Here is a 56,898-nt window from a genome sequence, read left to right as displayed (position 1 = left end):
TCGTCATGGCGTGGCCGCGAGGCATTGCGCGAGCGTATCGGCGTCCATGCGCGCGAGATCGTCCTGATACTTCAACAGCACGCCGAGCGTGTTCTGCACCGATTGCGGATCCAGTTCCGTCACCGACAACGCCGCGAGCGCGCGGCACCAGTCGATCGTTTCCGCGACGCCCGGCGCCTTGAAGAGATCCAGCGTGCGCAGCTCGTGCACGAACGCGACGGCGCGCTGCTGCAACGCCTGCCCCGCTTCGGGCGCGCGCGCCGCGACGATCGCCAGTTCGACATCGCGCTGCGGATAGCCGATCCACTGATAGAGGCATCGCCGCTTCAACGCATCGTGGACTTCGCGCGTGCGGTTCGACGTCATCACGACGAGCGGCGGTTGCGCCGCGCGCACCGTGCCGTACTCCGGAATCGATACCTGAAAGTCCGACAGCAATTCGAGCAGAAACGCTTCGAACGGCTCGTCGGCGCGGTCGATTTCATCGATGAGCAGAACGCGGCGCGCGTCGGGATTCGACGCATCGGGCAGCAAGGCCTGAAGCAGCGGACGCTTCAGCAGAAACTCGCTGCGATACAGCGAATCGTTCGACGGCGTTTCGCCCGACGCCTCCGCGAGCCGCAGCGCCATGATCTGCCGCGGATAGTCCCACTCGTATAGCGCGCTCGCGGTATCGAGCCCTTCGTAGCATTGCAGGCGCAGCAGCGTCGTGCCGCACAAGCCCGCCGCCGCCTTCGCGAGTTCGGTCTTGCCGACGCCCGGCTCGCCTTCGAGGAAGAGCGGCCGCTGCATCTTCAGCGCGAGAAAAAGCGCCGTCGCGAGCTCGCGGTTCGCGAAATAGCGATGCTCGCGCAAGCGCGCGAGCGTCTCGTCGATGGATTGCGGCGCCTGTTCCGTCATCGCGGACTAGAACGACATCGCGCGCTCGATCGCGCGGCCCGCGAGCACCGGAATCAGATGCGCGCGATATTCGGCGCTCGCGTGCATGTCCGCGTTCAGCTCGTTGGGCGAGATCGTCACGCCGCGCGCCGATGCCACCGAAAAGTCCTTCGACAACGCCGCTTCCAGCTCCGCCGGACGAAACACCGAAGACGCCGCGCCCGTCACGCCGACGCGCACGCCGTCCTTGAACTTCGCGACGAACACGCCGACGAGCGCGAAGTGCGACGCGGGATTGCGAAACTTCTCGTAGCCCGCGCGCTCGGCCAGCGGAAACTCGACGGCCGTGATGAGCTCGTCGGGTTCGAGCGCGGTCGTGTACATGTCGATGAAGAAATCGTCCGCGGCGATGCGCCTTCTGTCGGTCACGACCGTCGCGTTCAGCGCGAGCACGGCTGACGGATAGCACGCCGCCGGATCGTCGTTGGCGAGCGAGCCGCCGATCGTGCCGCGCTCGCGAACCTGTCGATCACCGATGCGTCCCGCGAGATCCGCGAGCCCCGGCAGCGCGCGCTGCACATCCGCGTTCGATGCGACCGCCGCATGAGACACCGCGCCGCCGATCGTGAGCTTGTCGCCGTCGAGCGTGACGTTTTTCATCGACGCGATGCGCGTCACGTCGACGAGCGCCGAGGGCTGTGCGAGCCGCAGGCGCATCGTCGGCAAGAGGCTTTGGCCGCCCGCGAGGAACTTGGCGTCGCCGTTGGCGGAAAGCACCGCGACCGCCGCCTTCGCTTCGTCCGCTTTCTGATAGTCGAATGAGTACATTTGCCGGTCTCCTCAGGCGCGTTGAGCGTTATGCATCGCGGTCCACACGCGATGCGGCGTCGCGGGCATCTGCAAGTCCTTCACGCCGAGCGGCGCGAGCGCATCGAGAATCGCGTTGATGACCGCCGGCGGCGAACCGATTGCGCCCGCTTCGCCGCAGCCCTTCACGCCGAGCGGATTGTGCGTGCACGGCGTGCCCTTCGCGGTCTCGACGGTGAAGTTCGGCAGATCGCTAGCGTGCGGCATCGCGTAATCCATGAACGAGCCGGAGAGCAACTGGCCGGTGCTGTCATCGTAGACGCAGCGTTCGAGCATCGCCTGGCCGATGCCCTGCCCCAGCCCGCCATGCACTTGCCCTTCGACGATCATCGGATTGATGACGTTGCCGAAGTCATCGACGGCCGTGAACTTTTCGATGCGCGTTTCGCCGGTGTCCTGATCGACCTCGACTTCGCACACATACGCGCCCGACGGATACGTGAAGTTGGTCGGATCGTAGAACGCGTTTTCGTTGAGGCCCGGCTCCATGGTTTCGAGCGGGAAGTTGTGCGGCACGTACGCGGCGAGCGAGACGTCGACGAACGATTTCGTGCGATCGGTGCCCTTCACGCGGAACACGCCGTTGGTGAACTCGATATCTTCCGCCGACGCTTCCAGCAGATGCGCCGCGATCTTCTTCGCCTTCGCTTCGACTTTATCGAGCGCTTTCATGATCGCGGAGCCGCCGACCGAAATCGAACGCGAGCCGTACGTGCCCATGCCGAACGGGATGCGCCCCGTATCGCCGTGAATGATCTCGACGTTCTCGATCGCGATGCCGAGCCGGTCCGCGACCACTTGCGCGAACGTCGTTTCGTGGCCCTGTCCGTGACTGTGCGAACCGGTGAAGACGGTGACGGAGCCGGTCGGATGCACGCGCACTTCGCCCGCTTCGAAGAGACCCGCACGCGCACCGAGCGCGCCCGCCACGTTCGACGGCGCGAGCCCGCACGCTTCGATGTAGCACGAATAGCCGATGCCGCGCAGCTTGCCCTTCTGCTTCGATTCGTCGCGCCGTTTTGCGAAACCCGCGACATCCGCGAGTTCCAGCGCGCGATTCAGGCACGCGTCGTAATCGCCGATGTCGTACGTGAGACCGACCGGCGTCGCGTACGGAAACTCGCGGATGAAATTGCGCCGCCTCAATTCGACGGGATCGATATTCAGCTCGCGCGCCGCCGTCTCGACGAGCCGCTCGACGACATACGTCGCTTCCGGCCGGCCCGCGCCGCGATAGGCATCGACGGGCACCGTGTTCGTGAAGACCGCTTTCACTTCGGCGTAGATCGCGGGCGTCGTGTACTGGCCCGCGAGCAGCGTCGCGTAGAGCACGGTCGGAATCGACGATGCGAACGTCGACAGATACGCGCCCATGTTCGCCGTCGTATGCACGCGCATGCCGATGAACTTGTTGTCCTTGTCGAGCGCGAGTTCGGCCTTGGTCACATGATCGCGGCCGTGCGCGTCGGAGAGGAAGGCTTCGGAGCGCTCGGCCACCCACTTGATCGGACGCCCGACTTTCTTCGATGCCCACGTCAGCGCGACATCTTCCGGATACAGGAAAATCTTCGAGCCGAAGCCGCCGCCGACATCCGGCGCGATCACGCGCAGCTTCGATTCCGGCAGCGACAGCACGAACGCCGCCATCAGCAAGCGCTCGACGTGCGGGTTCTGATTCGCGACGTAGACCGTGTAGCTGTCGTCGTGCTTCGAATAGCTCGCGTTGACCGCGCGCGGCTCGATCGCGTTCGGCACGAGCCGCTGATTCACGATATCGAGCGTCGTGACGTGCGCGGCTTTCGCGAACGCGGCGTCGGTCGCGGCCTTGTCGCCGTGGCCCCAGTTGTAGCAGACGTTGTTCGGCACGCTGTCGTGCACGAGCGGCTGGCCCGCGTCCGATGCGCTCGCCGTATCGACCGTCGCGGGCAGTTCGTCGTAATCGACCTCGATGAGTTCGAGCGCGTCCTTCGCCTCCTTCACCGATTCGGCGACGACGAGCGCGACCTGATCGCCGACGTGCAACACCTTGTCGTGCGCGATGACGGGATGCGGCGGCTCGTGCATCGGCGAGCCGTCGGTGCTGTGGATGAGCCAGCCGCACGGCAGTCCGCCGACGTTTTCGCCCGCCATGTCCTTGCCGGTGAAGATGCCGATCACGCCCGGCGACTTCAGCGCCGCTTCCATATCGATGCGCGCGATCTTCGCGTGCGCGTGCGGCGAACGCAGGAACACGCCGTAGCTTTGCTGCGGCATGACGACGTCGTCGGTGTACTGGCCCGCGCCCGTCAGGAATCGATAGTCTTCCTTGCGCTTCACGCCAGCGCCGATCAGTTTCTGTTGCTCAGGGGCATTCATCGCGATCTCCTTGGTTAAAGGCGCGATACATCGTGTGGAATGTGGATTGACGCGGAATCAGGCGCCCGCTTTCATGTTTTGCGCGCCCTGCAAGACCGCCTTGACGATGTTGTGATAGCCCGTGCAGCGACACAGATTGCCGTCGAGCTGCTCGCGCACTTCTTCTTCGGAGAGATTCGGCGATTGCGCAGCCAGCGCGCTCGCGCTCATCACCATGCCCGGCGTGCAGAAGCCGCACTGAAGGCCGTGACATTCCCTGAACGCCGCCTGCATCGGATGAAGCTGGCCGTCTTTCGCCATGCCTTCGATGGTCGTGACTTCCATGCCGTCCGCCTGCGCGGCGAGGATGTTGCACGACTTGATCGCGCGGCCATCGAGATGGACGGTGCACGCGCCGCACTGCGCCGTGTCGCAGCCGATATGCGTGCCGGTAAGCCTGAGTTGATCGCGGAGAAACTGGACGAGCAGAACGTGCGGTTCGACGGTGGCGGTCACCGGTTTCCCATTGACCGTCAGGCTGATGCTGAGCGCCATTTTCACTGTCTCCTAAGTGAGGACGATCCAGCTTCACGCCACGCACCTGCCATCTGCCGCCGTGAGCGTTCAGCCGGAATTGGTGTTATGTGTTTGTGACAATGAGTAAAACACAAATCGGCGGGCGTCGCTATCGGCGCGAACGTCCGTCCCAAACTCAAGGTTTTGCCGCTGCAAATGCAAAGCGCCGCCTCGAGGGCGGCGCTTTTGTGTCGAGCAAGGACGCTCAGTGCGTCACGGTCTCTCGCTGCTCGTGCGTTCGACGTCCGAGCACCGAATGGCGTCGCGAGTACAGGAAATAGATCGCGAGGCCGATCACGAGCCACAGCACGAACGCGATCCACGTCATCGCCTGAAGATTGACCATCAGGAACAGACACGACGCCACCGCCAGAATCGGCACGACCGGCACGCCGGGGCAGCGGAACGCGCGCGGCAAGTCGGGATGCGTGCGGCGCAGGATCAGCACGGCGATGGAGACCATCGAGAACGCGGCGAGCGTGCCGATGTTGATGAGCTCGGCGAGCACGTTGAGCGGCACGAGCGCGCCGATCAGACCGAAGAAAATGCCGACGATCCACGTCGTGAGGAACGGCGTCGCGTAGCGCGGATGCACCTTCGAAAGCCGCGCGGGCAAGAGGCCGTCGCGCGACATCGCGTAGATGATGCGCGTCTGGCCGTAGCTCATCACGAGAATCACGGTGAGCATGCCGAGCACCGCGCCGAGATCGATGAAGCCCGCGACCCAGTTCTGACCCGCGACTTGCAGCGCGAACGACACCGGATGCGGATTGTTCGCGAACTGCGGCGCGGGCACGATGCCGGTCACGACGGCCGCGACCGCCACGTACAGCACGGCGCACACCGCGAGCGACGAGATGATGCCGATCGGCAGATCGCGCTTCGGGTTCTTCACTTCCTCGGCCGCCGACGACACCGAATCGAAGCCGATGAACGCGAAGAACATGACGGCCGCCGCGCCGAACACGCCGGACCAGCCGTTCGGCATGAACGGCTGCCAGTTTGCCGGCTTCACATGGAACACGCCGACCGCGATCACGAGCAGCACGATGGTCACTTTGATCGCGACCATGATGTTGTTCAGGCGCGTCGATTCCCTCACGCCGACCGAAAGCAGCCAGGTGATCGCCATCATCACGAGGAACGCGGGCAGGTTGAAGAACGTGACCTCGCCGGGCAACGCGCCGGGCGCGGCGGTGAGGGCGGTCGGCAGCGAGATGCCGAAGCCGGCGAGCAGCGACTGCAAGTAGCCCGACCAGCCGACCGAAACGGCGGACGTCGCGAGCCCGTATTCGAGCATCAGATCCCAGCCGATGATCCACGCGGCGAGTTCGCCGAGCGTCGCATACGAATACGTGTAGATGGAACCGGCGACCGGAATCGTCGACGAAAATTCCGCGTAGGCGAGGGCGGCGAAGCAGCACGCGATCGCCGCGATGATGAACGAAATCATGAGCGCCGGGCCGGCCTGGACGGCGCCGGTGCCGGTCAGCACGAAAATGCCCGTGCCGATGATCGCGCCGATTCCGAGGAACGTCAGATCCAGGGCGCCGAGCGTCTTTTTGAGCGATGTGCTGTGCGCGCCGGCCAGCATGTGCTCGATGTTTTTCTTGCGGAACAACGACATTGCGATGAGTCTCCTTCTGGCGCGCGCGAGCGGCCGTTACCTCGGGAAAACCCGATATTTTATCGGAGACTCAGAGATTGCCTATCCATTGAGCATGCAACGCAGAATTGCGGCAATTTGTTACGATCCACCCGTTTTATCTAGCACGAGATAAAACCTACCCGGCGATGGCGGGATTCATGTCGACGAGACGGTTGCTCATCACATAGAACGTAAGCTCTGCGTTGTTGGCGAGCTTCATTTTCTCCAGCAACCGCGCGCGATAAACACTTACGGTCTTAACCGAAAGCGATAAGGCGTTCGCGATATCAGTGAGCCGTTTTCCCGAAGCAAGCATGCACAGCGTCTGATATTCGCGGTCCGATAGCTTCTCGTGCGGCAACCGGTCCGTATCGAGCGAAACGTAGGTTGCGAGCGCTTCGGCCATTTCAGGGCTTACGTATTTTCGGCCTGCGGCGACTTGCTGAATCGCGCCGATCATCAGCGCGGGGTCCGCCGTCTTCGACAGATAGCCCGCCGCGCCCGCCTTCAACGCGCGCACCGCATATTGATCTTCGCGATACATCGAAAACATCAGCACCGGCAGACGCGGGCTTTCGCGCTTGAGACGCTTCAACACGTCGATGCCGTTGATGTCCGGCAGCGAGATGTCGAGCATCGCGACATCGAGCGGGCGACGCGCGGCGAGCGCGAGCGCCTGCATGCCGGTCTCGGCCTCCAGCACTTCGGATGCGACGCCGCGTTCCAGCAGCAATTGCGCGACGCCGCGGCGCACGATGCCGTGATCGTCGGCGAGCAGGATTCTGAGCATCGCGGCGGCCTCAGGCGTTGACCACGCTGAGCGTGAACAGGCCCGGACCCGCCGCAGCCCACGGGAAACGCGCGCGCACGCAAGTGCCGGCAGGCTTCGCCGCCGCGACGCGCAGATTGCCGCCGAGCGCCTCGCAGCGCGCGCGCATCCCGGAAAGGCCGAAGCGTCCGCTCTTGCGACGCGCCGCCGCGCTGATGCCGACGCCATCGTCTTCGACGAGCAGGATCACGCCTTGTCCGTCGAGCGCGACGGACACGCGCGCATGCCCGGCGTGCGCGTGACGCGCGACGTTGCCGAGCGCTTCCTGCATCACGCGAAAGAGCGCGAGCGACATGTCGTGCGACATGCGATCGAGACGCGCATCGTCGGGGCAGGAGAAATCGACGGCGATCGCCGTGCGCGCGCCGAAATCCGCGATCCAGCCGGCCAGCGTGGCGGCGAAGTTGGCATCGAAAGTCGGCGTCTGCAATCCCTCGACGATGCGATGACTCGTCTCGCAGACATCCGCGAGCGCCGCGCGCGCCTGATGCAGCGCGTCGTCGAGCGCGGCGGGCGCATCGGCGGGCAGCCAGTGCTCGGCGCGAGCGAGCGCGATATTCGCGACGGTGAGCGCGGCGCCGCTCGCGTCGTGCAGGTCTTGCGCGAGCGCCTGACGCGCGCGCTCTTCGGTGGCGGCGAGCAGCGCGGCGAGTTCCTGGACGCGGGCGGTGAGACGCTGAATCTGACGGTCGCCCTTGAGCTTGGCGTCGATCAGCGCGGAATAGGGTGAGGCAAACGACGCGCCGGAGCATTCCGGCGACGGTGACGGAACCGCGCGCAGCGGAGCGCGGCGAATCGGGTTCTCATCGAGCGTGATCGTGGCCGACGGGTTCATTCACTATCCTCGCTTCGAGCGCAACTGGAGCTACGTCCTCGGGTAACTCACGAGCGGCGTAACCGAATTTACACTCAGTAACATCGTTGACGGACTACGGGATGGCCTGCGCCGTCAAAAAGTAAACGCATCATATCTCAAAAAAATGATAAATCCATGTCGCGCAAGGCTTCGGCGGTCGAACTTCATGTCGTTTGCCAAGTCCGCTGCGCATAATGCGTAGGAAAAAGACCTACGGACCGTGGTCAATTTGTAACAGCGACGCGCGTATGGTGATTTCGTCGAGGCGAAAAAAAACCGGAGCGCGAGGCTCCGGTTTGTGCAATCGCGACGTCGAGACAGCTTATCCGACGAACGCCTTTTCCACGACGTAGTGGCCAGGATGGCTGTTGCTGCCTTCCTGGAAGCCCATCGCGTCGAGCAGTTCGCGCGTGTCGCGCAGCATGTGCGGGCTACCGCAGAGCATCACGCGGTCGTTTTCGACCGAGAACGGCTCGACCGAGAGATCGGCGAACAGCTTCTTGGTCTCGATCAGATCGGTGATGCGACCACGGTTCGCGAACTCCTCGCGCGTGACCGTCGGGTAATAGACGAGCTTTTCGGACACGATTTCGCCGATATGCTCATGCGCCGGCAAGTGCTCGGTGATGAAATCCTTGTACGCGAGTTCGTCGACGAAACGGCACGTGTGCGTCAGCACGATCTTCTCGTAGCGGTCGTAGACGTCCGGGTCCTTGATGATCGACATGAACGGCGCGAGGCCCGTGCCGGTCGACAGCAGCCACAGCGTCTTGCCGGGCAGCAGATTGTCGGCGACGAGCGTGCCCGTCGGCTTCTTGCCGATCAGCACGGAATCGCCCACTTTCAGATGTTGCAGGCGCGAGGTCAGGGGGCCGTCCGGAACCTTGATGCTCAGAAATTCGAGATGCTCTTCGTAGTTCGCGCTCGCGAGGCTGTACGCGCGCAGAAGCGGCTTGCCGTCGACTTCGAGACCTACCATCGTGAACTGGCCGTTCTCGAAGCGGAACGAGCTGTCGCGGGTGCAGGTGAAACTGAAAAGCGTGTCGGTCCAGTGATGGACGCTCAGAACGGTTTGAGAATTAAGGTTGCTCATGGCTTCTTGAACTGTGCTCTAACTGTGCGAAAGCGGTGACGCTCTGACGCTCGCGCCTGGCTGGCGGCGGATGCCACGCCGGGCCGATGTCGAAAACAAAGCGCGCTACGAGGGCGCAACGAGGGGCGCTGCGCTGTCCGAACGGGACGATCGAATGGTGAAGGTCGCCGATTGATCCGAAACCCGCGATGCGAGGACAGCGATTCACGCCGCGCCACGCGTGAACTTCGCGCAAAAAAACTGACAGCCCGGCGCAATCGGCTATTTTAACCCGATAGTCGTTTCGCGGTCCGAACGTCGATACGGCGGCGGTGGCGCGCACGCGCGCCTCGTGGGCGAACGTGCGTGCAGAAGAAATGCACTTTCGGCTGACTGCGCGGCCGGTGGCCGGCCTCGGCGGCAACTCTTATCGCTGCGCAAAAGCCGCCGAGTCCGCATGATAGCAACGGATGCCGCGCGTATCTCGAAATACCCTTCTGGCGAAAGGCCGCACGCGTGTCAGATGCGCTGATCCGTCGACGGTTTTTCCCACAGGTTGATGCCGCCTTCCTTCGCGTGCTGATCGATTTCCGCGAGTTCTTCCTTCGAGAAATCGAGATTCTTCAGTGCGCCGACGTTCTCGACGACTTGCTCCGCGCGGCTCGCGCCGATCAGCACCGAGGTCACGCGCCCGCCTCGCAGCGCCCACGCGAGCGCCATCTGCGCGAGGCTCTGGCCGCGCTTCTGCGCGAGATCGTTGAGCTTGCGGACGTGCGCGAGGTTCGCATCGCTCAGATGTTCCTGCTTGAGCGAGCCGCCGCCCGGTTTGTTGACGCGCGCGTCCTGCGGCACGCCATTCAGATACTTGCTGGTCAGCAGACCTTGCGCGAGCGGCGTAAACGCGATGCTTCCCGCACCGATGTCGTCGAGCGTGTCGAGCAGGTCTTCTTCGATCCAGCGGTTCAGCATGTTGTACGACGGCTGATGGATCAGCAGCGGCACCTTATGCTCGGCAAGCAGCTTGGCCATCTCGCGTGTTTTGGACGCCGAGTACGACGAGATGCCAACGTAAAGCGCCTTGCCCGAATGCACGGCCGTCGCCAGCGCGCCAGCGGTTTCTTCGAGCGGCGTATCGGCGTCGAAACGGTGCGAATAGAAGATGTCGACGTAATCGAGGCCCATGCGCTTCAGGCTCTGGTCGAGGCTCGCCAGCACGTATTTGCGCGAGCCGCCGCCCTGGCCGTACGGACCGGGCCACATGTCCCAGCCGGCTTTCGAGGAGATCAACAGTTCGTCACGATAAGGGCGGAAGTCGTCCTTGAAGATGCGCCCGAAGTTCGTTTCGGCGCTGCCGTACGGCGGGCCGTAATTGTTCGCGAGATCGAAATGCGTGACGCCGAGATCGAACGCCGTGCGCAGGATTTCACGTTGCGTGGAGATCGGCGTCGTATCGCCGAAGTTGTGCCACAAACCGAGCGACAACGCAGGAAGTTTCAACCCGCTCCTGCCACAAGTGCGGTATTGCATTTGCGTGTAACGCTCGGAGGCTGCTTCGTAGGCCATGACGGATTTCCTCTGCGGATGGCGAATTGAACGGACTGGAACGGACAACGTGCCTTTCACGCGGCACGCGCGGACACGCACGCTGTCGAGGGCGTCAATGGTAAGCCAATCGGGGCTGGGCGCGCACGGCACGCGATGCCGTCCCGCTATTCGGTATAGGCCGGATGGCCAGCAAGGGGAACGATCCAACGCGATCGCGGACAAAAGCAGATTCGTTTTGAAGGACCGCTACCCATGGATTCGATCGACAGACTTCGCCCCGCTTACGATTCGTTTGGTGCAATTGCCGTGACTTACGGCATCGATATTCTGCTGGCGCTGCTGATTCTCGCGGTCGGCTGGTGGATTTCGAACGCCGTCGCGAACACCCTGCGCCGCACGCTCGCTCGCACCAATGTCGATGCCACGCTCACGCCGGTGCTCGCCAGCCTCGCGTTGTGGGCGATCCGCGTCGTCGCGATCGTCGCCGCGCTCGGCAAGCTCGGCATTGCCGCCGCCAGCATCCTGACCGTGCTCGGCGCTGCCGGCCTCGCCATCGGCCTCGCGCTGCAGGGCACGCTGCAAAACATCGCGGCCGGCCTGATGCTCCTGCTGCTGCGCCCGTTTCGCGTCGGCGATTACATCGAAGGCGTCGGAACGACGGCGGGCACGGTCAACGAGATCGGACTTTTCACGACGCGCCTCACGAAAGCCGACGGCATCATCATGTTCGTGCCGAACAGCCTCATTTGGGCGAACGCCATCACGAACTACAGCGCGAACGATCGGCGTCGCGTCGTCATCAACTTTCAGGCACAGCATGGGCTGAAGGTCGAGCGTGTGCTCGAGGAACTGCGCAAGCTGATGAGCGACGATCCGCGCATCGTGCAGGACGGGCCGTCGGCGCCGTGGGTCGCCGTGACCGATTACACGGACACCGGCGTCAAATACAACCTCGGCGCGTGGACGAGCAGAAGCGATCATCAGTACGTGATGGCCGACCTCCTGCGCAAGATTCAGCCGTACACGCGCGAGCAGGCGCAGGCGGCGTGAGTGGACGCGCGAGCGCCGACCCGCTAACCTGACGCGCTTTTCCAGCCAAGAGACCACGCCATGACCCGAGCGATTTCCGTTGCGCTGCTAGTCGGCGGCGTCGTGCTGCTGTATTTCGGCGGCCAGTCGTTTCATTCGCTCTCCAGCGACGTCGCGCGCTTCTTCACCGGCTCGCCCACGAACAAGACCATCTGGCTGATCGCGGGCGGCATCGTCGCGTCGCTCGCCGGGCTGATCGGCCTCACGATTCCGTCGAAACGCTGAAACGCTCAAACGCTCAGACGTCAGACGAGCGGCACTTCCGGCTTCGACGCCGAGCGCGTGCCGGGCAGCGCCGCGTTGCTCGCGCCGCGATACGTGAACACGAGCGAGAACTTCACCTGATCGGTGAGGTTCTTGCCCGCCGAATGCAGCGTGTTGCAGTGGAAGAACACGACGTCGCCCGGTTCCAGCGCGGGCGACACCGCCGTGCGGATCAGCGCGGCATTCTCGGGCAAGTCGGAGCGGAAGAATTTCGCGTCGTCGAAGCGATCCGATGTGAACGGCAGCTTGTGCGACATCGGCACGAACCACAGCGCGCCGTTTTCCACCGTTTCGTTGCCGAGCGCGACCCACGCGGAAACGAGATCGTCGCGCTCGAACGCCCAGTAGCGCACGTCGCGATGCCAGCCGGTCAGGCTGCCGTACGCCGGGTGCTTCGTCATCATGCAGTTGTGATGCGCGCGCGACAAATACGGCGTCTCGCCGAAATACAACTCCATCCATCCGCGCACTTCCGGCGATGTCGCGAACTCCGCGTAAAGCGGATGCCGCGCGTAGGCGTCGAGCAGGCGGCGCACGGTGTGTCCGCCGGGCGCGTCCTTCGAATCCGGCGCGCCGGGATATTTCAGATCGGCCTCGAACTCGACCGGCGCGGCGGCCTCGGCGAGTTGCCGGCGCGCGACTTCGAGCATCGCGTCGCGGCGTTCCTGCGAAACCAGCCCTTTCACGATCACGTAGCCGTTTCGACGCAGCTCGTGCACCTGTTCCTTCTTCGATTTCAGCAGGTTTTGATCAGACATTTCAGTTCTTGGCTCCGGCGGCTTTCGAATTTCTTCATGCCGTCGACGCTATATCCGGAATTGGGGCGAATACGGGGATTGTAAATCCGGCAGCGCAGGAAGGCCCATGCGAGAACGCTTCCGCCGATTTTTATAAGCAGCCGCTTCATGAAACGGCAGGGAAAACGCGGACTTACCCGGGTAATACGGGTCCTGTACATTGATCCGCATCAATTCGGTGCAACTTCGCAATTGCTGTTGAATCGAAGCGTTGAACTTCATTTTTGAGACGACTATCGTCGAGTCTGCTTCCACGCAAACCGACCTTTCCCGCCGACATGAACCACCGAATCGCTATCGGACTTACTCGCGTCGCATCGCGAGCCGCGCGTCCTGCGCGCCGCGGCATGATCCGCGCGCTGCGCCATCACTCCACCCGCACGCAATTGCTCGCCGAGCAACTGAAGAACGTGCATCCGGTCGACGGCATCCGGTCGTGGTTCCGCGGTTTCTTCTTCAATTTGCGCGTGCGCGCGGCCTCGCGCCGGGTGTCGTTGCGCGCGCTGTTGCGCCGTCCGGTGCAGTTGCGCGCGCCCGCGCCGAAGCCGAAAGCGGCTGCGCTGACGAGCCGTCGTCCGCGTCGCGTGTCGGCGACGAGCGCCGGCTGGTACGCGTTCGCGGCGCGCTGAATCGCGCAATCGCGCAATCCCTCACTTGCGCTCGGCCTCGTCGAGCGTCGGATAGTCCGTGTAGCCTTTCTCTCCGCCGCCGTAGAACGTCGCCTCGTCGGGCGCGTTGAGCGGCGCGTTCATCCTGAAGCGCTCGACCAAATCCGGATTCGCGAGAAACGCGCGACCGAAAGCCACGGCGTCGGCTTCGCCTCGTTCGATGCGCGTATTGGCTTCTTCCGCGGTGTATTCGCCGCAGACGATGATCGCGCCGTCGTAAGCCTCCCGCAGCGCGTCTCGATAGCCGTCCGAAAGCGGCGCGCCGCCCGCCCAGTCGCCTTCCGCCAGATGCAGATACGCGATGCCGATGCGCTTCAGCTCGCGCGCCAGATACAGCGATGACGCTTCGCCTTCATCGTCGTGCAGATCGAATCCCGTGAAGTTCGGCGATATCCGGATGCCGACGCGATTCGCGCCCATCACGCCCGCGACCGCCTCCAGCACATCGACGACCAGCCGCACGCGATTTTCGATGCCGCCGCCGTACTCGTCGGTGCGATGGTTGGTGCCCGTCGCCATGAACTGATGCAGCAGATAGCCGTTGGCCGCGTGGACTTCGATCATGTCGAAATCGGCGCGCTTGGCGCGATGCGCGGCATCGACGAACTGCAGCACGATGCCCGGCAACTCGCCGATCTCAAGCGCGCGCGGTTCGTCGGCGTCGGTCATGCCGTAGGTGCCGTCATCGTGTCTCACGAACACTTGCGTGTCGCGCGCGCGGATCGCGGACGGCGCGACGGGCGGCGCATCGCCCTCCTGCAGCGATCGATGCGACACGCGCCCCACATGCCACAGCTGCGACGCGATGCGCCCGTGCCGCGCGTGAACCGCGCCCACGACGGCTCTCCATCCGGCTTCCTGCGCGTCGGAATAGATGCCGGGCGTCGCGACATAACCCTGACCTTGCCGCGAAACCTGCGTCGCCTCGGTCACGATGAGTCCCGCGCCCGCGCGCTGCGCGTAATAGTGCGCGTTCATTTCGCTGGGTACATCGCCGGGCTGCGACGCGCGATTGCGCGTGAGCGGCGCCATCACCACGCGATTCGGCAGTTCGAGATTGCCGATTGTGACGGGAGAAAGAAGCGTTTCGAACGGCATGACGGCTCCGTGGATGATCGGTTTTGCCGTCCGGTTCGGTCGCAAGAAACGCGCCGCGCAGGCGAAAAAAAACCGGCAAGCGCGATGCTTGCCGGTTCTTGTCCCGCGCGTTCGGCGAATGGCGTTACGCCACGCTTGCGACCGGCTCCGTGCCCGCCGCTTCGGCCAGCATGAGCGCCTTGTCGGTGGCTTCCCACGAGAATTCAGGCTCTTCGCGGCCGAAGTGACCGTATGCCGCCGTCTTTTCGTAGATCGGGCGCAGCAGATCGAGCATCTGGATGATGCCCTTCGGACGCAGATCGAAATGCTCCAGAACGAGCTTCGTGATTTCGGCATCCGACACGCGGCCCGTGCCGAACGTGTTCACCATCACCGAAGTCGGACGTGCCACGCCGATTGCGTACGAAACCTGGATCAGCGCGCGCGATGCGAGACCGGCCGCGACGATGTTCTTCGCGACATAACGTCCCGCGTACGCCGCCGAGCGGTCGACCTTCGACGGATCCTTGCCCGAGAACGCGCCGCCGCCGTGCGGAGCCGCGCCGCCGTACGTGTCGACGATGATCTTGCGGCCCGTCAGACCGCAGTCGCCCTGCGGACCGCCGATGACGAAGCGGCCCGTCGGGTTCACCAGAAACTTGATGTCGCCCTTGATGAGTTCCTTCGGCAGCGTCGGCTTGATGACTTCTTCGATCACCGCTTCGCGCAGTTGCGGCAGGTCGATGTCCGGCGAATGTTGCGTCGACAGCACGACCGTATCGATGGAATGCGCGCGGCCATCGACATAACGCACGGTGACTTGCGACTTCGCGTCCGGACGCAGCCAGGGCAAACGGCCATCGCGACGAAGGTTTGCCTGACGCTCGACGAGGCGATGCGAAAGGTGGATCGGCAGCGGCATCAGTTCGGGCGTTTCGTCGCAGGCGTAGCCGAACATGAGGCCCTGGTCGCCCGCGCCCTGATCGAGATTGTCGTCGTGCGCCTTGTTCACGCCTTGCGCGATATCCGGCGATTGCTTGTCATACGCGACGAGAACCGCGCAGCCGCGATAGTCGATGCCGAAGTCGGTGTTGTCGTAACCGATGCGCTTGATGGTGTCGCGCGCGACCTGGATGTAATCGACGTTGGCGGTGGTCGTGATTTCGCCCGCGAGGACGACGAGACCGGTGTTGCACAGCGTTTCCGCGGCGACGCGCGAATATTTGTCCTGCGACAGAATGGCGTCGAGGATGGCGTCGGAGACTTGGTCGGCAACCTTGTCCGGGTGGCCTTCGGAAACGGATTCGGAAGTAAAGAGGTAGTCGTTCGACACGCTTCAGACTCCAATAAAAGTACGGTTGATATTCACGTAGCCGTCTTCTTTTGGAGTCTGAAGCGGCGACGCTTTAGCGGATGTGCTTCCAGGCCGGCGCTTCTCGAAAGTAAGAAGACTCCGACCCGCTTCGCCCCGCAAGTTGTCCATTAACTCGGCGAAGGTTTTATTATACCGGTTTCCTTAGTTTTCACAGAATTGACCCTTTTGACTTCCTCGGTCCCGCTCCACTCGTCCGCCCGCCGGAGCGAGTCATGCTAGGTCGTATCGGCGTGGCGCTCGCCATCGGTTTTCTCAAATTCCTCGCGGTGATTCCATACGGCATCACCGCGCGTTTCGGCGACGGCCTCGGCTGGCTGCTCTATCAGATTCCGAGCCGTCGCAAGCGCATCGTCCATACGAATCTGAAGCTGTGCTTCCCCGAGTGGTCCGACGAAAAACGCGAGGACATCGCGCAGAAGCACTTTCGGCACGCGATCCGCAGTTACGTCGAGCGCAGCGTGCAATGGTTCGGCTCCGCGAAGAAGCTCGAAAAGCTGATCGAAGTCGATAGCGCCATCGATCTCACCGATCCCGATCTTCCGCCCACGCTCTTTCTCGGACTGCATTTCGTCGGCATCGAGGCGGGCTCGATCTTTCTCAACTACTCGCTGCATCGGCGCTGCGGTTCGCTGTATCAGCCGTTTTCGAATCCGCAGATCGAGGAACTGGCGAAGAGACAGCGCGCCCGTTTCGGCGCCGACATGGCGAGCCGCGCCGACAGCGCGCGCATCGTGCTGCGCTGGCTGCGCGATCGCAAACCCGTGATGCTCGGCGCGGACATGGACTACGGCATGCGCAACTCCACGTTCGTCCCGTTCTTCGGCATCCCGACGTGCACGCTGACCGCCGTCGGCCGGCTCGCGAAGACGGGCAAGGCGCAGGTCGTGCCCTTCATCGGAGAAGTTTTGCCGAACTACAAGGGTTATCGGCTGAAAGTCTTCAAACCTTGGGAAAATTATCCGAGCGGCGACGACGAGGCCGACGCGCGCCGCATGAACGCGTTTCTGGAAGAGCAGATTCCGCGCATGCCCGAGCAATATTATTGGGTTCACAAGCGCTTCAAGACGCGCCCGCCGGGCGACCCGAGCTTTTATTGACGCCTGAATCGCGCGAAACGCGGCATCGCGGCTCACATACAATAGCGGCCATGAAACTGAAATTCACAAAAATGCAGGGCGCGGGCAATGACTTCGTCGTGCTCGACGGCTACACGCAGGCGCTCGATCTGTCCGCCGAACAGGTGCGCGCGCTCGCGAACCGTCATTTCGGCGTCGGCGCGGATCAGTTGCTGCTCGTGGAAAAGCCGACGATCGAAGGCGTCGACTTCAAGTACCGCATCTTCAATTGCGATGGCGGTGAAGTCGAGCATTGCGGCAACGGCGCGCGCTGCTTCGTGAAGTTCGTCCGCGACCGGCGTCTGACGGATGCATCGACGGTGCGCGTGCAGGTGCAAAACGGCGTCATCACGCTGACGATGCAGGAGAACGGCGAAGTCGTCGTCGATATGAGCACGCCGGTGTTCGATCCGCCGAAAGTGCCGTTCGACGCGCAAGGTCTCGAAGGCCGGAAGGAAGGCAACGACACGCTCTGGCCGCTCGACGTGAACGGCTCGATCAACGACCGGCGCTGGATTTCCGTCGTGTCGATGGGCAATCCGCACGCGGTCCAGATCGTCGATGACGTCGAGGCGTATCCCGTTCTGACCGAAGGTCCGCTCGTCGAACGTCACGCGCGCTTTCCAAAGCGCGTCAATGCGGGCTTCATGGAGATCGTCGATCGGCATTCGGTGAAACTGCGCGTCTACGAGCGCGGCGCGGGCGAAACGCTCGCGTGCGGCACGGGCGCGTGCGCGGCGGTGGCGGCCGGCATTCGCCGCGGCCGGCTCGATTCGCCCGTTCGCGTCGAGACGCACGGCGGCACGCTCACGATCAGCTGGGACGGCGCGAAGAACGAAACCGCCGCGCTCTTCATGGCCGGGCCCGCCGCAACGGTCTTCGAAGGCGAGATCGAGCTCGATCGCATCGTTTAACGCATACACGTCACCATGAATCCACGCGAAGTCGCCGACTATCTGCTCGACAACCCTGATTTCTTCGTCGAGCACGCGGAACTGCTCGGCACCATCCGGCTTTCGAATCCGCACGGCAAAGCGGCCGTGTCGCTGCAGGAACGCCAGATGGAAATGCTGCGCGACAAGAACAAGCAGCTCGAACGGCGTCTCGCCGAATTGCTGCGCTACGGCCACGAAAACGACAGCATCTCGACCAAGTTCAATCGCTGGACCGTGCGCGTAATCTCGCAGCGCGATCCGTACGCGCTGCCCGCGACCATCAGCAAGGGGCTGTGCGAAATCTTCGACGTGCCGCACGCCGCGCTGCGCGTGTGGGATATCGACGAAGCGTATCGCCAAGCCGATTTCGCCCGTCAGGTCGGCGAGGAAGTACGCCTTTTCACGACCGGTCTCGCCGCGCCGTACTGCGGCGTGAATACCGGCTTCGCCGCCGCGCAGTGGCTGGGCGCGGCGAACTCGGCATCGGCGACGGTCGCGCCGAGCGACGGCCCGTCCGACATCGACCGCAAGATCGAATCCGTGTCGCTCATCGCGCTGCGCGATCCGCAAGCCGGCCCGGATGCGCCGAGCTTCGGCCTGCTCGTCATGGGCTCGCCTGATCCGCGCCGCTTCCACGACGGCATGGCGACGGATTTCCTCACGCAGATCGGCGCGCTCGCGAGCGCCGCGCTTTCCCGCCTGCTGCCGCATTGACGATGAACGCCACCGCCGACGTGATCGCCGACTATCTCGCGATGCTCGAGCATCAGCGGCATCTTTCCGAGCACACGCTGCGCGGCTATACGCACGAGTTGAGCGAGCTGCGCGCGCTCGCCAAGGATCGTCCACTGGAATCGCTCACATCCGCCGATATTCGCGGCGCGGTCGTGCGCGCGCACGCGAGCGGATTATCGTCGCGTTCGATCGCGCATCGGCTGTCGGCATGGCGCGCGTTCTATCGATGGCTCGCCGAGCGCGTCGAGATGCCCGCGAATCCGGTCGCGACGGTGCGCGCGCCCAAGCGCGAAAAGACGCTGCCGAAGGCGCTTTCCGTCGATGACGCCGCGAGGCTGATGGACGCGCCGCAAGCCGATACGACCGAAGCGCTGCGCGATCACGCGATACTCGAACTGTTCTACTCGTCGGGTCTGCGGCTCGCGGAACTGGTCGGGCTGGACGTTCGCCACGTCGACACTGCCGAACACCGGTCCGAAGGCTGGATCGATCTGGAAGGCGCCGAAGTCACGGTGCTCGGCAAAGGTAAGCGGATGCGCAAAGTGCCGGTCGGCAGCAAGGCGGTCGAAGCGCTGCGCGCCTGGCTCGCCGTGCGCGACGAGTTCGTCAAGCTCGAACCGCACGCGCTCTTTCTCTCGGTGCGCGGCAACCGCATGTCGCCCGGCGTGGTGCGCGAACGCGTGAAGCGGCTCGCGCTGCTCGCGGGCATTCCGTCGAATGTGCATCCGCACGTGCTGCGGCATTCGTTCGCCACGCACGTCCTGCAATCGAGCGGCGACCTGCGCGCGGTGCAGGAACTGCTCGGCCATGCAAGCATCACGGCCACGCAGATTTATACATCGCTCGATTTTCAGCACCTCGCCCGCGTCTACGATGCGGCGCACCCGCGCGCGAAGAAGCGCGATTAACTCCGCGAGCGCCCTGCGCGCCGCCTCGGCTTGCAATGGACACCATCACGCTCAAACCGGCGAAGGACAAGTCGCTCGTCCGCCGCCATCCGTGGATTTATGCGAACGCCATCGCGCGCATCGACGGCAATCCCGCGCCGGGCGCGACGGTCGTCATTCGCGCGGCCGACGGACGCTTTCTCGCGCGCGCGTCGTACAGCCCGCAATCGCAGATTCGCGCGCGCGTCTGGACGTTCGATGAAAGCGAGCCCATCGATCACGCGTTCTTCAAGCGCCGCGTGCAGCGCGCGGTCGCGCATCGGCGCACGATGGTCAAGGACACCGGCGCGACGCGCCTCATATTCGGCGAAGCGGACGGCTTGCCGGGCCTGATCGTCGATTACTACGTCGCGGATACCGGCGATCACGCACAGCTCGTCTGCCAGTTCATGGCGACGGGCGTCGAGTCATGGAAAGCCGCGATCGTGCAGGCGCTCGTCGATGCGACCGGTTGCGCGAACGTCTACGAGCGCTCGGACGTGTCGATCCGCCAGAAGGAAGGTCTCGAACAGACGACCGGCGTGCTCGCCGGCGACGCGCCTCCGGCGACGCTCATCGCGAACGAATGCGGCGTGCGCTATCACGTCGACGTGCGCAACGGCCACAAGACGGGCTTTTACGTCGATCAGCGCGACAACCGCGTGCTCGTTGCGCAGAACGCGCAAGGCCGCGAAGTGCTCAACTGCTTCTGCTACACGGGCGGATTCTCGCTGGCCGCGCTGAAAGGCGGGGCGACGCGCGTGGTCTCCGTCGATTCATCGGGCGAAGCGCTCGCGCTCGCGCGGGAGAACGTGAAGGCCAACGGCTTCGACGCGGAGAAAGCCGAATGGCTCGACGCCGATGCGTTCAAGACGCTGCGCCGTCTCTACGACGAAGGCCGGCGCTTCGACCTGATCGTGCTCGATCCGCCGAAGTTCGCGCCGTCGAAGGAAACCGTCGATCGCGCCGCGCGCGCGTACAAGGACATCAATCTGAGCGGCTTCAAGTTGCTGCGTCCAGGCGGCCTGCTTTTCACGTACTCATGTTCCGGCGCGATCGATGCCGACTTGTTCCAGAAGATCGTCGCGAGCGCGGCGGCCGACGCACGCGCCGATGCGCGCATCCTCAAGCGGCTCGGCGCGGGCGTGGATCATCCGTTGCTGACGGCGTTTCCGGAAGGCGAGTATCTGAAAGGGCTGCTGTTGCAAATCGCGTGATCGGCCTCAGTTAAGGGCGATTCGCGAGCGAAGGGCGCACGAAGCGTCGGCTCCGCAAATATGTTCCAATATTCGATTCCGCGCGTTCCCCGAACTTAAAAGGCGACACCATGATTCCCGTAACCATCCTGACCGGCTTTTTGGGCAGCGGCAAAACCACGCTGCTCAAGCGCATCCTGAACGAGAAGCACGGCATGAAGATCGCCGTGATCGAGAACGAGTTCGGCGAAGAGAACATCGACAACGAGATCCTCGTGCAGGAGACGAACGAGCAGATCATCCAGATGAGCAACGGCTGCATCTGCTGCACGATCCGCGGCGACCTCGCGCGCGCGCTCGAAGACCTCGCGAACCGCAAGAAGGCGGGCACGCTCGATTTCGACCGCGTCGTGATCGAAACCACCGGCCTCGCGAATCCGGGTCCGGTCGCGCAGACGTTCTTCATGGACAACACCGTCGCCGACGAATTCCTGCTCGACGCGATCATCACGCTCGTCGACGCGAAGCACGCGAATGCGCAGCTCGACCAGCACGAAGTGGTGCAGCGTCAGGTCGGCTTCGCGGATCGCCTGTTCATCACGAAATCCGATCTCGTTTCCGCCGACGAACTCGAAGCGCTGAAGCATCGCCTGCTGCACATGAACCCGCGCGCGGCGATCAAGGTCGTGAATTTCGGCGACGCAGACATCAAGGAAATTTTCGATCTGCGCGGCTTCAATCTGAACTCGAAGCTCGAGATCGATCCGGATTTCCTCGCGGAAGACGATCACGATCATGACCACGCGCGTGACCATGATCACGATCACGATCATTCGACCTGCGGTCACGACCACAGCCACGATCACGAGCACGGGCATCACCATCATCATCACGCGCATCACGACGACAAGATCAAGTCGTTCGTGTATCGCAGCGACAAGCCGTTCGATCCGAACCGCCTCGAAGACTTCCTCGGCGGCATTCTGCAGATTTATGGCGAGCGCCTGTTGCGCTACAAGGGCGTGCTCTATATGAAGGGCGTCGATCGCAAGGTCGTGTTCCAGGGCGTGCATCAGATGATGGGCAGCGATCTCGCCGGCAAGTGGATGCCGATCGAGAAGAAGAACAGCAAGATGGTGTTCATCGGCATCGAACTGCCGAAGGATCTGATCACCGACGGCCTCGACGCCTGCCTGGTGAAGTAATCCGGCATGCATCTCGCTTGGATTGCCGCGAATCACGCGGGGCGACAAAACGGGCACTGACACAGAACGCCGCCGCGAAGGGCTCGCGCGCGGCGTTTTTCATGTCCGACTTTCGGTGCGCGTATGTAGTCGCGCCCACCAAGCGTCATCGCTTTTTGCGCGTTCAGGCGTTATATTTTTGAAATTCCGGCGCAAATCGACAGGGTTTTCCGTAGGTTTAGTTGGAATTTGCGGTTCAGTTACAATACAGCCCCACTGGAGAAGGGCAGTTCCGCTGAATGCGCGTCTTCGAGGCGCTCGGCCAGCGGATCTTGGGAGAAGGGATGTCCCGTCGGGACGATGCCTCGATTTGCCGGGGGAAGGCAAATCAAGTCAAAGCACCGGGGCCGGAAATCCGGGGCCATGCGAATGCGCCCGGTCTTCCGGAGCATCATCCAATATCGGTTTCCAGAGGAGTTCGGCCCCGCATCGACGTGTCGCGTAGCCCCTAGCGTACGGATGCGCTGAATGCGGGTAACGCAAGTGCGGGCGTTGCGAAGACATCGCCCTACATTGAAGAAGCAAGCTGATGACAACGAAACTCTTGACCGAAGCCGAAATCCTGAAGATGAGCGAGAAGGACTACATGAACGAGGATCAACTCGCCTTCTTCAAGAACCGGCTCGAACAGTTGCAAGCGGACATTCTGAAGAATGCCGGCCAGACGACCGAGAACCTGCGGGAAACGGTGATCGTGCCGGACCCGGCGGACCGCGCGACCATCGAGGAAGAACATGCACTGGAACTGCGCACGCGCGATCGCGAACGCAAGCTTCTGAAGAAGGTGCAGCAGTCGCTCGCGCGCATCGAGTCCGGCGATTACGGCTGGTGCGAAGAGACCGGCGAGCCGATCGGCATTCCGCGCCTGCTCGCGCGTCCGACCGCCACGCTGTCGCTCGAAGCGCAGGAACGCCGCGAACTGCGTCAGAAGCTGTTCGGCGACTGAAATCGCTGTCGGCAGGCGAGCGTCGCGGGACCGCCCGCAACGGGGAAGACGCCGCCGCAAAAAAGTTGTGCAGAAGCAGTCGCATCGGCAAAAAGGCATCCAACGAAGGGATGCCTTTTTTGCTTTGTGCCCGGTAAAAACGGCGAGCGCCGATACCGTACGCCTTGATAAATCCGGCGTCGCCCTAAAATGAATCCGACGCGCGCCGCAAAAGCTTCATCGCGGCAAGCGCGAGCGCGGCGCCGTCCGCCTCGGGCCTCACGCCCGACGGAACCCCGCGCCGTGCACTCCATCGAATTCTCGACTGCGCGGCGGACTTTCATCGCCACGCATCGTCTGTTTATCCAAGGAACGCACATGGAACAATTTCACGGCACGACCATCGTCTCCGTGCGCCGCGACGGCAAGGTCGCGCTGGGCGGCGATGGTCAGGTGACGCTCGGCAATATCGTCATGAAAGGGGGCGCGAAGAAGGTGCGCCGCATCTATGGCGGCAAGGTGCTGGTCGGCTTCGCCGGCGGCACGGCCGACGCGTTCTCGCTGCTCGACCGCTTCGAAGCCAAACTCGAGAAGCATCAGGGCAATCTGACGCGCGCCGCCGTCGAACTGGCGAAAGACTGGCGCACCGATCGCATGCTGCGACGCCTCGAAGCCATGCTGATCACCGCCGACAAGGACAACACGCTCGTCATCACCGGCAACGGCGACGTGCTCGATCCGGAGCACGGCATCGCGGCGATCGGCTCGGGCGGCGCCTATGCGCAGGCTGCGGCGCAGGCGCTCATTGAGAACACCGATCTCTCGCCGCGCGACATCGTCGAGAAGGCGCTGACCATCGCCGGCGACATGTGCATCTACACCAACCACAATCGCGTCATCGAGACGATCGAATAAAGGACTTTTGCGATGACCACCATGACTCCCTCCGAAATCGTCTCCGAACTCGACAAGCACATCATCGGCCAGGGGCGCGCGAAGAAGGCAGTTGCCGTCGCGCTGCGCAACCGCTGGCGCCGTCAGCAGGTCGCCGAGCCGCTGCGTCAGGAGATCACGCCGAAGAACATTCTGATGATCGGGCCGACGGGCGTCGGCAAAACCGAAATCGCGCGGCGTCTCGCCAAGCTCGCGGACGCGCCGTTCATCAAGATCGAAGCGACCAAGTTCACCGAAGTGGGCTACGTGGGCCGCGACGTGGACAGCATCGTGCGCGATCTGATCGAGATTTCCGTGAAGCAGACGCGCGAATCCGAGATGAAGAAAGTCCGCACGAAGGCCGAAGATCGCGCGGAAGACCGCATCCTCGACATTCTTCTGCCGACGGCGCGGCCGGTCGGATTCGGCGCCACGAACGCGATGGAGTCGTCGGGCAGCGAAGGCGGCGACAACGCCACGCGTCAGACCTTCCGCAAGCGCCTGCGCGAAGGCGCGCTCGACGACAAGGAAATCGAGCTCGATGTGGAAATGCCGCAAGTCGGCATGGACATCATGGGGCCGCCGGGCATGGAAGACATGACCGAACAGATTCGCTCGATGTTCGCGAACATCGGCGGCGGCAAGAAGACGCGCCGCAAGGTGAAGGTCAAGGAAGCGCTCAAGCTGCTGACCGACGAAGAAGCCAGCAAGATGCTCAACGACGAAGAGGTCAAGAGCAAGGCGGTGCAGAACGTCGAGCAGAACGGCATCGTGTTTCTCGATGAGATCGACAAGATCGCGTCGCGCAGCGAGACGGGCGGCGCCGAAGTCTCGCGCGCGGGCGTGCAGCGCGACCTGCTGCCGCTCGTCGAAGGCACGACCATCAACACGAAGTACGGGATGATCAAGACCGATCACATCCTGTTCATCGCGAGCGGCGCGTTTCATCTCGCCAAACCGAGCGATCTGATTCCCGAACTGCAGGGGCGCTTTCCGATTCGCGTCGAGCTGGATTCGCTGTCCGTCGGCGATTTCGAATCGATCCTGAATTCGACTGATGCGAGTCTCGTCAAGCAGTACAAGGCGCTGCTGGCGACCGAAGGCGTCGAGCTCGACTTTGCGGAAGACGGCATCCGGCGTCTCGCGGAAATCGCGTTTTCGGTGAATGAGAAGACCGAGAATATCGGCGCGCGGCGGCTTTATACGGTGATCGAGAAGCTGCTCGAAGAAGTGTCGTTCGCGGCGGGCAATCATGCCGGCAAGCCTGTGCGAATCGACGCGCCGTATGTGGAACGAGCGCTCGGCGATGTGGCGCAAGACGAGGATTTGTCGCGCTACGTGCTGTAACGGCGGCGTAATCGTCTACGAGAAACCGGGCCACGCGCCCGGTTTTTTTCGCGCTGATGTTTCGAACACGCAAAAACCACGGACGAAAAAAAGCCCGCCTTAGTGGGCGGGCTGAATCCATATCAGGAGGAGACATGGAGGAGACAGTTCCAATCATACACAGCCACTTGATGCGACGCAATAGAAATTTCGGTAAAAACCCCTATGGCGTCCCTTTGTGGTATCTGAGCGTCACTTTTCGGATTTCGCGGACCGATGACAGAGCAAGAATCGGCGCGTAACCTCAGTTGGGCGGCTCTACAGTGGTCACGTACCCAAGAGCCATCGAGGTCGTCATGAAAACCGTCACGAACCCTGTTTTTTCCTCCGATGAAAGCCGCTGGCAAGCCGTCGTCGATCGCGACGAGCGCGCCGACGGTGCCTTCTTCTTCGCCGTTCGCACGACCGGCGTGTTTTGCCGACCGTCGTGCGCGTCGCGTGCGCCGCGTCGCGAGAACGTCGAATTTTTTCCGACGACCGACTCCGCCGAACAAGCCGGATACCGCGCGTGCAAGCGCTGCCAGCCGACGAGCCTGCCGCGCGAACTCGCGATCGTCGAGCGCGCATGCAAGGTGCTCGACGCCGATCCGCAGCAACGCATGACGCTCGCGCAATTGAGCGACGCCGTACATGTCAGCCCGTTTCACCTGCAGCGCCTGTTTTCGCGAATCGTCGGCATTTCGCCGCGTCAGTATCAGGCGGCGCAGCGTGCCGGCGTGCTGCGCGATGCGTTGCAGCGCGGCCGCGACGTCACGCGCGCGACGCACGACGCCGGTTTCGGCTCGCCGTCGCGCATGTACGAGGCCGTGCCCGCGGAACTCGGCATGACGCCGTCCGCGTATAAGCGTCAGGGCGCTGGGCTGACCGTGCGTTACGCGACCGCCGCGACGCCGCTGGGTGCCGTGCTCATCGCCGCGACCGACAAGGGCGTCTGCAAGATCGCATTCGGCGACGACGCGCCCACGCTCGTCGATCAGCTCGCCGCCGATTTCGCGCAGGCCGAACGCGTCGAGGATGCCGCGAAACTGGAGCCGTTCATCGCGCAGATTCGCGCGTATCTGCAAGGCACGCGCGAGCGCTTCGATTTGCCGCTCGACATCGGCGCGACCGCATTTCAACGGCGCGTATGGGACGCGTTGCGGCGCATCCCGTATGGGCAGACGCGCAGTTACACCGAGATCGCCGAATCGCTCGGCGCGCCGCGCGCGGTGCGGGCGGTGGCGAATGCGTGCGCGTCGAATCCGGTGGCGCTCGCGATTCCGTGTCATCGCGTCATCGGCAAGGATGGCGCGATCGCCGGCTATCGCTGGGGCACGCCGCGCAAGGAAACGCTGCTCGAAACCGAACGCGCGCGCAACGAAACCAACAAGGTTGCATGAAGCAGGCGCGCTCGCCGTCGACATGACGCGCGAGCGCTTCGATGTCCTCGCGAGCCGCTCCAAGCGGCTCCAAAGCGCACCGCCGCGTATTCCGCGGATCTCCCGCGCATCTCCCGCGAATCTCCCGAAAAACCCGCAATCCCTTGCCTGATATGGGCCCAAGCACGCCTTACACCGAGATGTTAAAGTGCCCGCTACCCTAAAAATACGACCGCGCGCACACGCGCTCGCGCTCCTCGCAGAACGCTTCAATGGCAAACAAGAATCCCGCTCACACCAAGGCCGGCGCTTTCGAGCGCAGGCTTGCCGCGCTCGCGTCCGGTCCGCATGCCGACGCGTTGCGCCAAGGCTTGCGCGGCATCGAAAAAGAAAGCTTGCGCGTGACGCCGCAGGGCAAGCTGGCGATGACGCCGCATCCGCGCTCGTTCGGCTCCGCGCTGACGCATCCGCTCATCACGACCGATTACTCCGAGGCGCTCGTCGAGCTCATCACGCCCGCCGAATCGGATGTGGCGATCACGCTCGATCGCCTCGACGCGCTGCATCGCTTCGCGTACGCGCACATGGGCGACGAGTTGCTGTGGAACAATTCGATGCCTAACTCGCTGCCGCCCGAGGACGAGATTCCGTTCGGCTATTACGGCACGTCGAACATCGGCATGTTGAAGACGGTGTACCGGCGCGGCCTCGCGCTGCGCTACGGCCGCACGATGCAATGCATCGCGGGCATCCACTACAACTATTCGCTCGATGAAAACGTATGGCGCGCCTGGCAGGCGCTCGATGCGACGAGCACGCTGTCCGCGAAAGACTTTCAGTCCGAGCGCTACTTCGCGCTGATCCGCAACTTCCGCCGCACGAGTTGGCTCCTGATGTATCTGTTCGGCGCGTCGCCGGCGCTGAACAAGCGCTTCGTCGCCGGCAAGAAGCATCATCTGGAAACGTTCGATGCCGACACGTTCTATCTGCCGCACGCGACCAGCCTTCGCATGAGCGATCTCGGATACACCAACAATCCCGCGCAGGCCGATCTGCTGCCGAGCTACGACAATCTCGACGCGTATCTCGACGTGCTCGCCAAAGCCGTGAGCCAGCCGTATGCGCCGTATGAAGCCATCGGCACGCAGCGCGACGGCGAATGGGTGCAGATCAACACGAACGTGCTGCAGATCGAAAACGAGTTCTACTCGACGATCCGCCCGAAGCGCGTCACGCATTCGGGCGAACGTCCGCTGCATGCGCTGGCCGAGCGCGGCGTGCAGTACATCGAAGTGCGCTGCCTCGACATCGATCCGTTCGTGCCGACGGGCATCTCGCTCGAAACCGCGCGCTTTCTCGATGCGTATCTGCTCTATTGCGCACTGGAAGACAGCCCGCTGTTGCCGCCCGGCGCGAGCATCGAAGCCAACGCGAATTTCATGACGGTGTCGAAGGAAGGGCGCAAGCCGGGTCTCGCGCTGCAACGCGACGGCGCAAGCGTGCCGATGCAGCAATGGGCCGAAGAACTCTTCGATGCAATCGAACCGGTCGCGAAGACGCTCGACACGCTAAACGGCAACGGCGATCACACGCGCGCGCTGGAAGCGCTGCGGCCGCGCATCGCCGATGCGTCGCTCACGCCGTCCGCGCGCGTGCTGCAAACGATGCGCGACAAGCAGCAAACCTTCGACGAGTTCGCGCTCGATCTCAGCGCGCGTCACGCGGAAAATTTTCGTGCGCGTCCGCTTTCCGTCGCAGAAGAGCGCGTGATGAACGAGCTTGCGGCAAAATCGCTTGTGGAACAGGCGGTCGTCGAAAGCAGCGACACCGAAACGTTCGACGCCTTCGTTGCGGCGTATCAGGTCTACAAGCTGAACCCCGCGAACGCGTGAGGCGATTTTTCCGCTGCGGTGTCAGCACGCGGCGGCAATTGTTTCCGGCTTATGCAACAGAGGGAAACGCGTCATCACATCATCCGATTTGAGGGGTCAAAATATGGCCGACTTTTCGACGATCGGGGGAGTAATGAAGAAGAAGTACTTCGCCGCCGCCGCGCTTGGGGCTGCATGGCTCGCCCTTTTTAGCGGCTGCGCCGTGCAAGACCAGGTCAGCAGCACGACGATGGAGCAGGCCACGCAACCGCTCACCTGCATGAGCAAGCCGGAATGCGACGCGTGGTGGGCGCGCGCCCAGGTCTGGGTGACGAACCATTCCGAATACAAGCTGCAGACCGTCACCGATTCGATCATCCAGACGGCGGGGCCGTCGAGCGGCAAGCGCGCGCTCGCGTATCAGATCACCAAGACGCCGACCAACGAAGGCACCGCGACGATCGGTTTCGCCGCGCATTGCGATAATCCGCTCGGCTGCCAGCCGAATCCGTGGCAGGCAGGCGCGGATTTCAAGCAGTTCATCAAGAACGGCCCCGGACTGCGCAAGACCGAAACGCCGCAAGCCACGCAGACCCCGCCTGCACCCGCGCCGAGCGGCGTGCAGGTCAGCCCGCTGGATCAGCCGGTCCCGCTCAATCTGGAAAACCAGCCGGGGCAGTCGGTCACGCCGCTCACGCCTCAGTAGTTCAGTGTCCCATCGAGGCTGACGCGCCCTTCTTCGGCCGCGTCAGCCAGACCATCGCGGCCAGCACGAGAAACGCATAGAACGAAATGCGGAAGAAGTCGTTGGTCGACATCATGTACGCCTGCGCCGACACCACGCGATCCAGTTGCGCGGTCAGCGCCTGTCCCGACAAGCCGAGTCCCGACAGCAGGTCCGAATACGCGTTCGTGCCCGCCGAATAAGGCGTGACCGATTCGGTCAGACGCGCGTGATGGCGGATCATGTCGTTTTCCCAGAACGTCGTGCTGACCGCCGTGCCGATCGCGCCCGACAGCGTGCGCAGGAAGTTCGACAGGCCCGCGGCGCCCGCGAGCCGTTCGTCGGAGACGCTGGAGAGCGTGATCGTCGTCATCGGCACGAAGAAGCACGCGACGCCGATGCCCTGAATCAAGCGCGGATAGATGATCTGGTCGAACGGCGTATCGAGCGTGAAGGTCGAGTTCCAATGCGACACGAACGCGAACGTGAGGAACGCGAAGCTCGCGACCACGCGCAGATTCAGCCGATGCATGTTCTGCCCGATGATCGGCGACAGCACCAGCGCGAGAATCCCGACCGGCGCGGTGGCGAGACCCGCGAGCCACGGCGTGTAGCCGAGCACGGTCTGCAACCACAACGGCAACACGACGACCGAGCCGAAGAACGCGAGAAAGCCGAGCGACGTGATGAGCACGCCCATCGCAAAGTTGCGGTCGCGAAAGAGCGAAAGGTCGATCACCGGTTCCTTCTCGGTCAACTCCCACGCGAACATGAACGCGAGCGAGACCGCCGACACGATCGCCAGCGTCACGATGAAGTTCGAGTTGAACCAGTCGTGGTCCTTGCCGAGGTCGAGCATCATCTGCAGGCTCGCGACGCCGATCACGAGCAGCGCCAATCCGACACCGTCGATGCGCTGCTGCGTCGTCTTCGTCTCGTGGCCGCGCAGCAGGAAGTACGCGATCGCCGCCGAGAACACGCCGATCGGCACGTTGATATAGAAGATCCACGGCCAGGTGTAGTTGTCGGTGATATAGCCGCCCATCACCGGGCCGAAGATCGGCGCGACGATCACGGTCATCGCCCAGAGACCGAGCGCGAGGCCGCGCTTTTCGGGCGGATAGCTGCGCATGAGGATGGTTTGCGACAGCGGGACCATCGGGCCGGAGACGAGGCCTTGCAGCAGCCGGAACGCGATCAGCGATTCGAAGTTGTGAGCCAGCCCGCACAGCGCCGACGCGATCGAAAACAGCAGCACGGAAATCGTGAAGAGCTTCACCTCGCCGACGCGCCGCGCGAGCCAGCCGGTCAACGGCACCGCAATCGCCGAAGCGACCGAGTACGACGAAATGACCCACGTGCCTTCGCTCGTCGCGACGCCGAGGCTGCCCGAAATGGTCGGCACGGCGACGTTCGCAATCGACGTGTCGAGCACTTCCATGAAGGTGCCGAGCGCGAGGCCCATCGTCAAAAGGGCGAGGATGCCGCCCGTGAGCGGCACGGGCGTGGGCGGCGTGGCGGGCGTGCCCGCAGTGGATGTGGACATCGAAGGTTTCTCCGGCGCGCGGCGCTCGAAACGCGCATCGCACGCAAACTATTTCTTGTCGCGGCATTCTCTGCTCAGACAGTGAAATCGGCGCAGAAATGCAGGTTAATTCCGATGAATCAGGGCAAGTCGTCGTCGAGCATGCATGGCGCGCAGTCGCCCATCGGCGTATTGCCGACGATGCGCGCGAGCATCGCGATCAGCAGATCCAGCTCGGCGCGGGTAAAGCCGTGCAACTGCTCGTTGAGCACGGCCGCGCCGATCACCGGCAAACGCGCCGCCGCGTCACGTCCGCGCTCCGTCAGACTGAGTTCGACGATTCGCCGGTCCACTTCGCTACGCGCGCGGCTGACGAAACCCTTCTTCTCGAGCCGGTCGAGCATGCGCGTCATGGAGCCGCTGTCGTACGACAGCTCGCGCGACAGTTCCAGCGGCGTGCGCGCCCGCCCCGACGCGAGCAGCAGAATCACGCCGATCTGCGGCGACGTGAGTTCGAGCGGCTTCAACGCCTGATCGGTTCGCATGACGAGCACGTTGCGCGCCTTCGCGAGGTAGTAGCCGAGGCTCGTTTCGAGCTGGATCGTCGCGGGATCGTAAAGCGGTTCGCCGTTCATGCGACATCGGTCAAACCGCGGATGCAAAAGTGTGACACTGCGCCGCGTCTCCTAAAGGCAACAATTGCGAAAAGCAATCAGCAGTATCTTGAAAAGTAGTTGCACAGTCAATATTATTCTATGCAACGAGTTACGCGCTTCATGCGCCGCCCGAGACCATGTTCTGACCGCCCGCCGTCGCTCGCCGACGCCCGAAGGACCTTTCGATGACCCGCTTTGTCCGTACCGCCCGCCGACGCTTCGGCGCCATCAGCAGCAAGATCGCCGACGCCTCCCGTCACTTCGTCCCGCCGAAGCTGAGTTCGTGGAAACTCGCGTTGTATCTGATCGTGTTCCTGCTGCCGGGCGGATCGTTCGTCGTCTTGGGCATGGGATGGTTCGAGAACCGGCAGCGTCGCAAGGCGGCGGCCGCGCCCGCGAAAGCGCCGGCGCGACCGTTGCTCTCGGCGCCCTGCTCGCCGTGTCCCGGTAGTGGACGATAATCGTCACCGTAACGCGTCGTAACCGATTCCACCCGCTGCGTAACACCCGCCTTACGGCGAACCCGTTACGCTAACGTCTGCCTGACGCGCGCGCCGCACGAGCGCCCGTCGCGTTCCGTTACCATTTCGGCTTGCCGCGTCCGTCATATCGAACGGCGCGGCGCCGACAGGAATTCCGACAAGCAGATGCCGTATCGCCCCGCCTTTCCCGCTTCCGCCGCCGCGCGCCTGACCACGACGGCGCTCGCCGCCATGCTCGCGATGTTCATCGCCGGCTGTGCTGTCGGGCCCGATTATCAGCGCCCGACGACGGCGGTCCCGGCCAGCTACAAGGAAGCGCCCGAGGGCTGGAAAGTCGCCCAGCCCGCCGACCAGGCCGATCGCGGCGCATGGTGGAGCATCTATCGCGACGAGCGCCTCGACGATCTCGAAGCGCGCCTGAATCAATCGAACCAGACCATCGCGCAATACGCGGCCGCGTATCGTCAGGCACGCGCGCTCGTCGGCGAGGCGCGCGCGGCGTATTTCCCGACGATCGGCGCATCGGCTTCGGCGGCGCGTTCGGGAACGGGCGCGGGCAACCGGTCGACCAGCAGCTCCAGCCTCGGGCAGACGGGTGCCGTCACCAACCAGTTCAGCCTTGCGCTCGACGCATCGTGGGAACCGGATCTGTGGGGCAGCGTGTCGCGCACGGTCTCCGCGCAAAAGGCCGGCCAGGAAGGCGCCGCCGCCGATCTCGCCAACGCGCGGCTGTCCGCGCAGGCCACGCTCGCGCAAACCTATTTCCAGTTGCGCTCGCTCGACGCGCAGCAAAGGCTCCTCGACGACACCGTCGCGGCCTACGAGCAATCGCTCAAGCTCACGCAGAATCAGTACGCGCAGGGCATCGTCGCGCGTTCGGACGTGATTCAGGCGCAGACGCAGTTGCAGTCGGCGCAGGCATCGGCCATCGATAACGGCGTCGCGCGCGCGCAATACGAACATGCGATCGCGGTGCTCGTCGGCGAGGCCGCTTCCACGTTTTCGATTCCGCCGATTCCGCTCGACGCCACGCCGCCGACCGTTCCCGTGCAGATGCCATCCGCGATTCTCGAGCGCCGGCCCGACATCGCGTCGGCGGAACGCAAGGCCGCGGCGGCGAACGAGCAGATCGGCATCGAAATGGCCGCGTACTTCCCGACGCTCACGCTCTCCGCGCAAGGCGGCTTCGAAAGCTCGGTGCTGTCGCAATTGCTGCGCGCGCCGTCGCGCTTCTGGACGCTCGGGCCGGACATCGCCGCGACCATTTTCGACGGCGGCCTGCGCTCCGCACGCACCGAAGCCGCGCGCGCGACTTACGACCAGAACGTCGCGACGTATCGGCAGACGGTGCTGACCGCGTTCCAGGACGTCGAAGACAATCTCGCGTCGCTGCGCATTCTGGAGAAGGAAATCGTCGTGCAGCAGCAGGCCGTGGAATCGGCGCAGCAGGCGCTCGCGATCATCAACAATCAGTACAAGGCGGGAACGGTCGCGTTCATCAGCGTGCTGACCGCGCAGACGACCGCATTCACCGCGCAGCAGAAGCTCGCGAACATCGCGGGACAGCGGATGGTGTCGTCGGTCGGACTGGTGAAGGCGCTCGGCGGCGGCTGGGATGTCGGGCAGATGGATCGCGAAACGGGCGCGGTTCAAGCGCCCGCGCCCGCGTCGAGTCCGGCGCAAGCCGCCAGCCGCTGATCAACGCATGAAGGTCAGGGCGACCGTGTCCGGATCGGTGTGACGGCCGAGCAGGTTGAGCAGACCCGCGAGGTTTTCCCGCTGATCCGGCGCGGCCGTCGCCGTGCCTTGGAACGACGTCGATTCCGGTGAGATCGCGCCGTTGCCGGTGAGCATCAGCGGACCTTTGCTCGTCGAAAGATCGATGGTCGCGGACGCGCCCTGCGCCTGCAACGCGACGCGATACGAACCGAGCGGCTTCACGCGCGAGACGCGCGAAGCCATGTCATCGAGCGTGACGACCACTTGCCCGTACGCATTGCGGTTCAGCAGGCGGAACTCCGTCCACGAGAGCCGCACGCTGCCGTCGAAATCGAGCGTATTGAACGGCGCGCCGAGGCCCGAGAGCAACGTCGCGGGCACGGCGATCTGGCCGGCGGTGATGACCGCGCCGCGCGTGGTGGCGTCGACGATCACGGCATCGGGCATCGCTTCGGTCTGACGCATGGTCATGTGAACGCGGCCGGTGAAGAGCGGCAGAAACGCCGTCGTCCATTCGATGCGCCCCGGCAAGAGCGTCGCGCCCGCGCCGTCGCTGCCCGCGGCGAGCATCAGCGTGGCCGAGCCGCTCCACAGCGAGCCCGCCGGATCGACCAGATTCACATGGCCGCCCGTTGCCTTCGAGAACTGCGGCACGATCCACGCGGCGGGCATCATCGCGAGCAGCGTGCCGGCGACCGAAATCACGATCACGAAAAGCGCCGGCAACGCGAGCCGGATTCGTCGCGTCCAGTAACTCATTTCGTGCCGGCCGGTTGCAGCGATGCCGTCAGATCGACCTGGCCATCCGGCTTCAGCGCCGTAACGTGCGCCTCCGAGACCTGCACCTTGAACTGCTTGCGGGCGTCGTCGAGCCACGCCGTCCAGTTCGGAAAGGACGCGTTCTTCAACTGAATCTGCACCGCCGCGCCGATCACCTGAACCTGCGTCGGCTGCATGCCGTTGTCGGCGAGCGACTTCGCGAGCGCATCGCGAAACGCGGCGCCGGTCGGCATCACGCCTTCGGCGGCGGGCGCGAGCGAGCGCGCGTCGTTGGCCTGCGCGGTCATCGTCGCGAGCTGGCGCTGCATCGTCGGCAGCGATTCGCGCAGCCGCGCGCGGCCTTCATAGGCGGGCGCCCACAGCACGAGATAGACGAGCGCGAGCCCGACCGCGATGCCGCCCCACATGAGAATGGTCTTCTCGCGCGGCGTGCGCGCTTCCCAGAATTCCGACAGGGAACGTCCGATTTCCGCTTTCATTGGCCGCTCCTGATCGTCCATTTGCCTGTGTTCGTATCGATCGATCCGTTCAGGCCGTTCGCGGCGAGGCGCTTCGAAAGATCGGGATCGACCTTCGTCTCCGGCTTGAAGGTCACTTCCAGCCGACGCTCGCGATAATCGAGCCCCGCGACGCCGTTTACCGGCACCGGACCGAGCGAGCGCGCGAGGCCGTCGGCGAGCGACAGGAAATCCGACGGCGACAGCTCGCCCGATGCCACGCGCAGACGATCGAGATTGCGCGTCATCTGGTCGGGCGCATCGAGCACGGTCGTCGTCTTCGGGAAGGCGTTGAGCAGGAGCTCGGTTTCCTGCGCGCTGATCGCGTCGCGCTGACGCGCAAGCTGCAGCCATTGCACGTTGATGCCGATGATCGACACGACCACCGACGCCGCCACGAGCGCGATCGGCACGCGCAGACGCCGCATCGTCGCGCGGTCGAGCCGCCACGGTTGCGCGGCGAATTCGAACTGGCACAGGTCGAAGCGGCACGCGAGCGCGTTGCGCGCGAGCGCCTCGAACGTGATCGGATGCGCGCCGGCGATGGCCGCCGCAGCATTGCGCGAACCGGACAGGCGCGGTTCGTCGCCGGGCAGATCGGCGAGCGAATAAAGCGTCACGGGTTGATCGCCGGCGAGCGCGGCGAGCGTTGCCTCGATCGAATCGGCGGGCAGCGCGAGTCCTTCGCCGAGCGCCGCGCGTTCGCCGCGCGCAATCGCCACCTCGATGCGCGGCGCGCCGAGCGCGGCGGGCGAGGGCGCAGCCATTTCGCCGATCAGCGCGGGCGCGGTCGACACGACATGACCGAGCAGCCCCGCGATAAACGGCTGCGGCGGCGCTTCGATCTCTTCGGCTTCGCCGGTTTCATCGAATGGCACGGCGGCCGGAACCGGCAGGCAGCGCATCGCGGGCACGGCCTTCAGATTGCGATGTCCCGCGCCCGAAAACGCGCCGACCACGAAGCGGAACCAGCCGCGATCGATCACGCCGACGACGCGCTTGCCATCGGCGAGGGCGACCGGATCGACGGCGATGTGGCACGTCTGCGGATCCTGGATCAGCTGATCCTCGACGACGTTCGGCAGCGCCTGCCGCAAGCGCGGCCCCTTGAGTGGCGGCACGGCAGCGGCGAGCAGAAGCGTGTCGCGCGCAGCGACGATCAGCACGGTCGCACTCGCGCGCGGCAACAGCCCGATCGCCGCGCGGCCGATGCGTTGCGGCTCGCCGCGCTTGTCGAGCAGCAGAAACGGCAGATCCGGCAGATGCCACTCTTCCGAGCGCACCGCGGGATCGCGCGGCGGTAACAAAACGATCAGTGTGCTCAAAGGCCACTTCCTCTCATCAATAACAGCGCATCGGTTCTACAGCGAATCACGCGTGTAGACGATGCGCGTCGTATGCGTCGTCGGATCGCGATACACGAGCGTCGTGCGCTCCAGTTGCGCGCGCTCGTGTTCGACGCGCCCGTGGATCACGAAATACTTCGTCGTGACGTCCATCTCGTTCGAATCGATCGAGACCGTCTTGACGCCCGCGCCGGTCAGCGCGAGTTGCACGTTGCCGATGTCGTGAAAGAACACCGTCTCGCGGCGCGCGACGAACGCTTGTCCCTGCGACAGATTCATGCCCGGGATCAGCGCGGCGATCACTTCGGCGGGCGCGGTGTTCATGTTCACGGCGGTCGTCGTCGGCAGCACGGTGACGAACGGCCTCAGCTTCGCGACCGCTTCCGCGGAAAAACCCGGCACGTCGAGCAGCGAATCGACGGTGATCATCTGCAAGGGCGCGACCGGCGCGTTGCTGTCCGCGTCCTTCAGGCCGGGATCGTCGGTGAAATTGCCGCCGCCGGCCGCGCCGCCGCCCTGCGCGATCGCCGCGAGCGTCGTCGATTCGTTGTTCTGGCCGCTCGCCGTGGTCGCGCTGTTGCCCGTTTGCGTCTGGAAGCGCGTTGCGGAGCGCGCGAGGCCGGCGCGCATCTGCAGCGCGACCGTCTTCGCGAGCGAACCGTTGATGCCGAGCATCGTCAGCAGCCGCTGAAACGCCTGAATCTGCGCGACGTTGATCGTCAGCACGCCGGGCGTCGGCGTCGACACCAGATTGCGCAGGTTGAATTTCGCCTGCGCGTCCTCGATCGAGCCGGACAGATACGTCGACGCGCCTTGCTGCGCGCGCACTTCACCGATCTGCCCGAGAAAATCCGACAGCTTCGTCCGCGCGATCGGCACGCCCCACACGCCGCCGAGATACGTGACCGTCGGCGAAGTATCGGCTTCCGAGCGCAGGATGAGACGCGTCCAGTCGAGCGCGCTGCGCGAAATCCATTGCGCCTGCGCGAGCAGCCGCTGATTCTCGATGCGCCGAATCTGCACCTGCTGACGCCACAGCATGCCCGAGACGAGAATCGCCGTGAGCGATACGACGAGGAGCGCGCTGATGATCGCGACGCCGCGCTGCTTCTTCCGGTTCGGAGCGCGCATGTTCATTCTCCGACCAGAAAGACGCGCGTGATCGGCGTCGCCAGCGTGCGCGCGCCGACCGCGACCTGAACGCCCGACACGGCGCGCGCCAGCGGCGCGTTGCCCAGTTGCGGCACTTTCAGGTTGTTGTCGTTCTGGTTGATCTGCGCGAACACGTCGCCCATGCGCGTCGTCCAGCCTTTTTCCGGAATGTAGACGCGCGTCGCGAGCGACGCCACGCCGCCCATCAGCGGAATCGATGTCCAGCCGTCGCCCGAATCGCCCGACTGCAACGCGCGCCGCACTTCGCCGACATTCGACAGCGGCGGCGATGCATAGCGCACGATCCGCCCGTTCGACAGCCTGTAGCGCACCACTTGCAGACGCGGCGCCGTACCGGGCGCGAAGACGCCGCGCACGATCTGCAGCGAGCCATTGCCGATCTGCACGGCGGGCTGGCCGGCTTCGTCGTCGGTTGCGGCCTGGCGCGCGTCGATACGCATCTGGTCGAACAATTGCGCGACGATGCGCTCGTCCTGCATCGCGTTCTCGATGGTCGCACGGCCGCGAATCACCGAATCGAGCCCGCGCCACGACAGCACCGCGAGCACCGCGAGAATCGCGATGGCGATCAGCATTTCCAGCAGCGTGAAACCGCGCTGACTGGTGCGGCGGTCAGAGCGAGCGGTTCGTTTCATTCGCCACCACCGTGACCATTTGCGCCAGATAGCCGGAGCGGCCCGGCGTCGTGACCAGCATCTCGACGCGCCGGAAAATCGGATTGGGCGTCTGGCTCACGCGCTGCGTGCACGAGAGTTTCAGATTGCCCTGCGAGCAGTCGAACGTGCGCGAGCCGATCGCCGGAAACTGATGCGAGAGCCTGAGCTGCGCGAGTTCGTTGTCCGCGCTCCAGCCCGCGAGCAGCCGCCGATGCAGCTCCGCTTCGCCCGTCGCGAGCGAGCCGACCGCGCGCACCGAGGCGGCGAGCGCCACCGCGATGATCGCCAGCGCGACGAGCACTTCGATCATCGTGAAGCCGCGTTGATGACGACGCTGGCGCATCACTGCACCTGATAGCGGCCGTTGCCGCTGCCGACGATCGTCACGCGGCCTACCGCCGAGAACAAGGTGATTTCCATGGGCGAGTCGATGGCCTCCGTGCCGAACACGAGCCGGCCCGCCGTTTTGTCCGAATCGAGGAACTGGATGGATACGCCGGTCACGCCGCCTTCCCAGCGCCGCTGACGCAGGAGTTCGTCGCGCAACGGACGCCAGCCGTCCTCGGTGCGGACGTCGAAGCGATACCCGCCGTCGATGGGCTGCCACGCGATCGGCCGCGCGCGCACCTGCGCTTCGTCGCCCGCCGATTCGAACAGCAGCGCGAGACGCTGCGCTTCTTCCTTCAGATCGGTGCGCGGGTTGCGGGTGAGTTGCAGCGACGCGAGCGACACGAGCAGGCCCGCGATCACCAGCACGACGAGCATTTCGAGCAGCGTGAAGCCTGCCTGACGCCGCGCCGCCGAATGCCCGTTCACGATTCAAGCCGCCGATTTACTGCCAGGAGCCGACGTCGGCATCGTTGCCTTCGCCGCCGGCCTTGTTGTCCGCGCCGTAGCTGAACACGTCGACTTCGCCGTGCACGCCCGGATTCAGATATTGATACTGGCCGCCCCACGGATCGGCCGGCAGGCGCTCGAGATAGCCGCCGTCTTTCCAGTTGTTCGGCACCGGCTCGGTCGTCGGCTTTTCGATCAGCGCGCGCAGGCCTTGCTCTTGCGTCGGATAACGGCCGTTATCGAGGCGATACAGCTTCATCGCCTGCATGATGGTGCCGATGTCCTGCTTCGCGGCGACGCGGCGCGCCTCGTCCGGGCGGCTCATGATCTTCGGCACGATCAGCGCGGCGAGAATGCCGAGAATCGCGATCACGACCATGATTTCGATCAGCGTGAAGCCGCGCTGGCGGCGTCCTTGCGCCTGAGCTTGTTGAATTCGCATGCGGCGTTGGGTCCACAATTGCATGACTGCTACCTCTTGAATTGAAAATATTGTTTCCGGGTCTTGCCCGGTGATTACAAAAATCGCGCGGCTTTCCGCCTTGCCGAAGCCGCCGGTCATTCTATCGATCCGCTTTCGTCGCGTGATTCGGCCGCAAGCGAGGCATCGCGTCGCGCTCAACGCACCCAGATCGTCGGGCCGGGCGGATTCTGCGGCAGGAAAATCTCCGACTTGACGCCGTTGCGCTCGATGATGATCGAGCGCGCGCGCACTTCCGAAAGCTTCACGCCTTGCGTGAGCGGACCGCCCAGCGACACGGCTTTCGCCGCCTCGCCGCCGTAGCTCACGATGGCCGCCGCGCCGCCCTGCAGCGCGAGAATGCCGAACAGATGCACGTCCGAATTGGCCTGACGCTCCAGCCGTCCGCCGAAAATGGTCGCAGCCTGCTCGACCGACGGCTGGCGCGTCGCCGCCGCGGCGGGCAGCGGCGCGGTTTGCCGCGAAGTCAGCGTGACGACCCAATACGTCACCGTCACGCAAAAGAGCGCGAGCGCGGCGAGCGTCAGTAAGCGAGTTTGAAGGGCGTTCATCACTGCACCAGATTATTCAGTTCGATGATCGGCAGCATCACCGCGAGCACGATCACGAGCACGACGCCGCCCATCGCAAGGATAAGCAGCGGTTCGAGCAGGCTCGTGAGGAACATCGTGCGGCGTTCGAGTTCGCGCGCTTCGCCTTCGGAAGCGCGGTCGAGCATCGTGGTGACGTCGCCGGTCGCTTCGCCCGAGCGGATCAGGTGAACCAGCACCGGCGGAAACGTCTTCGTGTTGCCGAGCGCGCGCGACAGCGACGAGCCTTCGCGCACGCGCACGATGGCGTCGTCGACGTTCTCGCGCATCGCCGTGTTGCTGAGCGTTTCGCCCGCGGCCTGCAGCGCGCGCAGGATCGGCACGCCGGCGGCGGTGAGGATCGCGAGCGTGCTGGCGAAGCGCACGGTGTTGTAGCCGCGCACCAGCTTGCCGATGAGCGGCGCGCCCAGCAGCCAGCGGTCGAACGACATGCGCGGCCCGGGCCGCGCGAGAATCGTCTTCACGAGCCACGCGAAAATCACGACGCCGATCAGCACGGCCCACCAGTAACTTCGGACGAAGGCGGAGAGCGCCATCATCATGACGGTCAGGAAGGGCAGCGCCTGCTTCGTGCTCGCGAACACGTTCACGACCTGCGGCACGACGTAACTCAGCAGGAACGTGACGATGCCGAACGCAATGATCGTCACGATGCCCGGATACGTGAACGCCAGAATGATCTTCTGCTTCAGCGCATTACGCTGTTCGATGTAGTCCGCGAGACGCGACAGCACGAGGCCGAGCTTGCCGGTATGCTCGCCCGCCGCGACGAGCGCGCGGTAAATCTCCGGAAAGTCCTTCGGATGCTGCGCGAGCGCGTTGGCGAACGAATGGCCGCCGAGCACTTCGGCGCGGATCGCGGCCATCAGTTCGCGGATGTAATCGCGCTCGGATTGCTCGGTCAGCACCGCGAGCGTCTCGCCGAGCGGCAAGCCCGCGATCAGAAGACTCGCGAGCTGACGCGTGAGAATCGCCTGTTCACGCTGCGACAGCCGCCGCCCGAGCGACAGGCGCTGCTGGCGCTCGCCGCGCGTGCGCGAGCCCGCCGCCTCGACGACGAGCGGTGTCAGCCCTTGCGTGCGCAACTGGCTGCGCGCGGCGCGGGCGCTGTCGGCATCGAGCACGCCTTTTTGCGTCTTGCCCGCGTGATCGATCGCCTCGAAACGGAATGCCGGCATCTGCTTATTCTCCGCCCGTCACGCGCAACACTTCTTCCAGCGACGTCACGCCGGCCGCGAGCCAGCGATCGCCGTCCTCGCGCAGCGTGCGCATGCCTTGCTTGCGGCCCGCCTCGAGAATCTCGGCATCGGCCGCATTGCGATGGATCAGCGGGCGGATCGCGTCGTCGATCAGCAGCAGCTCATAGACACCGCGACGGCCGACGTAACCCGACTGGCCGCATCGGTCGCAGCCGACCGGATGGTAATGCTTCGTGCCGTCTTCCTCGACGCGCTCTTCCTTGCACACCGGACAGAGCTGGCGCACGAGCCGCTGCGCCAGAACGCCGAGCAGCGACGACGCGAGCAGATACGGCTCCACGCCCATGTCGGTGAGACGCGTGACGGCGGAAGCGGCATCGTTCGTGTGCAAAGTGGCGAGCACGAGGTGGCCGGTGAGCGAAGCCTGCACCGCGATCTGCGCGGTCTCGAGATCGCGGATTTCACCGATCATGATGATGTCCGGATCCTGACGCAAAATCGACCGCAACGCGCGCGCGAACGTCATGCCGATGCGTTCGTTCACCTGCGTCTGGCCGATGCCCGACAGGTCGTATTCGATCGGATCTTCCACCGTCATGATGTTGGTGGTCGTCGTCTCGAGGCGCGACATCGACGCGTACAGCGTGGTCGTCTTGCCGGAGCCGGTCGGGCCGGTCACGAGCACGATGCCGTGCGGGCGGCCGATCAGCTTGTCGAACTGGACGAGCGTGTCGCGCGCCATGCCGAGCGTTTCGAGATTCAGGCGCTGCGCGTCCTTTTCCAGGAGACGCAGCACCGCGCGCTCGCCGTGGCCGGTCGGCAGCGTGGACACGCGCACATCGACCGGACGGCCGCCGACACGCAACGTGATGCGCCCGTCCTGCGGCAAACGTTTTTCGGCGATATCGAGCTGCGCCATGATCTTGATACGCGAGATCAGCGCGCCGTGCAGCGCCTTCTTCGGCCGCACGACGTCGCGCAGCGTGCCGTCGACGCGAAAGCGCACGACCGACGCGTTCTCGAACGGCTCGATGTGAATATCCGATGCCTGTTCGCGCGCCGCCTGCGTGAGCAGCGCGTTGATCATGCGGATGATCGGCGCGTCGTCTTCCGATTCCAGCAAGTCTTCGACTTCCGGAATGTCCTGCATCAGGCGCGACAGATCGACTTCGCCTTCCACTTCGCCGACGACCTGCGCGGCGCTGCCGTCGTTGCGCGCGTAGGCCGAGTTGATTGCCGCGGCGAGCTCGTCGGCGGGCTTGCGGATGATCGACAGCGCGCCGAAATTACGCGCGACTTCCGCGAGCGCCGCGTCGGTCGTGCGCTCGCTTATCCAGACTTCGATGCTGTCCGCGTGCTGATGCGCGAGCAGAATCTGCCCGCTGCGCGCAAAGCCGTAAGGCACGAGCCGGGCCGCCAGCGGCGACGCCGCGGTGCTCGCGCTCTCGACTGCATCGTTGACCGTGCTCACGGATGGACTCCCGTTGCGGCATTGCCCGGCATGGCGTTGGTCGCGCCATTGGCCGGAATCGCGTTCGTCGCGCCGTTCGACGACGCCGGATACGTGCTTTGCGGCGGCAGCGTCGATTGCGGCGCGGTCTGCGTCGGTTGCGGCGCGGGGCCGGCATCCGGATTCTGCGGCAGCGTCGTGCTCGGGCCGGGACCGCGCGTCGTATCGCTCCAGTCCAGCAGATTTTGGGCCGGCGGTCCACCGCCTTCGGAAGGACCGAGCGGTTTCGGCGGCATGACCGGCACGTTCTGATCCTTGATGATGCGGTTATCCGTCGTCGAGCCGTATTGCTGCTGACGCAGATAGTCGTAACGCGTGTTGGCGATCTGCGTGGCCGTCGCCTGGTCCCGCACGATCACCGGACGCAGGAACACCATCAGGTTGGTCTTCGTGCGCGTCTTGCCTTCGCTGCGGAACAGGCTGCCGATGAACGGAATGTCGCCGAGCAGCGGAATCTTGCTGTTGTTGTTGTTGTACTGATCCTGCATCAAACCGCCGAGCACGACGATTTCGCCGTCGTCCGCGAGAATCGTCGACTGCACCGAGCGCGTGTTGATCGTCACGCCGCCCGGATCGTTCTTCGTCGTGGAATCGACGCTCGAATCTTCCTGATAGATCTGCATCTTGAGCACGCCGCCGTCGGTGATCTGCGGCTTGACGTGCAGGGTCACGCCGACGTCGCGGCGGTCGAACGTGTTGAACGCCGTGACCGACGTGGCGGCGTTGGCGGTCGGCGTCGCGTACGAACCCGTCACGACCGGCACGTTCTGGCCGACGACGATCTTCGCTTCCTCGTTGTCGAGCGTGATGAGGTTAGGCGTCGAGAGGATGTTCGCATCCGCCGATGTCGACAGCGCCTGCAAGAGTCCGCCGAGACCGAAGAGATTGCCGAAGCGGTGCAAAAGGCCGATGTTCAAGCCTTGCGCGAGCAGGCCGGACGTCGACGTGAGGGACGACGGATTCTGCGCGATCGCGTTGCCCTGCAAGGTCAGATCGACGATGTTCGTATTGCCGGCGCCGAAGCTCGAGCTGCCGTAGAGCGCGTTGTTGCCGCTGTTGGAAAGCAGCGCGCCCTGCCACTGAATGCCGAGATTCGAACCGCTCGTCGCGGAAAGTTCGACAATCAGCGCTTCGATGTACACCTGCGCGCGGCGCGCGTCGAGCTGGTCGATCACGGTGCGCAGGTTCCGATAAACCGGATCCGCCGCGGTGATGATCAGCGAATTCGTCGCGGCATCGGCCTGGATCATGCCGCCGCCCTGGTCGTTGCCGGAATCGTTGTCCTTATTCGACGAGAAACTCGAGTCCTTGTTGCCGGTGCCGCCCGACATCGGATTGCTGCCGCTGCCCGAACTGCCGCTGAGTCCGCCCGGCAGCGGCGGCGTGCCGGACGTTCCGGTGGACATCGACGAATTGCCGAGACCGCCGCCGCTCTGACCGAACGTGTTCGAGCTGGTGTTCGACGTGTTGTCCGAGCTGTTGTTGCCCTTGCCGAGCATGCCTCGCAGCGTCTTGGCGAGACGCGTCGCGTCGGCGTTGCGCAGCGCCACGACGTGCATGTTGCCGGGCTGGGTCGTGGGCGCGTCGAGCTTCTGCGCCAGTTGCTTCGCCGCGGCGAGGCGCGAGCTGCTCGATGCGCGGAACATCAGCGAGTTGGTGCGGGCATCGGGCGTGACGGTGACTTTCAGCGTCGCGTCCGTGCTGCCGATCGCGCCGGGATCGAGCAGCTTGTTCATCTGCTCGGCGACGTCGATCGCATTCGCGTTCTTCAGCGTGACGATGTCGACGGAGCGGCCCGCCGCCGTATCGACGCCCGCGATGATGCCCGCGATGCGGCGCACGTTGTCCGCGTAATCGGTGACGACGAGCGTGTTGTTCGCCGGATACGCCGCGATCGTGTTGTTCGGCGAGATCAGCGGACGCAGCACCGGCAGAAGGTTGTTCGCCGATTCGTTGTGCAACTGAAAGACCTGCGTGATCACCTGATCGCCGCGCGCCGCCGGCGCATTGCCGACATACGTGGGCACGCCCTGCAGCTTGGCGTCGGCTTCGGGCACGACCTTCAGGACGCCGTGATCCTGCACGAGCGCGAAGCCCTGCATGCGCAGCGACGACTGGAGCGTCTTCAGCGCTTGGTCCTCGGGAACCGAATTCTCCGAAACCAGATTGAGTTGCCCCTTGACGCGGGGATCGACGATGATCGTTTTGCCGGTAGCGGCGCCGATCGCTTTCGCGACCTGGTCGATATCCGCGTTGACGAAATTCAACGTCACCTGCGCGTGCGCGGCTTGGGCGACGATAAGTCCCGCCGCCAGCATTGCCGTCGCCAGACGACGCAGTGCCATAGGTTGTCTTCTCATGGGTTTGATGTCAGAGCCGGGTCTTCGGAGCCGGCTGAGGCAGCCCCGCTCGTCAGCCGAGAGCGCCGCCAACCGCGGTGTGGAACGGGCGGGCCCGACCCCTCGCGGTTATTTTAAAAAATATGACGATAGCAGCTTTGTGTAACGGAATTGTGCCAATTCGTTCCGGATCACGTTGCCCTAGGCTGCCACGTGCGATACAAAATCCAGCGCTCTCAAGCTTTCGAATAACTTGCCGATAGACCGTATCTGAACGATTCCGAGACTCGGCCGATGTACGCGGGAGCCGAATTGTACAACGTCCAGAAGTCTTATTATTCAGACATTTAGAACAAGTCCGATCAATAGGCCGGTGCGCCTCGCGCGCATGCGGGTTTCGGAGGGCGAAACGGGCGTATGTCTGATAGCCAACTTTTGGGCGGATTCGTCAGCCGGTATGATACGGTCGGTTCCGCATTCCGGGCGGTTACAGAAAGGGTGGGTTTTCCCCATGCACGCCCGGCCGCGGACGTTGATTTGTTGGCGTTGGCGCCAAGGCGCCGCAACGGCGGCATGACGTTCCGCGTGCGCGGATGGAGCAGAAGGAAGATGAAGAGAATATTGCGATCACTGGCGATATGCGGGCCGCTCATGGCGGCCGCGGCCGCGCACGCAGACTGCTTCGACGAAGCGGCGAAGTATCAGAAGGTCAATCCGCTCATCCTGCGCGCGATCGCGTGGCAGGAATCGCACAACAAGCCCGACGCCATCAACAAGAACGCGAATGGTTCGACCGATTACGGGCTGATGCAGATCAACTCGATCCATCTCAACACGCTCGCCCAGTACGGCATCTCGAGCGGCACGCTGATGGAGCCGTGCAAGAGCGTCTATGTGGCCGCGTGGCATCTGCGTCAGAAGATGAACAAGTATGGCAATTCGTGGCAGGCGGTCGGTGCTTACCATTCCGAAACACCTGCGCTGCGCGACAAGTACTCGGCGCAGATCATCGAGATCCTGCGTCGCTGGAAGCTGCTTCAGGCTACGCGCTGACCTTCGCCCGCGCTTTTCCGCATGTGCGCCGCGCACGGCGTGCATTTGATGCAAAATCCCCTATTCGATCGCCCGCGCCGCCCGACCGGCAGCGCGGGTTCGCGCTCGTGCGCTCCGTTCCCTGTCACGCTACATTGCGATGAATCAGATGCCATTGCCCATTACCGTGCTATCGGGATTCACCGGCGCGGGTAAGACCACGCTCGTCGATGCCTTGCTCGCGAACGCCGCAGGCGTGCGCATCGGCGCCGTGACGTGCAGCAAAGCCGCTTCCGGCGCCGATCGCGAAACCACCGAACTGCCCAACGGCTGCCTGCTTCTGACACTCGGCAGCCGGTCGATGCAAGCGCTCGAAAGCGCGATCAGCTGGATCGCGGAGCAGCAGCGCTTCGATGCGATCGTCGTCGAAACGTCGGGCATCGCCGAGCCGATGACCATCGCCGAGCATCTCGCGTTCGGCGACGACGACGACGCGACGCTCGCGGGCCACGCGCATCTCGACACATTCGTCACCGTGATCGATGCCGCGAGTTTCCTGCGCGATTACGCGTCCGCGGATTCGCTCGCCGAGCGCGGTCTGTCGCCGGAAGGCCATGACGACGAAGACGATCGGACGGTCGTCGAGACGCTCATCGAACAGATTGAATTCTGCGATGTCATCGTCATCAACAAGATCGATCTCGCCAGCGCGGATGAAATCGAAAAGGTCGCGCGCATCCTGCATGGTCTCAATCCGCGCGCGCTCCAGGTCCGGGCGCAATCGGGCGACGTTCCCATCGGCGACGTGCTGAACACCGGCCGTTTCGATTTCGATGCGACCGCGAGCGCGCCCGGCTGGCTCGCGATCCTGAACGGCGAACATCCGTCGGCCGACGAACCCGATGCGTTCGGCGTGGGCCATTTCGTGTATCGCGCGCGCCGGCCGTTTCATCCCGAGCGTCTGTGGAATCTGTTGCATCAGGAATGGCCCGACGTGCTGCGCGCGAAGGGCTTCTTCTGGCTCGCGACGCGAAGCGATGTAGGCGGCTCGCTGTCGCAAGCGGGCGGAACGGTCCGGCATGGACCGGCGGGACTATGGTGGGCCGCGCAGGATCGCAGCGAATGGCCGACTGACGATCCCGAGCTCGAAGCCGAAATCGTCGCGGAATGGTATGGCGATCCGGATGACAACAGCATCGGCGATCGCCGGCAGGAGCTGGTGCTGATCGGATTGAATCTCGATCCTGCCGTCTGGCAAGACCGCTTCGACGCATGTCTGCTCACCGACGACGAATGGGCGCGCGGTCCCGACGCCTGGCGAAGCTTCGCCGATCCGTTCCCCGCGTGGGAAGTCGAGGACCACGATCATGAGCACGACCACGACCACGGTCCCGACTGCGATTGCGACGATCATCGGCATTGATGCCGGACGAAAAAAAACCCGCCGAAGGGCGGGTCATGTACATCTGGCTACTTCGAGTAGCCGCACAATCGGCAAGATGCTTACCGCTTGTTCACTGCGTCCTTGAATGCCTTGCCAGCCGTAAACTTGACCGTCTTCGCGGCCGGAATCTTGATGGACTCGCCGGTCTTCGGATTGCGGCCGGTGCGCGCTGCGCGCTTTCCCGAGCCGAAGCTGCCGAAGCCGATCAACTGCACTGCGTCACCTTTCGAGACAGCCTTCTTGATCACTTCGAGCAACGTGTCCAGCGTTTCGCCGGTTTGAGCCTTGCTGGCGCCGGTCTGCGCGGCTACGGCGTCGATCAGTTCCTGTTTGTTCATTAAGGTTCCTTTATCAGTTTAGGTTGACACGAACAGCGCGAACGCGCCGATTATACGTGCGCAAACCGTGCAGTCGAGTAGGGACGGCCTTCTGGCGTGCCTCCCCGACGATTCGGCGTTCTTGCGCGGCATCTCACCGGCATTGCTTCACTTCGTCGCCTTCGCGCCGCCTCTATACGCGGCGCTTGGTATGATAGCGCAGCGCAAACCCAATCAGGATAAGGGTTTCAAAGATTTACCCTTATATTTTTGAGGCTCCCGGCCGCTTTTTTGGGCGTAGAACACCAGGGCGCGAACCATGCTACGCGAGCTGATCATCGAATACGGCCTGCCGTTGGTTTTTGCCAACGTTCTGCTCGAGTGCCTCGGCTTGCCGCTCCCAGCCTTGCCCACATTGGTTTTGACGGGAGCGATCGCGGTCTCCGCGAGCTTCGCTTCGGCGTCGGGTTCGGGGCTTGCAACGAGCTTTCCATCGGCGGTGTGGGAGGCGCTCGCGGCCATCGTGGCCACGGCCAGCATCGCGGCGCTCATCGGCGATGCGCTCTGGTTCTGGCTCGGGCGCCGCTACGGCAGCCGCGTGCTCGCCTTCATGTGCAAGCTTTCGATCTCGCGCGATACCTGCGTGAACCGCAGCCTCGACTTCTTCGGCCGCTTCGGCGTACGCATTCTCGCGGTCTCGAAGTTCATTCCCGGCTTGTCGACGTTGGCTATTCCCGTCGCGGGCGCGACCGGTATCGGCATCGGCAGCTTCCTTCTCTATGACGCGCTCGGCGCGCTCTTGTGGTCCGGCATCGGCGTCGCGTTCGGCGCGATGTTCGCCGATCTCGTCGATAGCGTGCTCGCCTGGCTCGACCTGTTCGGAGGCGGCGTGATCGCGATCGCGGTCATCGCGCTCGCGCTTTATCTCGCCGTGCGCTGGTGGCAGCGCGTGTCGCTGTTGCGCAGGCTGCGCATGGCGCGCATCGATATAGCAATGCTCCGCACGCTGCTAGAAGGCGAGCCGCCGCCGCTCGTCATCGACGTGCGCCGACGCGAACGTCGCGCGATGGATCCGTTCGCGATTCCCGGCGCGCTGCTCTTGCACGACGACGCCGCATCGCAACTCGCCGGCATATCGCGCGATCGCAAGCTCGTGACCTACTGCGATTGCCCGAGCGAAGTATCGGCCGCGCTCGCCGCCAAAGAGCTGACGGCGCACGGCTTCACCGATGTCGCGCCGCTGCTCGGCGGCCTCGAAGCATGGCGCGCGGCGGGCTACGCGCTCGAACCGCTGATGATCGAAGACGCCGCGAACGGCATGGCGCCGGCCATCGCCAAGTCATCTTCGGCTTGATGTTTCCCAATCTTTCGCATGACCGAATCCCTGCTTTTCGCGCCGCACGATCTGCCCGTGCGCTGGCGGCATGAACGCATCTTCACTTTCGTCGATACGACGTTCAGCGCCTTCCTTCCGCTCTGGCAACGCTGGCGCGACGACGAAGCGCGTTGCGAGCGGCTGCATGTCGTCGCTATCGCGCAGCCGAATGCGCTGAACGAACCGCCTTCGGCCGACGATCCATCGCCGCTCGCCGCCGAACTCGCGCGCGCCTGGCCGGTGCGCGTGCCGGGCGTGCATCGCCTCGAGTTCGATGATGGGCGCGTCGTGCTGACGCTCGCCATCGGCGATGACGTCCACGAGATGCTCGCGAAACTCTGGCTGCGCGCCGACGCGTTTCATCTCGATGCGCCGGACGATCCGCGCAAGCTGTGCAAGACGCTCGCGCGCTTTGCCGGCGACGGCGCGACGGTTTGCGCGAACGCCTCTCCGGCGCATCGTCCGACGTTGCGGCGCGCGCTGGCATCGTCGGGTTTCGACTGCTCGCCCGACGCAACGGATGCGCCGCTCGTTGCGTGTTTCGCACCGCGCTGGCGTGTGCGTCGTCATGAACCGCCGCTGCGTTGCGACGCGAGCTCGCGCGAAGCCATCGTCATCGGCGCGGGGCTCGCGGGCTGCGCGGTGAGTTCGCGGCTCGCCGCGCGCGGCTGGCACATCACGCTGATCGATCGTCATGCGGTCTCCGCGCGCGATGCATCGGGCAATCCGGCGGGCGTGTTTCATCCGATCGTCTGGCGCGACGACAGCGTCGCCGCACGCCTCACGCGCGCGGCATTTCTCTACGCGTTACGCCGATGGCGCGCGCTGGAAGACGCGAATCACGAGTTGCATCGCAGCGGCGCGGGTCTGCTTCAGATCGCCGATACGGCCGACGACGCCGATGCGCTCGCCGCCGCCATCGCGCGATTCGCGTATCCATCCGACTACGTGCAGGCTATGACGCGCGCGGATGCATCGCGCATCGCGGGCGTCGATGTCGCGCGCGGCGGCTGGTTCTTTCCACGCGGCGGTGCGATCGCGCCCGCGGCCGTGTGCGCGGCGCAAATCGATGACGCTTCGGCGCGGATCACGGCGCGCATGAATACCGAAGTGACGCGCATCGAACACGATGGCCGCATCTGGCGCGCGTTCGACGCGAGCGGCGGTGAGATCGCGAGCGCGCCGGTCATCGTGCTTGCGAATGCGCACGATGCGGCGCGGCTCGCTGGCCTGTACGGCGAACCGACGCGCAGCGTGCGCGGCCAACTCACCGTGCTCGATAGCTGCGCGCTCGATCCTCTGCGCATGCCGGTGATCGGCGAAGGCTACGCGGTGCCGCTCGGCGCGGGCGGCACGCTCGTCGGCGCGACGTATGACATCGACGATCCCGATCGCGCGATCCGCGAGGCCGGACATCGGGAGAACATCGGGCGCGTGGCGGGCATGTTGCCGGACCTCGCGCTGATGCCGGGCACAGTACGCGCGGGTCGCGTCGCGTTTCGCTGCGTGACGAGCGACCGCATGCCGATGATCGGCCAGCTCGCCGACGAACACGCCGCGCGCCGCAATGCGCGTGAACTGTCGGGCGCGTGGCCGCTCGATCTGCCGCGCATCCCGGGTCTCTATGGCGCGTTTGCGTTCGGCTCGCGCGGACTCGTCTGGGCGACGCTCGCGGCCGAACTGATCGCTTCGCTCGTCGAAGGTGAACCCTGGCCCATCGAGCGCGAACTGGCCGAAGCCATCGATCCAGCCCGCTTTTTGCTAAAGGCGTTGAGGCACGGCGAGATATCCCCGGCAAGTTGTGGATAAGCCGTCGAATTGCGTGTGAAAGTCGTGTGAACGCGTTGTGCACGTAAACGGGACAACTGAGGCGTCCGGTTTACGCGGCCAAAAGTTGTTCCGCGTTCACCGCGCGGCGCCAACATGTTTACGGCCCGCTTCTGCTTTCTCCAAATGATTGAATAAAAAGACAAAACCCATGTTATCCACAGAAAAGGCGTTGCTTTGTTAACCACTACTACGTTTATATACAGTAAACCTGTAAACACCTGACGGCGAGTTCATCGGCCGGCCGTAAACGTGGAAGTCCGATCGCCGGGCAAGCCGGTAGCCGGTCAGGTTTGCCATTCGCGTCGAGCCTGGCAGTCGCTTTTACTTCATAAGAATCATGAGCTTGGACTTTCTGCCGGGCGACGCGAGGTATGGCACAATCGCGCTTCTTCCTGCGTTGCGCCCTCTCCAAGATGGCGTCCGCTTCAATGGAACGATGGTTGCGAGCCAAGAATCTGATCAACGAAGCCGCAACCGTCGTTTGCTGCGTTCGGCCCGGCATCCGAGCGGGCGCCGCATGCGCCACTCATGTCACACGGATCGGAGATGTCCGGTGCGACATTGAGGGCATGCAAGGCGTCTCGTGGTCAGCCGGACGCGTCGTCTAATTCGTGCACGGTTCCGCCGTGACGCCGTGTTCGTTCGCATTTCGATTCGCCTGAATGAACCAACGCTCGCGTAGCCGGGCGGATGCGCCTCGTCCGCGAGCGCGCGCCGCCGATGCGAGTCACGCAACGGAACGTGCACGCTCTGCTGCAGCACCGAAGGAGAATCCCATACGATGAATTCGGCATTTTCATTTTTGCCCGCCTGGCCGCTCGAACCCGACGCGATTCTCTGGGCCGGCCTCGCGCTCGTCACGGCGGGCCTCGCCGGCGAGTTGCTGTGGCGCGCGTGGCGCTTGCCGCGCATCACGGGTTTCGCGGTGATCGGGCTGATTGCCGGCAACGCGGGCCTCGGCGTCATCGACGCGAGCGCGGGCGGACTGTCGCGGCCGCTGCTCGATGTCGCGCTCGGGCTCTTGCTCTTCGAACTGGGCGGACGGCTCGACTTGCGCTGGATTCGCCGCAATCCGTATCTGATTCTGTCGAGCATCGCCGAATCGACGCTCACGTTCGGCCTCGTGCTGATCGCGCTGACGCTCCTCAACGTGCCGACGATGCCTTCGGTCGTGATCGCATCCATCGCGATGGCCACGTCGCCCGCGATGGTCATCCAGTTGAAGACCGAATTGCGCGCGGAAGGCCAGGTCACGCAGCGCCTCCTGACGCTGACGGCGCTGAACAGCATGTACGCGGTGGTCGTCGAGAAGCTCGCGGCCGGCGTGCTGCATCAGGAAATCTACGGCAATGCGTTTGCGACGATCCTGCAGCCGCTTTATCTGCTGATCGGTTCGCTCGTGCTCGCGTTCCTGCTCGCGCGCGCGTGCAACATGCTCGTGCGGCGCCTGCCCGCGAACGACGAGCATTCGTTCGTCGCGCTCTTCGGGCTCGTGCTGCTGGCGATCGCGATCGCGCACATCTTCAAGCTGTCGACGATTCTCGCGCTGCTCGCCGCGGGCATCATCGTGAAGAACGCCGATGAACGCCCGCAACTGTGGCCGTCGCATTTCGGTTCCGCCGGATGGCTGCTCACCGTGATCCTGTTCGCGCTGACGCTGACATCGTTTCACTGGCGCGACATCGCGCTCGGCGGCGTTGCGGCGGTCGGGCTGATCGTTGCGCGTTTCGTCGGCAAGCTGGTCGGCGTGCTGATTTTCGCGAAACCGAGCGGCCTCAACTGGAAGCAGGGCGCGGCGCTCGGCGTCGCGCTCACGCCGATGTCCGCGCTCGCGTATCTGCTCGTCGACGACATGTACGTGCTCTATCCGGACTACGACCCGACGTTGCGCGCGATCGTCATGTGCTCGATCGTCGTGTTGCAGATCGTCTCGCCTTTCGTCGTGTACCGTAGCCTGTCGGCGGTGGGCGAGCGGCGCGAGTAAGCGCCCGTACTCTTCAAGCATTGTTCATTCAAGAGGCGCCATGGCACTCGAACCTTTCATCAACTCCGAACCGTTCACGTTCGGCGTCGAGCTGGAGATCCAGGTCGTCAACACGCATGACTACGATCTGACGCGCGCCGCGTCGGACCTCATGCGTCTCATCAAGGACGAAAAGATTCCGGGCAACATCACGCCCGAAATCACCGAAAGCATGATCGAGCTGTCGACCGGCATCTGCACGACGCACGAGCAGGCCGTGACGGATCTGCGCAAGATCCGCGACGTGCTCGTCGCCGCGGCGGACCAGCTGAACGTCGGGCTTGCGGGCGGCGGCACGCATGCGTTCCAGCAATGGAGCGATCGCCAGATCTATGACGCGCCGCGCTTTCAGTACATTTCCGAGCTGTACGGATACCTTGCCAAACAGTTCACGGTGTTCGGGCAGCACGTACATATCGGCTGTCCCGATCCGAACAGCGCGCTCTTCCTGCTGCATGCGATGTCGCGCTACATCCCGCATTTCATCGCGCTTTCGGCGTCGTCGCCTTACATTCAGGGCGTCGATACGGGCTTTCACTCGGCGCGTCTGAACTCGGTATTCGCTTTTCCGCTGTCGGGACGCGCGCCCTTCGTGCTGACCTGGGACGGCTTCGAGGAATATTTCTCGAAGATGGTCAACACGGGCGTCGTCAATAGCATGAAGGACTTCTACTGGGACATCCGGCCGAAGCCCGGCTTCGGCACGATCGAAGTGCGCGTGATGGACACGCCGCTGTCCGTCGACCGTGCCGCGGCGATCGCCTGCTACATCCAGACGCTCTCGCGCTATCTGCTGCTGGACAAGCCGCTGACGCCGCGGGAGGACGACTATCTGGTCTACACGTTCAACCGTTTCGAGGCGTGTCGCTTCGGGCTGGAAGGCACCTGCATCCATCCGCAGACGGGCGAGCGGCAGACCATCGGCGAGGACATTCTGGCAACGCTCGACGTGCTCGCGCCGCACGCCGAAGCGCTCGGCTCGCAGGCCGCGCTCGCGGAAGTCGCGGACATCGCGCGCGGCGTGAACGACGCGACGTGGCTGCGCGGCGTGGTCGACAAGGAGAAGTCGCTGCACGAGGCAGTCAGACAGCAATGTCTGCAATGGCGTCGATAACGCAGCGCTTACGCTTACGCTGATGCAATTCAGCGAATCATGACGAAAGGCCGCTTCGAACTATTCCGAAGCGGCCTTTGTTTTTGAGCCGAATGAAACATGTGCTTGACGAGCAACGGGAATAACGCGCTCACGGCAACGTTTGAAAAAGAACCGATTCGACGTCGCTAAGGTTTACTTCGAAGAATCCGTATACATCCGTAATAGTAGTTAACAAGCCCCGCGCGTCGCTGTGGAAAACGTCAAAAAGAGGTTCAGAGTCAACGTGCTAGCGCGATGATAACCATGTGGATCATGCGCTCGTCGCGATACGAAATTCTGGACAACCGAAGGGCGTGCGACGCGCCGGCAGTGTTATCAAGAATACGTCCACAAACAAAGAAGACGTTTTTCCACGGGTTATCCACAGTTCTGCGTGGATAATTAAGGTGTACGTTTGTTCTAGGTCGCTTAGAATGGCGACTTTGCTGGCGTAGCGTTATAGTCGGCAGGAAAACAGCGCCACGAGCAGGACCATAAGAAGGCGCAAAACGAAGAGGGTTGCAATGTCCCCAATCAGGCACCGCTAATTGGCTTGGCACGCCTGAATTTTGAGACGGCGGGGACCGAGAACGAAGTGCAGTTCGCAAGGGGTTCGGAGTACTCTTCTGCGGACGGCGTTTCGGACGAGGTGTTCGCGGCGGTCGGCGCGAACGTGCCGTCAAACACATAAGCGGAACAACAAGCGAAAGACTATGAGTGAAGGCGTTTACGGAGAGCAGGCGACGGGGCGGGTGACCCACGGCCTGCTGAGGCTGAGCACCGCGATGCGCAGCCAGGCATGGGAATGGGCGGAAGGCGCGGGGCTGACGCCGACCCAGGGTGAAATTCTCGTTCTGCTGATGCAGCGCAAGGGGCCGATGCGCCTCGGCGAGATCGCGCGTGAAACGGCGTTGACCGCCGCCACGACGAGCGATGCGGTGAGCACGCTCGAAGGCAAGGGTCTCGTCGAAAAGCGCCGCGCGCTCGACGATGGCCGCGCGCTCGCGGTCCGTCTGACCGCGCGTGGCCGCACGGCCGCGAAGAAGGCGCTGCAATGGCCGGACTTCCTCGCGAAGGCGGTCGGCACGCTGCGCGAGGACGAGCAAGTTGCGTTCTACCGCACGCTGCTCAAGACCATCCGTCAGCTCGAATCGCAACAGCAGATTCCGGCGCACCGCATGTGTCTGTCCTGCTCGCACTTCGAAGCAAGCAAGAACCCGAAGAAGACGCCGCATCACTGCTCGCTTCTTCAGATCGACATGGCGGACACCGATCTGCGTCTCGACTGTTCGGTATACGAAGAAGCCGACGTCGCCACGCAGAAGAAAAGCTGGAAGGTCTTCGCCCAGGTCGCCTGATCCGGGCGGACGGCGTACAAGCCATTCGGCGTCATCCGGCGCTGTGGGGCCGCGGCGAGTCGGTTAGACTGTGCCCGTCGCGCCTCACCGCGAGGCGCGGCTCGTCACAACTTCGTTCCGGGCCACACGCGCTCGACCTACGGAAAGCCGCCGATGAAACATGAAGTCCTGGCGATTCGCCACGTCTATTTCGAAGATCTGGGCAGCCTCGAACTCGTGCTCGGCGATCGCGGCCTGCCGGTGCGGTATCTGGACGTCGGGCGCGGGCCCATCGAGGCGCCCAATCCGCTCGATCCTTCCTTGCTCGTCGTTCTCGGCGGTCCGATCGGGGCTTTTGAAGACGCGCACTATCCGCATCTCGCGCCGCTGCTTTCGATGCTCGAAAAGCGCATTGCGGCGGGCTTGCCGACCATCGGCATCTGTCTCGGCTCGCAACTGATCGCGCGTGCGCTCGGCGCGCGGGTGTATCCGTCGGGGAAGCTGGAGCTCGGCTGGTCGCCGCTCACGCTGACCGACGCGGGACGCGCGTCCGCGCTGCGGCATCTCGAAGCCGACGGCGCGTCCGTGCCCGTCTTTCACTGGCACGGCGATACCTTCGATCTCCCCAAAGACGCGACGCTGCTCGCATCGACACATATGTGTGCGCATCAGGCGTTCACCTGGGGCGAGCACGTGCTCGCGCTGCAGTGTCATCCGGAAGTGCTCGTCGAGCGCTTCGAGAGCTGGCTCGTCGCCTATCCGGGCGATGTCGCGAAAAGTGGCACGACGGTCGCCGCGTTGCGCGAGGAAACCGCGCGTCACGGCGCGAAGCTCGAACGCGCCGCCCGCGCGATGTTCGGCGAGTGGCTCGATCGCTTCACCGTGGATGCGCGCTGAACGTGTGATGGTATGAGCCATCGGCGTTTCTGCGTGTCGTGAAGGGCGGTGCTATTCTCGATCGCTTCATTTCCATCGACGAGTCACCGCCATGAGCGCGTTGTTCACACCCACGACCCTACGCGGTCTCGAACTTCCGAACCGCATCTTCGTATCGCCGATGTGCCAGTACTCCGCCGAGCGCGGCGAGGCCACGGCATGGCACATGATCCATCTCGGCCAGCTCGCGTTGTCGGGCGCGGGCATGCTGTTCATCGAGGCGACGGCCGTCGAGCCGGACGGACGCATCACGGCGGGCGATCTCGGTCTCTGGGACGATGTCACCGAAGCCGCGCTGCGTCCCGTGCTCGCCACCATCCGCCAGTATTCGAAGATCGCGGTGACGATGCAGTTGTCTCACGCGGGCCGCAAGGCATCGAGCCGCAAGCCGTGGGAAGGGGGAGCGCTGGTTTCCGTCGCCGATGGCGGGTGGATGACCTACGCGCCGTCGTCCG

General features: G+C 64.0%; 54 protein-coding genes (2 of these 54 running past the window's edge). 26 read left to right on the top strand and 28 right to left on the bottom strand.

Annotated elements, in window-relative coordinates; translation table 11 throughout:
• The 10 genes from NCS67_RS13260 to mgrA all read right to left on the bottom strand — a co-directional run.
• A protein-coding gene (locus tag NCS67_RS13260; RefSeq protein WP_241814029.1) for a vWA domain-containing protein crosses the window boundary here: on the bottom strand, positions 1–7 show its beginning. The gene continues 1,187 nt to the left of window position 1, outside the view; only the first 7 of its 1,194 coding nucleotides appear in the window; it begins with the start codon at positions 5–7; its stop codon lies off the left edge, out of view.
• Complete coding sequence (locus NCS67_RS13255) at positions 4–900, bottom strand: AAA family ATPase (protein WP_008352332.1); 897 nt, start codon at positions 898–900, stop codon at positions 4–6. The genes NCS67_RS13260 and NCS67_RS13255 overlap by 4 nt, the downstream gene beginning before the upstream one ends.
• A gap of 6 nt (positions 901–906) precedes the next feature.
• Positions 907–1,707, bottom strand: a complete 801-nt coding sequence (locus NCS67_RS13250; protein ID WP_008352333.1) for an FAD binding domain-containing protein — start codon at positions 1,705–1,707, stop codon at positions 907–909.
• 12 nt (positions 1,708–1,719) lie between these two features.
• Complete coding sequence (locus tag NCS67_RS13245) at positions 1,720–4,101, bottom strand: xanthine dehydrogenase family protein molybdopterin-binding subunit (protein WP_250435380.1); 2,382 nt, start codon at positions 4,099–4,101, stop codon at positions 1,720–1,722.
• A gap of 57 nt (positions 4,102–4,158) precedes the next feature.
• Positions 4,159–4,635 carry a (2Fe-2S)-binding protein gene (locus tag NCS67_RS13240; protein ID WP_008352336.1) on the bottom strand — a complete coding sequence of 159 codons (477 nt, stop codon included), beginning with the start codon at positions 4,633–4,635 and terminating at the stop codon, positions 4,159–4,161.
• Between the two features lie 226 nt (positions 4,636–4,861).
• Positions 4,862–6,283, bottom strand: coding sequence for a branched-chain amino acid transporter BcaP (gene bcaP / locus NCS67_RS13235; RefSeq protein ID WP_284504084.1), 1,422 nt, complete (start codon positions 6,281–6,283; stop codon positions 4,862–4,864).
• Positions 6,284–6,440: 157 nt separating this feature from the next.
• Positions 6,441–7,094 carry a response regulator transcription factor RqpR gene (gene rqpR / locus NCS67_RS13230; protein ID WP_008352341.1) on the bottom strand — a complete coding sequence of 218 codons (654 nt, stop codon included), beginning with the start codon at positions 7,092–7,094 and terminating at the stop codon, positions 6,441–6,443.
• Between the two features lie 10 nt (positions 7,095–7,104).
• Positions 7,105–7,968: a sensor histidine kinase gene (locus tag NCS67_RS13225; RefSeq protein WP_250435379.1), complete on the bottom strand. Its 864-nt coding sequence runs from the start codon at positions 7,966–7,968 to the stop codon at positions 7,105–7,107.
• A 343-nt stretch (positions 7,969–8,311) separates the two neighbouring features.
• Positions 8,312–9,082, bottom strand: coding sequence for a ferredoxin--NADP reductase (locus tag NCS67_RS13220; RefSeq protein WP_250435378.1), 771 nt, complete (start codon positions 9,080–9,082; stop codon positions 8,312–8,314).
• Positions 9,083–9,580: 498 nt separating this feature from the next.
• A complete protein-coding gene (mgrA, locus tag NCS67_RS13215; RefSeq protein ID WP_008352347.1) occupies positions 9,581–10,624 on the bottom strand; it encodes an L-glyceraldehyde 3-phosphate reductase in 1,044 nt (347 codons plus the stop codon).
• Between the two features lie 234 nt (positions 10,625–10,858).
• Between mgrA and NCS67_RS13210 the strand changes: the two genes are divergently transcribed.
• Together NCS67_RS13210 and NCS67_RS13205 are read left to right on the top strand one after the other, a co-directional pair.
• Positions 10,859–11,656 (top strand): mechanosensitive ion channel family protein, encoded by a 798-nt coding sequence (locus tag NCS67_RS13210; RefSeq protein WP_250435377.1) that lies wholly within the window; start codon positions 10,859–10,861, stop codon positions 11,654–11,656.
• A 60-nt stretch (positions 11,657–11,716) separates the two neighbouring features.
• Complete coding sequence (locus tag NCS67_RS13205; RefSeq protein WP_008352349.1) at positions 11,717–11,920, top strand: DUF3185 family protein; 204 nt, start codon at positions 11,717–11,719, stop codon at positions 11,918–11,920.
• 20 nt (positions 11,921–11,940) lie between these two features.
• Here the strand turns inward: NCS67_RS13205 and NCS67_RS13200 are convergent, their stop codons facing one another.
• A complete protein-coding gene (locus NCS67_RS13200) occupies positions 11,941–12,717 on the bottom strand; it encodes a phytanoyl-CoA dioxygenase family protein (protein ID WP_008352350.1) in 777 nt (258 codons plus the stop codon).
• 386 nt (positions 12,718–13,103) lie between these two features.
• Between NCS67_RS13200 and NCS67_RS13195 the strand changes: the two genes are divergently transcribed.
• A complete protein-coding gene (locus tag NCS67_RS13195; protein WP_008352351.1) occupies positions 13,104–13,385 on the top strand; it encodes a hypothetical protein in 282 nt (93 codons plus the stop codon).
• 21 nt (positions 13,386–13,406) lie between these two features.
• On the opposite strand, the gene NCS67_RS13190 is transcribed toward NCS67_RS13195, so the two are convergent.
• Complete coding sequence (locus NCS67_RS13190; protein ID WP_250435376.1) at positions 13,407–14,522, bottom strand: alkene reductase; 1,116 nt, start codon at positions 14,520–14,522, stop codon at positions 13,407–13,409.
• A gap of 124 nt (positions 14,523–14,646) precedes the next feature.
• Positions 14,647–15,834, bottom strand: coding sequence for a methionine adenosyltransferase (gene metK, locus NCS67_RS13185; protein ID WP_008352353.1), 1,188 nt, complete (start codon positions 15,832–15,834; stop codon positions 14,647–14,649).
• A 254-nt stretch (positions 15,835–16,088) separates the two neighbouring features.
• On the opposite strand from metK, the gene NCS67_RS13180 reads away from it, so the two are divergent.
• The 12 genes from NCS67_RS13180 (at position 16,089) to NCS67_RS13125 (ending at position 29,206) form a co-directional block, all read left to right on the top strand.
• On the top strand, positions 16,089–16,973 hold the full coding sequence (locus NCS67_RS13180) for a lipid A biosynthesis lauroyl acyltransferase (protein ID WP_008352354.1): 885 nt from the start codon (positions 16,089–16,091) through the stop codon (positions 16,971–16,973).
• Positions 16,974–17,023: 50 nt separating this feature from the next.
• A complete protein-coding gene (dapF, locus tag NCS67_RS13175) occupies positions 17,024–17,905 on the top strand; it encodes a diaminopimelate epimerase (RefSeq protein ID WP_008352356.1) in 882 nt (293 codons plus the stop codon).
• A 15-nt stretch (positions 17,906–17,920) separates the two neighbouring features.
• Positions 17,921–18,640, top strand: coding sequence for a DUF484 family protein (locus tag NCS67_RS13170; RefSeq protein ID WP_008352358.1), 720 nt, complete (start codon positions 17,921–17,923; stop codon positions 18,638–18,640).
• A 2-nt stretch (positions 18,641–18,642) separates the two neighbouring features.
• Entirely contained in the window at positions 18,643–19,569 is a 927-nt protein-coding gene (gene xerC, locus NCS67_RS13165; RefSeq protein WP_250435375.1) for a tyrosine recombinase XerC, read from the top strand.
• Positions 19,570–19,604: 35 nt separating this feature from the next.
• Entirely contained in the window at positions 19,605–20,804 is a 1,200-nt protein-coding gene (locus NCS67_RS13160) for a class I SAM-dependent rRNA methyltransferase (RefSeq protein ID WP_008352362.1), read from the top strand.
• Positions 20,805–20,914: 110 nt separating this feature from the next.
• Positions 20,915–21,988 (top strand): CobW family GTP-binding protein, encoded by a 1,074-nt coding sequence (locus NCS67_RS13155; RefSeq protein ID WP_250435374.1) that lies wholly within the window; start codon positions 20,915–20,917, stop codon positions 21,986–21,988.
• A 568-nt stretch (positions 21,989–22,556) separates the two neighbouring features.
• The gene (gene dksA / locus NCS67_RS13150; RefSeq protein WP_008352366.1) at positions 22,557–22,973 is read left to right on the top strand and encodes an RNA polymerase-binding protein DksA; all 417 of its coding nucleotides are present in this window, start codon (positions 22,557–22,559) and stop codon (positions 22,971–22,973) included.
• A gap of 357 nt (positions 22,974–23,330) precedes the next feature.
• Positions 23,331–23,867: an ATP-dependent protease subunit HslV gene (gene hslV / locus NCS67_RS13145; RefSeq protein ID WP_008352368.1), complete on the top strand. Its 537-nt coding sequence runs from the start codon at positions 23,331–23,333 to the stop codon at positions 23,865–23,867.
• A 12-nt stretch (positions 23,868–23,879) separates the two neighbouring features.
• Entirely contained in the window at positions 23,880–25,232 is a 1,353-nt protein-coding gene (gene hslU / locus NCS67_RS13140; RefSeq protein ID WP_250435373.1) for an ATP-dependent protease ATPase subunit HslU, read from the top strand.
• 335 nt (positions 25,233–25,567) lie between these two features.
• Positions 25,568–26,650 carry a bifunctional DNA-binding transcriptional regulator/O6-methylguanine-DNA methyltransferase Ada gene (ada, locus tag NCS67_RS13135; protein WP_008352371.1) on the top strand — a complete coding sequence of 361 codons (1,083 nt, stop codon included), beginning with the start codon at positions 25,568–25,570 and terminating at the stop codon, positions 26,648–26,650.
• A gap of 251 nt (positions 26,651–26,901) precedes the next feature.
• Positions 26,902–28,521, top strand: coding sequence for a glutamate--cysteine ligase (gshA, locus tag NCS67_RS13130; protein ID WP_008352373.1), 1,620 nt, complete (start codon positions 26,902–26,904; stop codon positions 28,519–28,521).
• Between the two features lie 133 nt (positions 28,522–28,654).
• The gene (locus tag NCS67_RS13125) at positions 28,655–29,206 is read left to right on the top strand and encodes a hypothetical protein (RefSeq protein WP_008352375.1); all 552 of its coding nucleotides are present in this window, start codon (positions 28,655–28,657) and stop codon (positions 29,204–29,206) included.
• 1 nt (position 29,207) lies between these two features.
• Here the strand turns inward: NCS67_RS13125 and NCS67_RS13120 are convergent, their stop codons facing one another.
• Together NCS67_RS13120 and NCS67_RS13115 are read right to left on the bottom strand one after the other, a co-directional pair.
• On the bottom strand, positions 29,208–30,770 hold the full coding sequence (locus NCS67_RS13120; protein WP_033536461.1) for a DHA2 family efflux MFS transporter permease subunit: 1,563 nt from the start codon (positions 30,768–30,770) through the stop codon (positions 29,208–29,210).
• 119 nt (positions 30,771–30,889) lie between these two features.
• Entirely contained in the window at positions 30,890–31,384 is a 495-nt protein-coding gene (locus NCS67_RS13115) for a MarR family winged helix-turn-helix transcriptional regulator (protein ID WP_008352379.1), read from the bottom strand.
• A gap of 206 nt (positions 31,385–31,590) precedes the next feature.
• Between NCS67_RS13115 and NCS67_RS13110 the strand changes: the two genes are divergently transcribed.
• Together NCS67_RS13110 and NCS67_RS13105 are read left to right on the top strand one after the other, a co-directional pair.
• The gene (locus NCS67_RS13110) at positions 31,591–31,866 is read left to right on the top strand and encodes a hypothetical protein (protein WP_250435372.1); all 276 of its coding nucleotides are present in this window, start codon (positions 31,591–31,593) and stop codon (positions 31,864–31,866) included.
• Positions 31,867–32,052: 186 nt separating this feature from the next.
• On the top strand, positions 32,053–33,585 hold the full coding sequence (locus tag NCS67_RS13105) for an efflux transporter outer membrane subunit (protein ID WP_250435371.1): 1,533 nt from the start codon (positions 32,053–32,055) through the stop codon (positions 33,583–33,585).
• Here NCS67_RS13105 and NCS67_RS13100 read toward each other — a convergent pair whose 3' ends face one another.
• From NCS67_RS13100 to gspD, 12 genes are all read right to left on the bottom strand, one after another.
• Entirely contained in the window at positions 33,586–34,365 is a 780-nt protein-coding gene (locus NCS67_RS13100) for a type II secretion system protein N (RefSeq protein WP_008352383.1), read from the bottom strand. It lies immediately after the preceding gene.
• Positions 34,362–34,865, bottom strand: coding sequence for a type II secretion system protein M (locus NCS67_RS13095; RefSeq protein WP_250435369.1), 504 nt, complete (start codon positions 34,863–34,865; stop codon positions 34,362–34,364). Before NCS67_RS13095 ends, NCS67_RS13100 begins: the two co-directional genes overlap by 4 nt.
• On the bottom strand, positions 34,862–36,208 hold the full coding sequence (gspL, locus tag NCS67_RS13090; protein ID WP_008352385.1) for a type II secretion system protein GspL: 1,347 nt from the start codon (positions 36,206–36,208) through the stop codon (positions 34,862–34,864). Before gspL ends, NCS67_RS13095 begins: the two co-directional genes overlap by 4 nt.
• Positions 36,209–36,244: 36 nt before the next feature.
• The gene (gene gspK, locus NCS67_RS13085; RefSeq protein ID WP_250435367.1) at positions 36,245–37,366 is read right to left on the bottom strand and encodes a type II secretion system minor pseudopilin GspK; all 1,122 of its coding nucleotides are present in this window, start codon (positions 37,364–37,366) and stop codon (positions 36,245–36,247) included.
• Positions 37,363–38,037 carry a PulJ/GspJ family protein gene (locus NCS67_RS13080; RefSeq protein ID WP_239294371.1) on the bottom strand — a complete coding sequence of 225 codons (675 nt, stop codon included), beginning with the start codon at positions 38,035–38,037 and terminating at the stop codon, positions 37,363–37,365. The genes gspK and NCS67_RS13080 overlap by 4 nt, the downstream gene beginning before the upstream one ends.
• On the bottom strand, positions 38,015–38,401 hold the full coding sequence (gene gspI / locus NCS67_RS13075; RefSeq protein WP_008352388.1) for a type II secretion system minor pseudopilin GspI: 387 nt from the start codon (positions 38,399–38,401) through the stop codon (positions 38,015–38,017). Before gspI ends, NCS67_RS13080 begins: the two co-directional genes overlap by 23 nt.
• Positions 38,401–38,874 (bottom strand): GspH/FimT family pseudopilin, encoded by a 474-nt coding sequence (locus NCS67_RS13070; RefSeq protein WP_239294372.1) that lies wholly within the window; start codon positions 38,872–38,874, stop codon positions 38,401–38,403. The genes gspI and NCS67_RS13070 overlap by 1 nt, the downstream gene beginning before the upstream one ends.
• Positions 38,875–38,890: 16 nt before the next feature.
• On the bottom strand, positions 38,891–39,361 hold the full coding sequence (gene gspG, locus NCS67_RS13065) for a type II secretion system major pseudopilin GspG (protein ID WP_008352390.1): 471 nt from the start codon (positions 39,359–39,361) through the stop codon (positions 38,891–38,893).
• Between the two features lie 152 nt (positions 39,362–39,513).
• Positions 39,514–39,927 carry a general secretion pathway protein GspC gene (locus tag NCS67_RS13060; RefSeq protein ID WP_175979674.1) on the bottom strand — a complete coding sequence of 138 codons (414 nt, stop codon included), beginning with the start codon at positions 39,925–39,927 and terminating at the stop codon, positions 39,514–39,516.
• Positions 39,927–41,144, bottom strand: coding sequence for a type II secretion system inner membrane protein GspF (gene gspF / locus NCS67_RS13055; protein WP_008352392.1), 1,218 nt, complete (start codon positions 41,142–41,144; stop codon positions 39,927–39,929). Before gspF ends, NCS67_RS13060 begins: the two co-directional genes overlap by 1 nt.
• Positions 41,145–41,148: 4 nt before the next feature.
• Positions 41,149–42,636 carry a type II secretion system ATPase GspE gene (gene gspE / locus NCS67_RS13050; protein ID WP_008352395.1) on the bottom strand — a complete coding sequence of 496 codons (1,488 nt, stop codon included), beginning with the start codon at positions 42,634–42,636 and terminating at the stop codon, positions 41,149–41,151.
• Entirely contained in the window at positions 42,633–45,020 is a 2,388-nt protein-coding gene (gene gspD / locus NCS67_RS13045) for a type II secretion system secretin GspD (RefSeq protein WP_250435365.1), read from the bottom strand. The genes gspE and gspD overlap by 4 nt, the downstream gene beginning before the upstream one ends.
• 603 nt (positions 45,021–45,623) lie before the next feature.
• Here gspD and NCS67_RS13040 point away from each other — a divergent pair.
• Both NCS67_RS13040 and NCS67_RS13035 read left to right on the top strand, forming a co-directional pair.
• Positions 45,624–46,067: a lytic transglycosylase domain-containing protein gene (locus NCS67_RS13040; RefSeq protein ID WP_033536472.1), complete on the top strand. Its 444-nt coding sequence runs from the start codon at positions 45,624–45,626 to the stop codon at positions 46,065–46,067.
• A gap of 139 nt (positions 46,068–46,206) precedes the next feature.
• Positions 46,207–47,469 carry a GTP-binding protein gene (locus NCS67_RS13035; RefSeq protein ID WP_250435363.1) on the top strand — a complete coding sequence of 421 codons (1,263 nt, stop codon included), beginning with the start codon at positions 46,207–46,209 and terminating at the stop codon, positions 47,467–47,469.
• A gap of 80 nt (positions 47,470–47,549) precedes the next feature.
• Here NCS67_RS13035 and NCS67_RS13030 read toward each other — a convergent pair whose 3' ends face one another.
• A complete protein-coding gene (locus NCS67_RS13030; RefSeq protein WP_008352404.1) occupies positions 47,550–47,828 on the bottom strand; it encodes an HU family DNA-binding protein in 279 nt (92 codons plus the stop codon).
• Positions 47,829–48,126: 298 nt separating this feature from the next.
• Here NCS67_RS13030 and NCS67_RS13025 point away from each other — a divergent pair, with 298 nt between their 5' ends.
• The 7 genes from NCS67_RS13025 to NCS67_RS12995 form a co-directional block, all read left to right on the top strand.
• Entirely contained in the window at positions 48,127–49,161 is a 1,035-nt protein-coding gene (locus NCS67_RS13025; protein ID WP_250435361.1) for a VTT domain-containing protein, read from the top strand.
• Positions 49,162–49,179: 18 nt separating this feature from the next.
• A complete protein-coding gene (mnmC, locus tag NCS67_RS13020) occupies positions 49,180–50,991 on the top strand; it encodes a bifunctional tRNA (5-methylaminomethyl-2-thiouridine)(34)-methyltransferase MnmC2/FAD-dependent 5-carboxymethylaminomethyl-2-thiouridine(34) oxidoreductase MnmC1 (RefSeq protein ID WP_250435359.1) in 1,812 nt (603 codons plus the stop codon).
• Positions 50,992–51,793: 802 nt separating this feature from the next.
• Positions 51,794–52,996 (top strand): cation:proton antiporter, encoded by a 1,203-nt coding sequence (locus tag NCS67_RS13015; RefSeq protein ID WP_008352411.1) that lies wholly within the window; start codon positions 51,794–51,796, stop codon positions 52,994–52,996.
• Between the two features lie 40 nt (positions 52,997–53,036).
• Positions 53,037–54,149, top strand: coding sequence for a YbdK family carboxylate-amine ligase (locus NCS67_RS13010; protein WP_008352412.1), 1,113 nt, complete (start codon positions 53,037–53,039; stop codon positions 54,147–54,149).
• A 734-nt stretch (positions 54,150–54,883) separates the two neighbouring features.
• The gene (locus NCS67_RS13005; protein ID WP_008352413.1) at positions 54,884–55,528 is read left to right on the top strand and encodes a MarR family winged helix-turn-helix transcriptional regulator; all 645 of its coding nucleotides are present in this window, start codon (positions 54,884–54,886) and stop codon (positions 55,526–55,528) included.
• Positions 55,529–55,681: 153 nt separating this feature from the next.
• A complete protein-coding gene (locus NCS67_RS13000; protein WP_250435358.1) occupies positions 55,682–56,404 on the top strand; it encodes a glutamine amidotransferase in 723 nt (240 codons plus the stop codon).
• 91 nt (positions 56,405–56,495) lie between these two features.
• A protein-coding gene (locus NCS67_RS12995) for an NADH:flavin oxidoreductase/NADH oxidase (protein ID WP_250435357.1) crosses the window boundary here: on the top strand, positions 56,496–56,898 show its beginning. 710 nt of this gene lie beyond the right edge of the window; 403 of the gene's 1,113 nt are visible here — the first part of the coding sequence; it begins with the start codon at positions 56,496–56,498; the stop codon falls past the right edge of the window.

Origin of the sequence: Caballeronia sp. ATUFL_F2_KS9A (assembly GCF_023630765.1) — a bacterium.
GTDB classification, from domain to species: domain Bacteria; phylum Pseudomonadota; class Gammaproteobacteria; order Burkholderiales; family Burkholderiaceae; genus Caballeronia; species Caballeronia zhejiangensis.
This window is presented reverse-complemented; position numbering and strand designations above follow the sequence as displayed.

Bases quoted from the DNA above. Each gene is read 5' to 3' on its own strand.
- NCS67_RS13255 (WP_008352332.1), bottom strand. From the start codon at position 900: ATGACGGAACAGGCGCCGCAATCCATCGACGAGACGCTCGCGCGCTTG.
- NCS67_RS13250 (WP_008352333.1), bottom strand. From the start codon at position 1,707: ATGTACTCATTCGACTATCAGAAAGCGGACGAAGCGAAGGCGGCGGTC.
- NCS67_RS13245 (WP_250435380.1), bottom strand. From the start codon at position 4,101: ATGAATGCCCCTGAGCAACAGAAACTGATCGGCGCTGGCGTGAAGCGC.
- NCS67_RS13240 (WP_008352336.1), bottom strand. From the start codon at position 4,635: ATGGCGCTCAGCATCAGCCTGACGGTCAATGGGAAACCGGTGACCGCC.
- bcaP (WP_284504084.1), bottom strand. From the start codon at position 6,283: ATGTCGTTGTTCCGCAAGAAAAACATCGAGCACATGCTGGCCGGCGCG.
- rqpR (WP_008352341.1), bottom strand. From the start codon at position 7,094: ATGCTCAGAATCCTGCTCGCCGACGATCACGGCATCGTGCGCCGCGGC.
- NCS67_RS13225 (WP_250435379.1), bottom strand. From the start codon at position 7,968: ATGAACCCGTCGGCCACGATCACGCTCGATGAGAACCCGATTCGCCGC.
- NCS67_RS13220 (WP_250435378.1), bottom strand. From the start codon at position 9,082: ATGAGCAACCTTAATTCTCAAACCGTTCTGAGCGTCCATCACTGGACC.
- mgrA (WP_008352347.1), bottom strand. From the start codon at position 10,624: ATGGCCTACGAAGCAGCCTCCGAGCGTTACACGCAAATGCAATACCGC.
- NCS67_RS13210 (WP_250435377.1), top strand. From the start codon at position 10,859: ATGGATTCGATCGACAGACTTCGCCCCGCTTACGATTCGTTTGGTGCA.
- NCS67_RS13205 (WP_008352349.1), top strand. From the start codon at position 11,717: ATGACCCGAGCGATTTCCGTTGCGCTGCTAGTCGGCGGCGTCGTGCTG.
- NCS67_RS13200 (WP_008352350.1), bottom strand. From the start codon at position 12,717: ATGTCTGATCAAAACCTGCTGAAATCGAAGAAGGAACAGGTGCACGAG.
- NCS67_RS13195 (WP_008352351.1), top strand. From the start codon at position 13,104: ATGATCCGCGCGCTGCGCCATCACTCCACCCGCACGCAATTGCTCGCC.
- NCS67_RS13190 (WP_250435376.1), bottom strand. From the start codon at position 14,522: ATGCCGTTCGAAACGCTTCTTTCTCCCGTCACAATCGGCAATCTCGAA.
- NCS67_RS13180 (WP_008352354.1), top strand. From the start codon at position 16,089: ATGCTAGGTCGTATCGGCGTGGCGCTCGCCATCGGTTTTCTCAAATTC.
- dapF (WP_008352356.1), top strand. From the start codon at position 17,024: ATGAAACTGAAATTCACAAAAATGCAGGGCGCGGGCAATGACTTCGTC.
- NCS67_RS13170 (WP_008352358.1), top strand. From the start codon at position 17,921: ATGAATCCACGCGAAGTCGCCGACTATCTGCTCGACAACCCTGATTTC.
- xerC (WP_250435375.1), top strand. From the start codon at position 18,643: ATGAACGCCACCGCCGACGTGATCGCCGACTATCTCGCGATGCTCGAG.
- NCS67_RS13160 (WP_008352362.1), top strand. From the start codon at position 19,605: ATGGACACCATCACGCTCAAACCGGCGAAGGACAAGTCGCTCGTCCGC.
- NCS67_RS13155 (WP_250435374.1), top strand. From the start codon at position 20,915: ATGATTCCCGTAACCATCCTGACCGGCTTTTTGGGCAGCGGCAAAACC.
- dksA (WP_008352366.1), top strand. From the start codon at position 22,557: ATGACAACGAAACTCTTGACCGAAGCCGAAATCCTGAAGATGAGCGAG.
- hslV (WP_008352368.1), top strand. From the start codon at position 23,331: ATGGAACAATTTCACGGCACGACCATCGTCTCCGTGCGCCGCGACGGC.
- hslU (WP_250435373.1), top strand. From the start codon at position 23,880: ATGACCACCATGACTCCCTCCGAAATCGTCTCCGAACTCGACAAGCAC.
- ada (WP_008352371.1), top strand. From the start codon at position 25,568: ATGAAAACCGTCACGAACCCTGTTTTTTCCTCCGATGAAAGCCGCTGG.
- gshA (WP_008352373.1), top strand. From the start codon at position 26,902: ATGGCAAACAAGAATCCCGCTCACACCAAGGCCGGCGCTTTCGAGCGC.
- NCS67_RS13125 (WP_008352375.1), top strand. From the start codon at position 28,655: ATGAAGAAGAAGTACTTCGCCGCCGCCGCGCTTGGGGCTGCATGGCTC.
- NCS67_RS13120 (WP_033536461.1), bottom strand. From the start codon at position 30,770: ATGTCCACATCCACTGCGGGCACGCCCGCCACGCCGCCCACGCCCGTG.
- NCS67_RS13115 (WP_008352379.1), bottom strand. From the start codon at position 31,384: ATGAACGGCGAACCGCTTTACGATCCCGCGACGATCCAGCTCGAAACG.
- NCS67_RS13110 (WP_250435372.1), top strand. From the start codon at position 31,591: ATGACCCGCTTTGTCCGTACCGCCCGCCGACGCTTCGGCGCCATCAGC.
- NCS67_RS13105 (WP_250435371.1), top strand. From the start codon at position 32,053: ATGCCGTATCGCCCCGCCTTTCCCGCTTCCGCCGCCGCGCGCCTGACC.
- NCS67_RS13100 (WP_008352383.1), bottom strand. From the start codon at position 34,365: ATGAGTTACTGGACGCGACGAATCCGGCTCGCGTTGCCGGCGCTTTTC.
- NCS67_RS13095 (WP_250435369.1), bottom strand. From the start codon at position 34,865: ATGAAAGCGGAAATCGGACGTTCCCTGTCGGAATTCTGGGAAGCGCGC.
- gspK (WP_250435367.1), bottom strand. From the start codon at position 37,366: ATGAACATGCGCGCTCCGAACCGGAAGAAGCAGCGCGGCGTCGCGATC.
- NCS67_RS13080 (WP_239294371.1), bottom strand. From the start codon at position 38,037: ATGAAACGAACCGCTCGCTCTGACCGCCGCACCAGTCAGCGCGGTTTC.
- gspI (WP_008352388.1), bottom strand. From the start codon at position 38,401: ATGCGCCAGCGTCGTCATCAACGCGGCTTCACGATGATCGAAGTGCTC.
- gspG (WP_008352390.1), bottom strand. From the start codon at position 39,361: ATGCAATTGTGGACCCAACGCCGCATGCGAATTCAACAAGCTCAGGCG.
- NCS67_RS13060 (WP_175979674.1), bottom strand. From the start codon at position 39,927: ATGAACGCCCTTCAAACTCGCTTACTGACGCTCGCCGCGCTCGCGCTC.
- gspF (WP_008352392.1), bottom strand. From the start codon at position 41,144: ATGCCGGCATTCCGTTTCGAGGCGATCGATCACGCGGGCAAGACGCAA.
- gspD (WP_250435365.1), bottom strand. From the start codon at position 45,020: ATGGCACTGCGTCGTCTGGCGACGGCAATGCTGGCGGCGGGACTTATC.
- NCS67_RS13040 (WP_033536472.1), top strand. From the start codon at position 45,624: ATGAAGAGAATATTGCGATCACTGGCGATATGCGGGCCGCTCATGGCG.
- NCS67_RS13035 (WP_250435363.1), top strand. From the start codon at position 46,207: ATGAATCAGATGCCATTGCCCATTACCGTGCTATCGGGATTCACCGGC.
- NCS67_RS13030 (WP_008352404.1), bottom strand. From the start codon at position 47,828: ATGAACAAACAGGAACTGATCGACGCCGTAGCCGCGCAGACCGGCGCC.
- NCS67_RS13025 (WP_250435361.1), top strand. From the start codon at position 48,127: ATGCTACGCGAGCTGATCATCGAATACGGCCTGCCGTTGGTTTTTGCC.
- mnmC (WP_250435359.1), top strand. From the start codon at position 49,180: ATGACCGAATCCCTGCTTTTCGCGCCGCACGATCTGCCCGTGCGCTGG.
- NCS67_RS13015 (WP_008352411.1), top strand. From the start codon at position 51,794: ATGAATTCGGCATTTTCATTTTTGCCCGCCTGGCCGCTCGAACCCGAC.
- NCS67_RS13010 (WP_008352412.1), top strand. From the start codon at position 53,037: ATGGCACTCGAACCTTTCATCAACTCCGAACCGTTCACGTTCGGCGTC.
- NCS67_RS13005 (WP_008352413.1), top strand. From the start codon at position 54,884: ATGAGTGAAGGCGTTTACGGAGAGCAGGCGACGGGGCGGGTGACCCAC.
- NCS67_RS13000 (WP_250435358.1), top strand. From the start codon at position 55,682: ATGAAACATGAAGTCCTGGCGATTCGCCACGTCTATTTCGAAGATCTG.